Origin of the sequence: Burkholderia singularis, from assembly GCF_900176645.1 — a bacterium.
Lineage (GTDB): Bacteria > Pseudomonadota > Gammaproteobacteria > Burkholderiales > Burkholderiaceae > Burkholderia > Burkholderia singularis.
The window spans coordinates 1-57,671 of the sequence record NZ_FXAN01000050.1 but is presented as its reverse complement, the minus strand read 5'-3'; the positions used below and the strand labels follow the sequence as shown (position 1 = coordinate 57,671).

At 66.1% G+C, this 57,671-nt stretch carries 22 protein-coding genes and 2 pseudogenes (1 of these 24 running past the window's edge); 16 read left to right on the top strand and 8 right to left on the bottom strand.

Annotated elements, in window-relative coordinates; translation table 11 throughout:
- The 7 genes from BSIN_RS10270 to BSIN_RS10240 form a co-directional block, all read left to right on the top strand.
- Window positions 1-1,623, top strand: the final stretch of a protein-coding gene (locus tag BSIN_RS10270) for an SDR family NAD(P)-dependent oxidoreductase (protein WP_089340406.1). It extends 9,501 nt beyond the left edge of the window; only the last 1,623 of its 11,124 coding nucleotides appear in the window; its start codon lies off the left edge, out of view; the stop codon is at window positions 1,621-1,623.
- Window positions 1,620-17,060, top strand: coding sequence for a non-ribosomal peptide synthetase (locus BSIN_RS10265; protein WP_089340405.1), 15,441 nt, complete (start codon window positions 1,620-1,622; stop codon window positions 17,058-17,060). The genes BSIN_RS10270 and BSIN_RS10265 overlap by 4 nt, the downstream gene beginning before the upstream one ends.
- The gene (locus BSIN_RS10260) at window positions 17,050-27,153 is read left to right on the top strand and encodes an SDR family NAD(P)-dependent oxidoreductase (RefSeq protein ID WP_089340404.1); all 10,104 of its coding nucleotides are present in this window, start codon (window positions 17,050-17,052) and stop codon (window positions 27,151-27,153) included. The genes BSIN_RS10265 and BSIN_RS10260 overlap by 11 nt, the downstream gene beginning before the upstream one ends.
- An 18-nt stretch (window positions 27,154-27,171) precedes the next feature.
- Entirely contained in the window at window positions 27,172-32,133 is a 4,962-nt protein-coding gene (locus BSIN_RS10255) for an SDR family NAD(P)-dependent oxidoreductase (RefSeq protein WP_089340403.1), read from the top strand.
- A gap of 35 nt (window positions 32,134-32,168) precedes the next feature.
- Window positions 32,169-33,005, top strand: coding sequence for an ACP S-malonyltransferase (gene fabD / locus BSIN_RS10250; protein WP_159935932.1), 837 nt, complete (start codon window positions 32,169-32,171; stop codon window positions 33,003-33,005).
- Window positions 33,002-34,699 carry a pyridoxal-dependent aspartate 1-decarboxylase PanP gene (panP, locus tag BSIN_RS10245; protein WP_089340401.1) on the top strand — a complete coding sequence of 566 codons (1,698 nt, stop codon included), beginning with the start codon at window positions 33,002-33,004 and terminating at the stop codon, window positions 34,697-34,699. Before fabD ends, panP begins: the two co-directional genes overlap by 4 nt.
- Window positions 34,700-34,791: 92 nt before the next feature.
- Window positions 34,792-35,787, top strand: a complete 996-nt coding sequence (locus BSIN_RS10240) for an acyltransferase domain-containing protein (protein WP_089340400.1) — start codon at window positions 34,792-34,794, stop codon at window positions 35,785-35,787.
- A 29-nt stretch (window positions 35,788-35,816) separates the two neighbouring features.
- On the opposite strand, the gene BSIN_RS10235 is transcribed toward BSIN_RS10240, so the two are convergent.
- Window positions 35,817-38,066: a PAS domain-containing hybrid sensor histidine kinase/response regulator family protein gene (locus BSIN_RS10235; protein ID WP_256583734.1), complete on the bottom strand. Its 2,250-nt coding sequence runs from the start codon at window positions 38,064-38,066 to the stop codon at window positions 35,817-35,819.
- An 823-nt stretch (window positions 38,067-38,889) separates the two neighbouring features.
- On the opposite strand from BSIN_RS10235, the gene BSIN_RS10230 reads away from it, so the two are divergent.
- From BSIN_RS10230 to BSIN_RS10215, 3 genes and pseudogenes are all read left to right on the top strand, one after another.
- Window positions 38,890-39,543 (top strand): response regulator, encoded by a 654-nt coding sequence (locus tag BSIN_RS10230; RefSeq protein ID WP_069235809.1) that lies wholly within the window; start codon window positions 38,890-38,892, stop codon window positions 39,541-39,543.
- A gap of 652 nt (window positions 39,544-40,195) precedes the next feature.
- Window positions 40,196-41,122: pseudogene (locus BSIN_RS26460) on the top strand (LysR substrate-binding domain-containing protein).
- 380 nt (window positions 41,123-41,502) lie between these two features.
- Entirely contained in the window at window positions 41,503-41,937 is a 435-nt protein-coding gene (locus tag BSIN_RS10215; protein WP_089340396.1) for an Hsp20/alpha crystallin family protein, read from the top strand.
- 163 nt (window positions 41,938-42,100) lie between these two features.
- Here the strand turns inward: BSIN_RS10215 and BSIN_RS10210 are convergent, their stop codons facing one another.
- A complete protein-coding gene (locus BSIN_RS10210) occupies window positions 42,101-43,003 on the bottom strand; it encodes a LysR family transcriptional regulator (RefSeq protein WP_089340395.1) in 903 nt (300 codons plus the stop codon).
- Between the two features lie 98 nt (window positions 43,004-43,101).
- Between BSIN_RS10210 and BSIN_RS10205 the strand changes: the two genes are divergently transcribed.
- From BSIN_RS10205 to aroE, 5 genes are read left to right on the top strand one after another with little or no spacing between them, the layout of a single operon-like run.
- A complete protein-coding gene (locus BSIN_RS10205; protein WP_089340394.1) occupies window positions 43,102-44,052 on the top strand; it encodes a ketopantoate reductase family protein in 951 nt (316 codons plus the stop codon).
- Window positions 44,049-44,441, top strand: coding sequence for a VOC family protein (locus BSIN_RS10200; RefSeq protein WP_059514234.1), 393 nt, complete (start codon window positions 44,049-44,051; stop codon window positions 44,439-44,441). The genes BSIN_RS10205 and BSIN_RS10200 overlap by 4 nt, the downstream gene beginning before the upstream one ends.
- Before the next feature lie 2 nt (window positions 44,442-44,443).
- Window positions 44,444-44,902: a MaoC family dehydratase gene (locus BSIN_RS10195; protein ID WP_089340393.1), complete on the top strand. Its 459-nt coding sequence runs from the start codon at window positions 44,444-44,446 to the stop codon at window positions 44,900-44,902.
- Window positions 44,899-46,125, top strand: coding sequence for a CaiB/BaiF CoA transferase family protein (locus BSIN_RS10190; protein WP_089340392.1), 1,227 nt, complete (start codon window positions 44,899-44,901; stop codon window positions 46,123-46,125). The genes BSIN_RS10195 and BSIN_RS10190 overlap by 4 nt, the downstream gene beginning before the upstream one ends.
- Complete coding sequence (gene aroE / locus BSIN_RS10185) at window positions 46,122-46,955, top strand: shikimate dehydrogenase (protein ID WP_089340391.1); 834 nt, start codon at window positions 46,122-46,124, stop codon at window positions 46,953-46,955. The genes BSIN_RS10190 and aroE overlap by 4 nt, the downstream gene beginning before the upstream one ends.
- Before the next feature lie 243 nt (window positions 46,956-47,198).
- Here aroE and BSIN_RS10180 read toward each other — a convergent pair whose 3' ends face one another.
- The 3 genes from BSIN_RS10180 to BSIN_RS10170 all read right to left on the bottom strand — a co-directional run bounded on the left by BSIN_RS10180 (window position 47,199) and on the right by BSIN_RS10170 (window position 50,145).
- Window positions 47,199-48,191: a hypothetical protein gene (locus BSIN_RS10180; RefSeq protein WP_143757398.1), complete on the bottom strand. Its 993-nt coding sequence runs from the start codon at window positions 48,189-48,191 to the stop codon at window positions 47,199-47,201.
- A gap of 43 nt (window positions 48,192-48,234) precedes the next feature.
- Complete coding sequence (locus BSIN_RS10175) at window positions 48,235-49,557, bottom strand: carbon-nitrogen hydrolase family protein (RefSeq protein WP_089340389.1); 1,323 nt, start codon at window positions 49,555-49,557, stop codon at window positions 48,235-48,237.
- Between the two features lie 69 nt (window positions 49,558-49,626).
- A complete protein-coding gene (locus BSIN_RS10170) occupies window positions 49,627-50,145 on the bottom strand; it encodes a hypothetical protein (protein WP_197517155.1) in 519 nt (172 codons plus the stop codon).
- A gap of 484 nt (window positions 50,146-50,629) precedes the next feature.
- Here BSIN_RS10170 and BSIN_RS10165 point away from each other — a divergent pair, with 484 nt between their 5' ends.
- A complete protein-coding gene (locus BSIN_RS10165) occupies window positions 50,630-55,447 on the top strand; it encodes an RHS repeat domain-containing protein (protein ID WP_089340388.1) in 4,818 nt (1,605 codons plus the stop codon).
- A 268-nt stretch (window positions 55,448-55,715) separates the two neighbouring features.
- Here the strand turns inward: BSIN_RS10165 and BSIN_RS26760 are convergent.
- The 3 genes and pseudogenes from BSIN_RS26760 to BSIN_RS10150 all read right to left on the bottom strand — a co-directional run.
- Window positions 55,716-56,369, bottom strand: a pseudogene (locus tag BSIN_RS26760) (IS3 family transposase); the annotation flags it as partial.
- A gap of 408 nt (window positions 56,370-56,777) precedes the next feature.
- Window positions 56,778-57,170 (bottom strand): helix-turn-helix domain-containing protein, encoded by a 393-nt coding sequence (locus BSIN_RS10155; RefSeq protein WP_089340387.1) that lies wholly within the window; start codon window positions 57,168-57,170, stop codon window positions 56,778-56,780.
- A gap of 84 nt (window positions 57,171-57,254) precedes the next feature.
- The gene (locus BSIN_RS10150; protein ID WP_256583732.1) at window positions 57,255-57,650 is read right to left on the bottom strand and encodes a transposase; all 396 of its coding nucleotides are present in this window, start codon (window positions 57,648-57,650) and stop codon (window positions 57,255-57,257) included.
- Window positions 57,651-57,671: the final 21 nt, after the last annotated feature.

Here is a 57,671-nt window from a genome sequence, read left to right as displayed (position 1 = left end):
GTCAGCGTGATGGCGTCCGCGCGCGAACTCGGCAGCCTCGCCGCTGCGATCGCGCTTGCGGCCGAGCCCGCATGCCGCGTGTTCGATGATCGCGCGACGGGCCTCGTGCCGGCCGAGGCCGTCGCGGCGGTCGTGCTCAAGCCGCTGTCGCGCGCGCTGGCCGACGGCGACCGCGTCCACGGCGTGATTCGCGGCACCGCGATCAATTACGACGGCCGGACCAACGGCATGCTCGCGCCGAATCCGGCGAGCCAGGTGCGGCTTTTCCGCGCCACGCTCGATATGGCCGGACTGGCCGCCGAGCACGTCGGGGTGGTGCTCGCGCACAGCATCGGCATGCGGCTGGGCGATTCCGTCGAGATCGACGCGTTGCAACAGGTGTTCCGCGCGCCGTGCGCATTGACGTCGACCAAGCCGGTGCTTGGCCATAGCTTCGCGGCGTCCGGCGTCGTCGATCTGCTCGCGCTGATGACGGCGTTGCGCCATCGCAGCGTGCCGGCGTTGCACGGCTTCGAGACGGCGAACGAATACGTCGATTTCTCGGCGCCGGGCGTTGTCGCACCCGTGCGGCGCCGGCAAGCATGGGACGCGCCGGCGGGCAGCGCGCGCTACGGTTTCGTCAGCACGACCGGCATCAACGGTGCGAACGCGTGCGCGATCGTCGAGGAGGCGCCGCCGCGACCGGCTGCTGCGGCGGCGCGTGCGGGCCGCGCGCATCTCGTCGTGTTGTCCGCACCCGACGCGGCGCGGCTCGCGCAGCTCGAAGCCGCGCTGCGGCAAACCCTCGACGCCCCCGAGCCGCCGCGGATCGAGGACATCGCGTTCACGCTGCTCGCCGGCCGCGCGCAGCTCGAATCGCGCGTCGCGTGGGTGGTGACGTCGCGCGACGAACTGCGCGCGGCACTCGATGCATCGGCCGCCGGTGCGGCCAACGGCTATCGCGGCGACCACCCGGTGCTCGATCCGCGCAGGCGCATCGCGTGGCCCGCTCAGCCGACGGCCGATGCGCTGCGCGAGGTCGCGGCGGCCTGGGCCGCGGGCGCGCAGCTCGACGGCGGCCGCCCGGACGTGGGGCGCCGCATCACGCTGCCGACGACCCCGTTCGCGCGCATCTCATGCTGGGCCGCACGCGATCCGGCGGCCGCCGATGGAGCCGATGGCGGCGCGCCCGCTTCGGCACCGATTGCGCCGGAAGCGGCGACGCCACCGCTATCGTCGTCGCTCCCAACCGCCACGCCGTCACCGGCGGCCGATCCGGCGGACGCGCAAACCGTCCGCGCGTTCCTGCGCGGGTTCGTCGAACGCCAGCTCGGCTTCGCGCCGTCGCAGATTCTCGACGATAAGCCACTGCGCCAGTACGGCATGGATTCCGTGCTCGCGCTCAAGCTGGGTCACGCGCTCGAGAGCCGTTTTCGGGTGAAGCTGACGCCGCGAACCTTCCATGAGAACCCGTCGATCGCGGCGCTCGTCCGGCACATCGGCATGTACGCCGGCGCCGCCACGCGCGCGGCGCACGAAGCCGGCGCGTTCGCGCGATTCCGGGACGAGCGCGTGCTCGACATGCTCGATCGAATTGCCGGTCTCGATCCATCGCTCGCCGAAGTCAGGGAGTTGCTGAAATGAATGCTGTCGATACCCATGCGCAACTCGCCGCCGCTTACCGGGCCGGCGAGATTTCCACCGACGAACTGAAGCGCGCGCTGCTCGCGTTTGCGCCGATTCCGCTGTCGGTCGGGCAGAAGGGCCTGTGGGCCTTGCACAAGACTTGGCCCGACATCGGCGCTTACGTGATTCCGCTCGCGTTTCGCTGCGAACGGCCGCTCGACGTCGCCGCATTGGAGCGTGCCTATCGGCACACGCTCGCGTCGCATCCGCTATTGACGACCCGGCTCGTCGACGTGCAAGGCGAGCCGGCGCTGCAACCCCGCTCGCCCGAGGGCTTCGGCCTGCGCGTGCACGACGCGGGCGCCGCCGGCGGCGGCGAGATGGTCGAGCGCCTGCGCGCGTCGGCCAAACGGCCGCTGCCGCTCGAAGGCGATGCGCTGATCGACGCCGAGATCCATCGCGCCGGCGACGCGTGCTGGTATGCGTTGATCCGCGTTCATCACATCGTGTTCGACGGCACCTCCGCCGTGCTGTTTCTGAACGACCTGTTCGATGCGTATCTGAACCTGTTGCGTGGCGCGCCGCCTCGCGCGGCGGCGGCCGCCGCGACGTTTCGCGAGTTCGTCGATTGGCAGCGCGCGATGCTCGACGCTCCGCAAGGCGAGCGCCATCTCGACCATTGGCGCGACGCGCTCGATGGTGCGCCCGCGCCGCTCGCGCTGCCGACGGACCAGCCGCGCGGCGAGCAGGCATCGTTCGACGGCCGCAGCCTGCGGGCAGCCGTGCCGCCCGCGCTGCATGCGCGCGTCGCCGCGTTCTGCGACGCGCACGACGTGTCACGGGCGGTGCTGTATCTCGGCGTGTTCAACGGCCTGCTGAGCCGATACGCGCAGCGCGCGGACATCGTCGTCGGCATGCCGGCGCTCGGCCGGCCCGAGGCGCGTTTCGAAGCCTGCGTCGGCTACTTTGTCAACATGCTGCCGATCCGCAGCCGGAACGTGCAGGACGTCCCGGCGCTCGATTACCTGCGCGATCTGCGCGAGACGCTGTTCGACGCGCTCGAACACGCGGACTACCCGTTTCCGGCGCTGCTGAAGGCCCTGAAGGTGCCGCGCGACGGGCGCCAGCGGCCGCTCTTCGATGTCGCGTTCGCGTATCAGAATTTTGCGCACGGCCATTGGCTTGAGCAGATCGAGCGCGATTACGCGGCGCCGCTCGGCGTCCGGATGATCGACGACATCCGGCAGGAGGGCGAATACGAGCTGGAACTCGAGGTGATCGAACGCGCGGGCGGCGCGACGCTCAATCTGAAATACGCGGGCGAGCTTTACGATCGCACGCGCGCCGAGCGGATCGTCGCGCATTTTCTGCATCTGCTCGACGGCGTGCTCGCGCATCCGGCCCGGCCGCTCGCCGATCACGACATCCTGACCGACGGCGAGCGCGCGCTGATCGAGCGCTGCAACGCGACGGCTCGGCCGATACCGCGCATCGCGCATTTCGTCGAATGGATCGCCAAGCAGGCGGCGCACGCGCCGCAGAAGATCGCGGTTCGCCATGGCGACGTCACGCTGGACTACGCGACACTGATGCGCGACGCGACGGCGCTCGGCAATTACCTGCGCGCGCGCGGCATCGGCCCCGGCGCGAAGGTTGCGATCTGCGTCGAACGCTCGCCGGATCTGCTGCGCGCGACGCTCGGCGTCGCGCTGAGCGGTGCCGCTTACGTGCCGCTCGATCCGCGCTACCCGGCGCAGCGTCAGCGCTACATGCTCGACGATAGCGGCGCGTCGCTGCTGCTCACGCAGGCGGCGATCGAGCGCGACTGGACGCCCGGCTGCCCGACGCTTTTCGTCGATCGCGAGCGCGAACGGATCGCCGCTTATGCGGACAGCGTCGTGCCGGAACGGACCGCGCTCGACGACGACGCGCTGGCGTACCTGATCTATACGTCCGGCTCGACGGGCAAGCCCAAGGGCGTGATGGTCACGCATCGCGCGCTGAACAACTTCCTGGGCGCGATGGGCGAGTTGCTCGACGTCCAAGCGGGCGACACGATGCTTGCGCTGACGACCTTCAGCTTCGATATCGCCGCGCTCGAACTGTTTCTGCCGCTCGTGCGCGGCGCCGAGTGCGTGCTGTGCGATACGGACGTCGCGGCCGATGCCGAGCGGCTGAAGACGTTCGTCGAGACGGTGCGGCCGAGCGCGATGCAGGCAACACCGACGACTTGGCAGATGCTGTTCCAGGTCGGCTGGCATCCGTCGCCCGCATTGAAGGTGCTATGCGGCGGCGAGGCGCTGCCGCCCGCGCTGCTCGCGCGCTTCGCCGCATCCGGCGCGCGCTGCTGGAACCTGTACGGGCCGACCGAAACGACCATCTGGTCGAGCGCGAAGCGGCTCGACGGCGCGTCCCGCGTGACGATCGGCGCGCCGATCGCGAACACGCGTCTTTACGTGTTGAACGCGCACCGCCGGATGCAGCCGCCCGGCGCGCCCGGTGAACTCGCGATCGCGGGCGCGGGGCTCGCGGCGGGCTATCACCGGCTGCCCGCGCAGACCGCCGAGAAGTTCGTCGACGATCCGTTCCATCCGGGCGAGCGGATGTTTCTGACGGGCGATCTCGCCGTGCGCGACGGCGACGGCGACGTGCGCTGCCTGGGCCGCCGCGATCATCAGATCAAGCTGCGCGGCCACCGGATCGACGTCGAGGAGATCGAGGCTTGCCTGATCCGGCAGGGCACGCTCGATGCGGCGGCCGTCGTGCTGCACGAGGCGCCGTCGCGGCCGCCGTGCCTTGTCGCGTATGTGGTGCCGCGCGCGGGCGATGTGTCGTCCGCGGCGCTCAAGGCCGAGCTTGGCTTGCATTTGCCCGCGTACATGGTGCCGCAGCGCATCGTGTTCGACACGCGATTGCCGACCACTGCCAACGGCAAGATCGATCGCCGCGCGCTGATCGAACGGCCGCTGCAGCCGACCGCCGACGATGCCGCGTCTGCGCCCGCGCGCGCCGGCGCAGAGGGCGGCGCGGGCGCGGCGCTCGTGCGGGCGGCTTGGGAGGCGGTGCTCGGCTATCCGATCGACGATGACGCGGCGGGTTTTTTCGATTTCGGCGGGGATTCGGTGAGCGCCGTGCAGGTCGCGCAGCGGCTTGGCGAGCGTATCGGACGCAAGATCGAAGTGACCTTGCTGTTCCGGCATCCGACGATCGCCCGCCTTGGCGCAGTGCTCGACGAAATGGGCGCGACCGCGTGTGCAACGCCATCGGAGCAAGCCGATGCCGACGGCGGCGCGGCCATGGCCGCCCGCGTAGCCGGCGACGCCCGGCCGAGCCCGGCCGCGCAAGCACCCGGTGCGCCGACGAGCGGCCACGCGCGCTCGCGCAGTGTCGCGGTGATCGGCATATCGTGCGAATTCGCCGAAAGCGCGGACGTCGACGCATTCTGGGCGAATCTCTGCAACGGCCGCGCATGCGTGACGCGCTGGAGCGACGCGGAACTCGAAGCGCTCGGCGTGCCGGAGGCCACGCGCCGGAATCCGCGTTTCGTGCCGGCGAAAGCGGTGATCGAGCACCGTGGCGCGTTCGATGCCGCGTTTTTCGGCTTGTCGCCGCGCGACGCCGGCTTCATGAGCCCGGCATTCCGGCACTTGCTGATGCATGCATGGCGTGCGTTCGAGGATGCGGGACAGGTGCCGTCCGACGCGCCGCGCACGGCGGTTTATATGTCGGCGGGACAGGGTGCATCCGGCGACACGGACGCCGCACGCGGCGCGTACTGGATCGAGGAGGCGGACGAATACGTGCGCTGGCTGATGGCGCAGGGCGGCAGCATTCCCACGATGATCTCGCACAAGCTCGGCTTGACGGGCCCGAGCGTGTTCGTGCAGTCCAATTGCTCGTCGTCGCTCGTCGCGCTCCAGGCGGGGCTCGAAAGCATCCGCAGCGGCGCCGCCGACTATGCGCTCGTCGGCGCGGCCAACGTGTTCGCCGCGCCGGTGGCGGGCTATCTGCACCAGCCGGGCCTCAATTTCTCGAGCAACGGCCAGTGCCGCGCGTTCGACGACGCAGCGGACGGTATGGTGGGCGGCGAGGGCGTCGCCGTGCTGCTGCTCAAGCGCGCCGAGCTCGCGCTCGCGGACGGCGACGCCGTCTACGCATGGCTCGATGAAGTGCAGGTCAACAACGACGGCGCGCTGAAGGCCGGTTTCTTCGCGCCGAGCGCGGCCGGCCAGGCGGAGGTCATCCGAGGCACGCTCGCGCGCGCGGGCGTCGCGCCCGCCGACGTCGGCTATGTGGAGACGCACGGCACCGGCACGGCGCTCGGCGACCCGATCGAGTTCGCGGCGCTCAGCGACGCGTTCGGCACGGACACAGGCACGCTCGCGTGCGACGGCGAGCGTTGCGGCCTCGGTTCGGTCAAAAGCAACATCGGCCACACCGATACCGTGGCGGGGTTGGCAGGCGCGATCAAGGCGATCCTGAGCCTGCGCCACGGCATGATTCCGCCGACACTGCACGTCGACGCGCCCGCCAAACGGCTGGACCTCGAGCATTCGCCGTTCGCGCTTGTCGAGCGCGTGCGCGAGTGGCCGAGCCGCGACGGCAAGCCGCGCTATGCCGCGGTCAGCTCGTTCGGCGTCGGCGGCACCAATGCGCATGCGCTGTTCAGAAGCGCCGACGATGTGCGGTCAACGTCAACGTCAACGTCGCCGAGCGCCGCTACCGGCGCGCGCGCGGCATGCGTCGTGCTGTCGGCGAAGACGCGCGACAAGCTCGTCGCCGCCGCGCAGCAGATGCTCGCCTTCGCGCGGCGCTGCGGCCCGCTGCCGGGCTTTCGCGCGGCCGCGTACACGCTGCAGACCGGACGCGTCGCGTGGACGCATCGCTTGGCGATCGTCGCGCGCGATTGGGACGACGTGCGCCGTGCGCTGGCGTCGTTCGTCGCAGGCGATGCCGACGCGGCCGTCCACGTCGGCGATACGAAGCGCAGCGTGCCGCCCGTCGGCACGCTCGATGCGCACGACGATGCGCACGCGCTCGCCCGTCATTGGGCGGCGGGCGGCGAGGTCCGCTGGGCGCCCGGGCCGCTGCGGCCGCCGCGCGTTCATCTTCCGACTTATCCATTCATTACCGCAAGGGAACTCATCGACATGCCATTCACCGCACGCGATGCCGACACGGCGTCGAGCACGGCCGCTCCTGCATCGCGCGTCGCGCCGGTCGCGGCCGCGGCCCGCGCATCGGTTGCATCGAACACGTCGGTTGCGCCTATCGCGCGCGGCCGCGTGGTGGCCGCCGTGCCGTGCTGGGAGCGTTGCGCGGTCATGCCGGGCGGCACGCACGACGCGGGCTTGACGGTCGTGGTCTGCGCCGGGCGCGAGGTGCCGCTGCCGTTCATGCACGCGCGGCGCGTCGATCCGGGCCAACACGGTGACGCCGCTGCGCTGGAGCGGCTGGTGCGGGCACATCCGGACGTCGATCACTGGGTCTGGCTGCTGCCTGACGACGCGCCCGGCACGCCGGCCGAGATGGCCGCGCAGCAGCGTTGGGGCGTGCTCTGGGGCGCGGCGTTCCTGCGCGCGCTCGGCGGCGCGCATGGGTCGAAGCCGTTAAAGCTGACGGTGGTGACGCGGCGGGCCGTCGCGATTCTCGCGGGCGACCCTGTCACGGCGACGCACGCGGGCGTGCATGGCCTCGTCGGCACGGTCGTCAACGAGCATCCCCATTGGCGGGCGCGGATCGTCGATCTCGATGATGCTGACGGCGCTGACGAAGCGGCGGCGCGCGCGCTCGACGCGCTGCCGTTCGAGCGCGGCGGCCGGCCGTGGGCGCGCCGCCGCGGCGACTGGTTCCGCCCGGCGCTGCGTCCCGTCGACGATGCGCTCGTCGCGCGGGCGGCGCCGGGCGGCCGGGAGGGCGGTGTCTATGTGGTGGTAGGCGGCGCGGGCGCGATCGGCCAGGACTGGAGCGAGCACATGATGCGCGCGCATCGCGCGCAACTCGTGTGGATCGGCCGCCGCGCGCAGGATGACGCGATCACCGCCGCGATCCGCCGGCTCGAAGCGCTCGGCCCTGCGCCCGTCTATATCCAGGCCGATGCGGCCGATGCGCGTCAATTGGCGCGCGCCCGCGACGAAATCCGCGCGCGCTTTGCGCACGTGCGTGGCGTCGTGCATGCGGCGATGCTGCACGAGAACCAGCCGCTGCACCGGCAAAGCGCGGACGCGTTCGAGCGGAATCTATCGGCGAAGGTGACGGTCGCGTTGAATCTCGTCGACGCGTTCGATGTCGGCGCGCTCGATTTTCTGCTGTTCTTCTCGTCGGTCAACGAGTTCTATCTGAATCCGAACTGCGCGGCGTATGCGGCGGGCGGCACCTTCATTGCGTCGTTCGCGGATCAATTGAACCAGCGCGGCGCGGGGCGGGCGAAGGTGATCCACTGGGGGCATTGGGAGACGCCGCGGCTGCGCGACGACGCTCACGGCGCGCGGCGGCACTTGGCGCGCGCGGGATTCGGCACGCTCGATCCGGCCAGCGGCATGGCGTTGCTCGATATGCTGCTCACGCAGCCGTTCGAGCGGCTCGCGGCGTTCAGCATCGTCCATGCGGGCGGCGCTGCGCCGCTGCACTTCAGCGACATGGCGCTGCACGCGAAGGCGCCGGCGGCCGTGCCGGCGCACGACGCGCCGCAGCCGGCCGGGCTGACGCAGGCCCAGGACATGATCGATGTGATTTACGGCCGGGTGGACGACATCGCGCCGCTGCTTTGCGCGCTGCTGTGGCGGCAGATCGCCGCGTTCGCCGCAGAGGCCGGCTTGGCGGCAGACGGCCGGCGCGGCCGCTATTCTCTCGACGCGTTGCGCGCGGCGCTGGGCCGCGGCAACTATCTCGCGCGCTGGGTGGATGCGAGCATCAGGATTCTCGCCGATCGCGACGACGTGATGATCGAAGGCGACGCGCTGATCGTGTCGGCGGACGTCGAGGCACGCGCGGCGAATGGCGGGCCGCGCTGGGAAGCCACCCGGGCCGGGATGGCGGGCGATCCGTTCATGACGTCCGTGACGCGCTTCATCGACGTTGCGCTGCAAGCGACGCCCGATGTGCTCGCCGGCCGCAAGAAGGCAACCGACGTGTTTTTCTCGGCCAGCTCGATGGCGCTCGTCGAATCGATCTATAAGGAAAATCCCGTCGTTCATTATTACGGCACGGTTGTCGCCGCACTCGTCGCGGCGAGAATCGAGGCGATCGTCGCCGCGAACCCCGCCGCGCGGGTCCGGCTGCTGGAAGTCGGCGCGGGAACCGGAAGCTGTAGCGAGCATGTGCTGCGCGCGCTCAAGCCGTTCGCCGCGCATGTCGACGAATACTGCTTCACTGACCTGTCGCAACTGTTTTTGCAGCGCGCCGAGCGGCGCTATCGCGGCGAGCATCCGTATCTGACGACCAAGATTCTCGACCTCGAAAAGAATCCGTTCGAACAGGGGTTCGCCGCCGAGCACTACGAGTTCGTCATCGCCGCGAACGTCGTCCATGCGACGCAGGACATTCGGACGTCGGTTCGGCACATGCAGTCGCTGATGAAGCACGGCGGTCGCCTGCTGTTGCTCGAACTGTCCGGGAACTCGCTGTTCTCGCATCTGACATTCGGCTTGCTCGAGGGCTGGTGGCGCTTTGGCGACGGCGAGCTGCGCGAGCCATACGGCCCGGCGCTGTCGGCGGCGAGCTGGCGCGACGTGCTGCTGGATCAGGGCTACGAGCGCATCGCGTTTCCTTGCGAGCGGCTGCACGGCAGCGATTTGCAAATCGTGACCGGCGACGCCGCAGGCTACGGAATCGGGCCGCGGCGCGACGACGAAGCGTGGCCCGACCCAGGCGCACCGCAAGATGCGCACGGCAGCGATTCCGCCTGGGCGGACGGCGGCGATCCTGCCCCCGCTCCCGCCAGCGGCGGCGCGGCGCCGACGAGCGTGGCAGACGTTCCGCTCGCGGGCGGCGATGCCCGCGACAGCGGCGAGGCACGCAATGCCGACCGCGCGCATGCGATGGAGGCGCCCGCCGCGCCGCCGTCGCCCGACGCCGTGGACGCCGCGCGCGCGGTCTTGCTGCGCGTCATCTGCGAAGCGTTGCAGCAGCGGCCCGCCGATATCGATCCGGACGAATCGCTTGGCGATTACGGGCTCGATTCGATAGTCGGCGTGAAGCTCGTGCAGCAGATCAACGACGCGCTGGGCGTCGAACTCGTCGCCGGTGCGTTATTCGAATTCAACACGCTAAACAAGCTCGCGCGGCATGTCGCGCAGGTGCGCACGCACAGCGAGCACGAGATACGTCCGGTCGAGCGCGACGGCGCAGTCTGCAAAGTTGCCGAAACCGCCGAAACCGCCGAAACCGGCGCTGCCCCGACGGCAACCGCCGCAGCCGCATACGTCGGGCTCGACGGGACGCCCGGCGAGCACAGGTCGGTATCGTGCGCGCGCGGGCCGAGCGGCGATGCGCGCAGCCCGCGGGAAGACGCGGCGGCGCGCGCCGTCGAACCGGCCGCGCCGCGGACCGAGCGCGTCGCAGCCGAGAGCGTGGCCGCCGCATCGGGCGCGTCGCCCGAGCGCGACGCGTCGCCCGGATCCCGCGCGCCGCGCCGCCGTGATCTCGCGATTGTCGGCATGAGCGGGCAATTTCCAGGCGCGCCGTCGCTCGACGCGTTCTGGCGCAACATCGAGGCAGGCGTCGATTGCACGGGCGAAGTGCCGGCCGAGCGCTGGGACTGGCGCGCGTGCTTCGGCCAAAGCGACGGCGTGTCGCCGCGCACGCTGTCGAAGTGGGGCGGTTTCATCGACGACGTCTATGCGTTCGATCCGTTGTTCTTCGATCTGTCTCCTTACGAAGCCGCCGTGATGGACCCGCAGCAGCGCCTGCTTATCAAGCACGCGTGGCTTGCGCTCGACGACGCGGGCATCGCGCCGAAGGCGTTTGCCGAGCGGCGAACCGGCGTGTTCATGGCGATCGGCGCATCCGAGTATGCATATACCGCGCAGCTGCCGGTGGGCAGTCCGCTCGTCGCGTCGGCGCTGTCGTCGTCGATGGTCGCCAACCGCCTGTCGCATCTGATGAACCTGCGCGGGCCGAGCGAGCATTGCGACACGGGTTGCTCGTCGTCGCTTGTCGCGCTGCATCGCGCGATGAGCGCGATCGATGCGGGCGAGTGCGAGCAGGCGCTGGTGGGCGGCGTGCAGTTGGTGCTGTCGCCGCTTGGCGCGATCAATCTCGGCGCGGTGGGCTTCTTGAGCCCGACCGGCCGCGCGCGCTCGTTTCAGGCGGGCGCGGACGGCTTCGTGCGCGCCGAAGGCGTCGGCGTGATCGTGCTCAAGCCGCTCGACGTCGCACTCGCGGATGGCGACGACGTCTACGCGATCGTCAAGGGTACGGGCGTCGCGCACGGCGGCAAGGGCGTATCGCTGACGGCGCCGAACGCGCAGGGCATGAAAACGGCGATCGCGCAGGCGCTCGAACGCGCGGACGTGCCGGCTGCTTCGCTGACGTATGTCGAAGCGCACGGCATCGCGTCGGAGATCGGCGACAGCATCGAATTCCAGGCGCTCAAGTCGGCGTTCGGTCCGTCGTCCGACGGCCAATGCGCGCTCGGCAGCCTCAAGCCCGTGATCGGCCATGCGGAGATTGCGTCGGGCATCGCCGCGCTGATGAAGACCGCGCTTGCGCTGCGCCGGCGCGTGCGGCCGGGCGTGCCCGGCTTCGAAGGGCCGGGCGCGCATGTGCCGCTCGAGCGCAGTCCGTTCAGCATCCGCGCGGCGTGCCGCGATTGGCCGGCCGGCCCGTCGGCGGTGCGGCGGGCGGGCGTGCATGGGTTCGGCTTCGGCGGCGTCAATGCGTTCGCCGTGCTGGAGGAGAGCGCCGCCGCGCCGGCCGCGCCCGCTCGGGACACGGCGAGCCGGCCGAGGCTGCTGCCGCTGTCGGCGAAGAGCGACGCGTCGCTGCTCGGTAATGCGCGCGCGCTGCTGGCGTATCTCGAGCGTTCGCCGGATGTCGGCGGCGCGATCGACGCACTGCGGGCATTCGTCGACGGCGAGCCTAACGCTGGTCTGCACGTCGGCGACGCCGCAGGCGCCGACTGGATTCGCGCGACCTTCGTGGGCAGCGCCGCCGTGGAGGCCCTCGTGCGGACCGTGCGCGACACCGGCGACGACGCGATGCTCGCCCGCTTGTGGTGCGGCGGCATCGACAACGGCGCGCAGCCGCCGCTCGATGGCGTGCGCCGGCTGCACCTGCCGGGCTATGCGTTCGACGAGCGGATTTGTCGGCTGCCGCCCGCGGCCGGCTGGCTGGCATTGCCGGGCGGGGCTGACGCAGCGGCCGAACCTGCGTCGCTTGGCGTTGAGCGCGCCGCCGGCGAGCGCAATGGCGCCGATAACGCCGGTTCGCCATTCGCCGACGATTCGCATGCCGAATTGCGCTCGATGCTCAGCGCGCTGCTGCAACTCGCGCCGCAGGAGCTGGATTTCGAGCGGCCGATCCGGCAGTACGGCGTCGATTCGTTGCTGGCGGTGATGTTGCGCAACCGCTTGAACGACGCATACGGAACCCGCCTGACGCTCGCGGAACTGACGGATTGCCGTACTTTCGCGGAACTGGCCGAACGTCTTCCCGCAACGCTTCGCCGCACGGCGAAACCGGCGGTTTCGTCAGGCGGGCCGGGTGGCCCGGACGAGTCCGGCGACCGCGATTATCCGTGCAGCATCGGGCAGCGCGGCTTGTGGATCGAGCAGCGTCACTATCCGGCGCGCGTCGGCTACAACGTGCCGTATGCGTTCGAGATCGACGGCGATGTCGAACCAGAGCGCGTGTTCGCCGCGGCCGGACGCGTATTCGAGCAGCATCCGCTGCTGAGCGCCAATTTTCATTTGGACGGCGATGCGCTTCGGTTGCGCATCGGCACGCACGCAAGCCCGCGTTGCACGGCGCACCCGCGATGGAGCGGCTCGCCAGCCGCGCTGACGCAATGGCTGCGCGAACTCGCGCGGCAGCCGTTCGATCTCGAACGCGACGCGCTGTTGCGCGTCGACGTCGTGCCGGGTGCGGCAGGCGATCAGACAGTGGTGCTCTTCACGTTCCATCATGCGGTTTTCGACGGCAGTTCGCTGCCGGTTTTCCTCGACGCGTTCGTCCGCTGTTACGAAGCGGGCGCGCACGCGCAGTTGCCGGCCATGCGCGCGAGCTACGCGGATTTCGCCGCGTGGCAGCGCGACTGGCTCGCGAGCGCCGACGGCGCGCACGCACGCGCGTTCTGGCTGCGGCGGCTGGGCGGCGAGCGCGAGCCGTTGCGATTGCCGGGCGGGCACGACGCGTGCGCAAGCGGGGAAGGCGGCCGGCTCACGCTCGTGGCGGACGTGCCGGCCGCCACGCTCGACGGGCTCGACGCGCTGGCGGCGCGCAGCGGCGCGAGCCGCTACTGCGTGATGCTGGCCGCGTTTGCGTCGGTGTTGCGCGAGCGCGGCGACGCGGCGCGCGGCCAGAACGTGCGTATTGCAACGCCGTTCTTCGGGCGGCCGCACGAACGTTTCGAGGATCTGATCGGCTATTTCGTGAACCTGCTCGTCATCCCCGTCGACGCGCGTGCTCCGCACGATCCGGTCGAACGGTTGCGATCGCTGCAGCGCGAATTGCTCGATGCGTTCGAGCACGGGCATTACCCATATGCGTGTCTGCACGAGGCGCTCGGGCATCCGGAGCAGCCGCTGTTCGACGCCGTGTTCATGTACCAGAACTGGATTCGCCCGATGCAGCGCCGGCTTGCGGATACGCCGGTCCGGATGCGGCCGGTGATGGACGTGCGCCAGCAGGTCGATTTTCCTCTCGCATTCGAGGCGCTCGAAACGGCGCGCGGCGTCACGCTGCTGTGCCACTTCGATGCGGCCGTCTATTCGACGGAGTGGATCGAGTCGATTCGCGCAGACTATCTGGCGCTGCTCGCGCGGTGGCCGGCGGAGGCGGCGCGGGATGCGGGTCTGCCTGCGGCTGACGGCCTGGCGTCGTCCGACGGCGAACGCGCGGCTGTCGATACGCGCGCGCTCGTCGCGCTGTTCGACGCACAGGTTGCGCGCACGCCGTCGGGCACTGCGTTGATCCACGATGGGCGCCGTCTCGACTATGCGTCGCTCGATGCCTACGCGAATCGATTCGCCCGCGCGATGCGCGCGGCATGGCCGTCGCGCGCGGGCGCGGATCGCGTGGTAGCGCTGCTGCTCGAGCCGGGCTTTGCGTTCGTCGCGGCTGCGCTCGCCGCATGGAAGACGGGCGCGGCCTATCTGGCGCTCGATCCCGCGCTACCCGCCGAGCGCTTGGCGCAGATGAGCGCCGATAGCGGCGCGGCGCTGCTGGTAACGGATGCAGTCGCGCGCGGCCGTCTCGAAAGCGGGCCGTTTTGGGGTGCGTTGCCGTGCGTGGACGCGGACGCGCTCGACGAGCGCGCCGCACCCGGCATGCCCAACGCGTCGACGGGCGCGGGCGAGCCCGACGCCGGCCAGACGTGCTGCTACGTGATCTATACGTCCGGTTCGAGCGGCAAGCCGAAAGGCGTGCGCGGCAGCGTGCGCGGCACGCTGAATCGGCTCGAATGGGGCTGGCGGGCATTTCCTTATGCGGACGACGATGTCTGCTGTCAAAAGACGTCGCTGAATTTCGTCGATCACGTCGCGGAACTCTTCTCGCCGCTGCTGCGCGGCATTCCGACACTGATTCTCGGCGACCGGCCATTGCGCGAACGCGGCGCGGCGTGGTTCGCCGCCGAGCTGGCGCGGCACCGCGTGACGCGCATCGTCGCGATTCCATCGCTGCTGCGCGTGTTGCTGCGCGAGCCGCAGGCCGCGCGCTCGCTCGCGAGCCTGCGGCTCTGCTTCAGCAGCGGCGAGCCGTTGCCGCGCGATCTGGCGGACGCGTTTCACGCTTGCTGCGAACATGCGGTGCTCGTCAACCTGTACGGCTCGTCGGAGATGAGCGCCGACGCGAGCTGCAAGCGCGTCGGTCGCGACGAGACGGGCATCGTGTCGATCGGGCGGCCGATCGATGGCGTGCGCATGCTCGTGGTCGACGCTCGCGGCTGCCTCTGCGCCGACGGCGTCGAAGGCGAGGTGTTGGTCGGCGGGCTCGCGCTCGCCGAAGGCTATGCCGGAGAATCGGCCGCGTCGGACACACGCTTTGTCACGGTCGACCCGGACGGCGCCGGCCCGCAGCGCTGTTTCCGCAGCGGCGATCTCGGCTACCGGCGCTCGGACGGCGAATTCGTGCTGATCGGACGGCGCGATCGCCAGGTGAAAGTCAACGGGCAACGGGTCGAGCCTGGAGAAATCGAGGCCGCGCTGCGTGCGCACGTGAGCGTCGTCGACGCGATCGTCGCGCCGGGCGTCGACGGTATCGCGCTCGAAGCGTTCGTCGAGCTGCGCGAGCCGACGGACGGCGCCACGCTGCGCGCGCATCTCGCGCGCACGCTGCCCTTGGCGCTGCTGCCCGGCCGGTTCTACCATGTCGCGGCGCTGCCGCGCCTGGCGAGCGGCAAGCTCGATCGGGCCAGCGTGCGCGCGGCCGACGCGCGGCTTTTGCCGTTCGACGCCGGCGCGACGGGCGGCGCGGCGTCCGGCGACGAAGCGCGTGCGCTCGCGGTCGTGGCGAGCGTGCTGGGTGTGCCGGCCGAAACGCTCGACGTGGATCAGGACTTTCATCAGCTTGGCTTCGACTCGTTCCGTTTCGTCCGTTTGGCCGATGCGTTGAACGGCGCTTTCGGCACGCGCAGCACGCCCGCCGACTTCTACCGGCACGGCACCACGCGCAAATGGCTGGCGAGCGTGGCCGCCGCTGCGTCCGATAGGGCGGCATCGGCGGCAATATCAGCGGCTGCGTCGGGACCGACAGCAACGGCGACATCCACGGCCATCCACGAGCCGACGGCCTTCGCCACGCCGGCATCGTCCATCGAACCCGTCGAGCCGATGCCCGCAGACGCCGCGATTACGTCGATGGCATCGACGCCGGCCCTCGCAGACGCCGCGATTCCGGTCGCGCCGCCCGTCGCCGCTCCGGTTGCGCCCGCCGCGCCGATACTCGCGGCCGCCCCGATGCCCGGCGTGTGCGCCGCCACGCCGGTTTTACCCGCCGCGGCCGACGGCGCGATCGCGGTGATCGGCATCGCGGGCGTGATGCCCGGTTGCGACGATCTGGACAGCTTCTGGCGCAGCCTGCGCGATGGCGTCGATCTGATCCGCGAGGCGCCGGCCGAACGCTGGAACTGGCGCGACTACGCGGGCCAGCCCGGCGGCGATGCGCTGCGATGGGGCGGCTTCGTCAACGACGTCGACAAATTTTCGCCCGCGTTCTTCGGCTTGTCGCCGCTCGAGGCCGAATACATGGACCCGCAGCATCGGCTCTTTCTCGAGACGGCCTGGCATGCGCTCGAAGACGCGGGCTATGCGCCGCGTTCGCTGCCGGAGCGCTCGGTGGGCGTGTTCGTCGGCGCAAGCTCGATGGATTACGCGAGCATGCTGATGACGCGCGGCGAAGTCGATCCGCTCGCGAATTTCGGTAACGGTCACAGCATGATCGCGAACCGCGTGTCGTATCTGCTGGACCTGCGCGGCCCGAGCGTCGCGCTCGACACCGCCTGTTCGAGTTCGCTCGTCGCGATTCACGAAGGTATCAATGCGATTCGCCGTGGCGACTGCCGCCTGGCGATCGTCGGCGGTGTCAACGTGTTGCTCGAACCGCGCATCACGCTGTCGATGGGCAGAGCGCGGATGCTGAGCCCGAGCGGCCGCTGCCGCACGTTCGCGGCCGACGCCGACGGCTACGTGCGCGGCGAGGGCGCGGGCGCGATGATCCTGAAGCCGCTCGCGGCCGCGCTGGCCGACGGCGATCCGGTGCACGCGGTGATTCGCGGCAGCGCGGTCAATCACGGCGGCCGCGCGAACTCGATGACGGCGCCGAACCCGGCCGCGCAGGCGGCGCTCGTGTCCGGGCTTTACCGGCGTCTGGGCATACGCGCGGGCGACGTGAGCTATGTCGAGACGCACGGCACGGGCACGCCGATCGGCGATCCGATCGAGATCAACGCGCTCAAGGAAGTCTGGCGCGACGCGTCGGGCGGGCCGGCTACGCGTTGCGCGCTCGGGGCCGTCAAAACCAACGTGGGCCATCTCGAAGCCGCCGCGGGAATCGCCGGCGCGCTGAAGATCGTGCTGAGCCTCCGGCACCGCACGCTCGCGCCGAATCTGCATGGCGCGACGCCAAACCCTTACATCGATCTGCACGGCACGCCGTTTCACCTGCCGTCGAGCGCGGCGCCGTGGCCGTCCGAGCGCGGCGCGCCGCGTCTTGCCGGGCTGAGTTCGTTCGGCATCGGCGGCACGAACGCACACGTGCTCTTCGAAGAATTTCCGGGAAATCATCATGCTGAATGACATTGCCGACCGCGAGCCTCGGCTCGTGCTGTTGTCCGCCGTCGAGGCCGACACGCTGCCAGTGATGGCCGAACAATTGCGCGCGCACCTGACGCATACCCGCTCGCTCGCGCTCGACGACGTCGCGCATACGTTGCAGGTGGGGCGCGAGGCGCTGCCGGTCCGCGTCGCGTTCTGTGCGACATCGCTCGATGCGCTGTGCGCGCAGCTTCGCGCCTTCGCCGCCGCGCCCGACGCCGCACATCCGGGCATCGTCCGGGGCATCGCGCGCGATGCCGGCGCGCCCGAATGGGACGTCGAGCGCTGCCGCCGCGCAAGCGCAGCCGAACTCGCCGCGGCATGGGCGGGCGGCGCGGTTATTCCGTGGGCGCGGCTCGGCGCGACGGGCGGCGCCAAGCGCGTGAGGCTGCCCGGTTATCCGTTCGAGCGGCGCCGTCATTGGGCGGCGGCGTCGCCGTCCGGCACGCCGGCGGCGCGCGACGCGGCGAGCGACGGGCCGGGCCCGATCGATGCGGCATACGAATACCGGCTCGACGCCAGCGCTTTCTATCTGCGCGATCATCGCGTCAACGGCCGGCCGATCCTGCCCGGCGTGATGTATCTCGAACTGTTTGGCCGTGCGCTGCGGGCCGCCGGCCAGCCGATACCGCCGCTCGTGCTGCGCGACGTCGTTTGGTTGCAGCCCGCATGGGCCGACGCGAGCGGGATGACCGTGCGTGTGCGTATTCAGCCGGCGGCGGGCGGCGGGCTGCTCGAACTCGTGTCGGACGGCCCGACCGGAGCGGACATCGTCCACGGCCGGGGCGAGGCCGCCGAGCCGCGCGGCAAGCCGGCGCGCGGGCGCATCGATCTCGACGCGCTGCGCGCGCGCGCCAAGCTCGAACTGAACGGCGCAGACTGCTATCCGCTGCTCGCGGAAGCGGGTTTCGAATACGGGCCGGGCCATCAGTGCATCGAGCGCCTGTGGGTCGGCAACGACGGGGTGCTCGCGGAACTGCGCGATCCACGCATGCCAGCGGGCGAATCGTTCGTCGTGCATCCCGGCCTCTTCGATTCGGCGCTGCAAGCGGCGTTTGGCCTCGATATCCTCGACGTCGAAGATCCGGGTGCCGCCGTGCCGTTCTCGCTCGAGCGCTTCGAACTCGCGGCGCCGGTGCCCGACGGCCCGCTGTGGGCATGGGTTCGCTATCGGGCAGGCACGGCGACGGGCGTGGTGCGCCGCATCGATGTCGACTTGCTCGACGCGCGCGGGCAGGCCGTCGCGCTGCTGCACGGCCTGGCGGTCCGGACGTTGCCGCGCAAGGCGGCCGATGATGCCGGCGCGTCGATGCCGGACGATGGCGCGGCATCCGGGATGCCATCGCGGCCGGCGGCCGGCGCTGAACAGTTCGGGCGCGCGCCGACCGTGCAGACTGCATCAACTGCATCAACTGCATCAACTGCATCAACTACGTCAGCTACGCCGGCCGCATCGAGCGCGCCGGCCCGTCCGACCGCATCGCCTCCATTGCCGGACGCCGGGCTGCGCGAGCGCGCGCTCGCCTTCTTTCGAGACCGCTTCGCCCGGATTCTGCGTCTTCATGACGGCACGCTCGACGAGCATGCGCAACTTGAGCAATACGGGATCGATTCGTTGATGATCATCCGTCTCACCGACGATCTGGAGCAAACGTTCGGCCGCTTGTCCAAGACGCTCTTTTTCGAGCATCAGACGCTCGGCGAGCTGGTCGATTACTTCGTGAGCGCGCATGCGCAGCGGCTGGGCGACGCGATCGCGGCCGAGCGGCAGAGCATGGCCGGCCCGTCGAACGAGGCCGATGAGGCTGACGCGCGCATGCCGTCGGTACAGCCCGAGCCGCGCGATGCAAGCGCCATGCTCGACGCGTCGGCGTTCGTGCCGCTCGACGCCCCGAGAGCCGGCCAGCCGCCGGCGCTGCCGGCTGCGAGCGCCGCCGCGCCCGCGCTTTCCGACGCGGCCGGCGCCTCCGACGATGACATCGCGATCATCGGCCTGGCCGGCCGCTATCCGGGCGCGCGCGACATGGACGAGTTCTGGGCACGCCTGTCCGGCGGCTGCGACATGATTCGCGAGATCCCGCCCGAACGCTGGGATCACGCGCGCTTTTACGATCCCGAGCGCAACAAGATCGGCAAGACATATTGCCGGCACGGCGGATTCATCGACGACGTCGACAAGTTCGATCCGCTTTTCTTCGGCATCTCGCCACGCGAAGCGATCGGCATGGAGCCGCAGGAACGGCTGTTCGTCGAGTGCGCGTATGAGGCGATGCAGGACGCGGGCTACACCCGCGCGAGCCTGCCGGGTGCGCCGGGGGGCGGCAAGGGGCGGCACGTCGGCGTGTTCGTCGGCGTGATGTACGAGGAATATCCGCTGTTCGGCGCCGAGTCCGCCGCGCGCGGACAACCGTTCGCGGTGCCCGGCCATCCGGCGTCGATCGCGAATCGCGTGTCGTATCTGTTCAATCTGCAAGGCCCGAGCCTCGCGCTCGACACGATGTGCTCGTCGTCGCTCACCGCGTTGCATCTCGCGTGCCGCAGCATTCGCGACGGCGAATGCGCGATGGCGATTGCGGGTGGCGTCAACGTGTCGATTCATCCGAACAAATACCTGATGCTCGGGCAAGGCGGCTTCGCGTCGGCGAAGGGGCGCTGCGAAAGCTTCGGCGAAGGCGGCGAGGGTTATGTGCCCGGCGAGGGCGTCGGCGCGGTGCTGCTCAAGCGCAAGCGCGACGCGATCGCCGATGGCGATCAGATTTACGGGATCGTTCGCGCGTCGACGCTCAATCACGGCGGCAAGACCAACGGCTACACGGTGCCGAATCCGGCCGCGCAGGCGGCTGTGATCGCGCTCGCGCTCGCGAAGGCGGGCATCGCGCCGCGCGCGGTCAGCTACATCGAGGCGCATGGCACCGGCACGGCGCTCGGCGATCCGATCGAAATAGCGGGGCTCGCGCGCGCGTTCGGCGGCGACGCGCAGGATCGGCAGTTCTGCGCGATCGGCTCGGTGAAGTCGAACATCGGCCATTGCGAGAGCGCGGCGGGCATCGCGGGAATCAGCAAGGTGCTGTTGCAAATGCGGCATCGACAGCTCGCGCCTTCGCTGCACGCCGAGACGCTCAACCCGAACATCGACTTCGAGCACAGCCCGTTTCGCGTGCAGCGCGAGCTGGCGCCGTGGCCGCGGCCGGTCGTGCCGGTGCGCGGCGTCGACACGGAGTTGCCGCGCATCGCGGGGATTTCGTCGTTCGGCGCGGGCGGCGCGAACGCGCATGTGCTGATCGAGGAATATGTCGAGCCCCGGGCGGAGCCTGTCGAGCCGGCACGCACGCAGCAGCCCGTGGCCATCGTCGTGTCCGCGAAGACGCAGGCGGCGTTGCGGCAGTCGGCCGAACGGCTGTTGCTCGCGGTGCGCCGCAACGGCTGGCGCGATGCGGAACTGCCGCGCATTGGCTATACGCTGCAAACCGGCCGTGAGGCGATGAGCGAGCGGCTCGGGCTGATCACGTCGTCGCTGGACGATCTGGGCGCGCGTCTTGCCGCCTACGTCGCGGGCGACGCGGCCGCCGCGAACGTGCGCACGGGCAAGGCCCGCGCGGCACGCGCAGACCAGCCGCCAATTTCGCCGCGCGACGGTCTGGATGCCGCGTTGAGCGCGTGGGTCGACGGCGCGCAGATCGATTGGCTGGCGGGGTACGACGAGCCCCGGCCGCGCAAGATCGGGTTGCCCGCGTATCCGTTCGCGCGCGAACGCTATTGGGTCACCGATCTGCTCGAGCCGTCGGGTGGGGCCGCGCCCGATGCGTATGCGCCCGACGCCGTTCGTCCGGGCCGGCTGCATCCGCTGCTGCACACGAACACGTCGCGCGTCGGCTTGCAGCGTTTCAGCAGCCGCTTCGATGGCCGCGAATTCGTCCTCGACGATCATCGCATCGACGGCGAACGGCTGCTGCCCGCCGCGGCCTTCATCGAGATGTTCGCGGCGGCCGCCGCATCGAGCGGCATGCGGCCGGACGGCACGCGCGCGCTTCAGCTCGCCAATCTCGCGTGGCTGCAGCCGGCGTGGCAGCGCGACGCTGCGCTCTCGCTCGATATCGAGGTGCGCGGCGAACCCGGCGCCGACGCATGGGCGCTGCGTTGCGTCGACGGCGACGACGCGCAGCGACAGTATGCTCAGGCGAGCGCATCGCTCGTCGACGCGCATGCGCGCCGGCACGATCTCGACGCATTATCGGCCGCTTGCGACCGGGAGGTGTCGGGCGACGCGCTGTACCAACGTTACCGCGGCGCCGGCTACGGCTATGGCGTGGCGTTCCGGAGCATCGTGGCGTTGCGCGCGGCCGACGATCACGCGCTCGCGCGGCTCGAAGTGGACGTGGCGCAGACGGCGGCACTGTTGACGCCGTTCGGCATGCCGCCGACGCTGCTGGACGGCGCATTGCAGGCAAGCGCCGCGTTCGCCGGCGCAGGCGACGACACGCGGCCGCTGCTGCCGTTCTCGATCGAGCGCGTCGAATGGCGCGGCCCGTGCGAGCGCGTGATGTGGGCGCTGGCGCGACGGCGCGACGACGGCGCGCGCGTTGCGAAATTCGACATCGATCTGTGCGACGGGGACGGACTCGTGCGGGTCGCGATCGTCGGTTACGGCGCGCTGCGGCTCGACGCACCGGCGAGCGGCGCGCCGGCCGCGAAGACTGCCGCCGCGCCTGCCGCGCATCGCGGCGGCGATTCGACCGCGAGCGCGCAGGCGTATTATTTCCTGCCGCGCTGGAGCGAAGCGCCCGCTGCCGCCGCCGTCGAGCGGACGGCCGATGCGCGGTTGCTCATCGCCGCCGAGAGCCACGCCGATCTCGACCGGTTCGCGACGAGCTGCGCGCACGCCGCGCGAATCCTGCTCGAATCCCATCTGGATAGCGGCGAAATCGAAGCGCGGCTCGCCCGGTGCGAGTTCGATCATCTCGTGTGGATCGCGCCGTCGAGCGGCGACGCATCGCCGTTCGACCGGGCGGCCGTCGAGCGCGCGCAACAGGCGGGCGTGCTGCCGGCGTTCCGGCTCGTGAAGGCACTGCAGCGTTTGAAGGCTGCGCCCCAGGCATTCGAGCTGACGGTCGTGCAAACGCAGGCGCACGGTTTTCCCGGCGATCGCGTCGACTTCGCGCAAAGCGGCATGCACGGCATCGTCGGCACGATCGCGAAGGAGATGCCGCGCTGGCGCGTGCGCCATGTCGACATCGAACGCGCGGACGATGCGCAAGCCGGCGGCGGCGCGCGTCTCGAGGCGCTGCTGGCCCAGCCTTGCGATGCGCTCGGCACGCTGCGGATGCGACGCGGCGGACGCTGGTACGCGAAACAATGGCTGCGCGCCGAATTCGACGCCCGCTCGGAGCGGATGCCATTGCGCAGAAACGGCGTCTACGTCGTGATCGGCGGCGCGGGCGGGATCGGCGCGGCGTGGAGCGCGCACGCGATCCGGGAGTGCGACGCGCAGGTGGTCTGGGTCGGCCGCAAGGCGCTCGACGCCGAGATCGGCGCGCGCATCGACGCCTGTGCGCACGGCGCGCGCGCGCCGTCCTACTATCAGGCCGACGCCTGCGATCCCGCCGCCCTCGACGCCTGCCTGTCGGCAGTGCGCGCGCGTTTCGGCACGATTCACGGCGTCATCCATTCGGCCGTCGTGCTCGAGGACAGCACGCTCGCGAACATGGACGAGGCATCGTTCCGGCGGGTCTACTTCGGCAAGGTCGACAGCAGTGTCAATCTCGGCATCGCGCTGCGCGACGCGCCGCCGGATTTTCTGCTGTTTTTCTCGTCGACAGTCGTATTCACGCCGCCGCCGGGGCAGGCGAACTACAGCTCCGGCTGCCTGTTCCAGAATGCGCTCGCCGCGCGGCTCGCGAGCGATCTGGGCTGCGTGGTCAAGGTCGTGGACTGGGGATATTGGGGCAGCGTCGGTGTCGGCGCGACACCGCGTTATCGGGCGATCATGGCGCGCAACGGCATTGCGTCGATCGAGCCCGACGACGGGATGGCGGCGCTCGCGCAACTTTTCGGCCAGGATGTCGACGAACTGGCGCTGCTGAAGGTGACCGACCAGGTTGCCTATCCGCGCGCGCTGCTGCCACCGGACGAGATGCTGCAGGTGTTGCCGCACGACGCCGCGTTTGCCGACGCGCCGCCCGAACTCGACGGCGATCTTGCCGATTGCGCGATGGTGCTGCTCGCGCAGGCCGCCGCTCGGATGGGCGCCGCGCCGACGCTGCTCGACGTCGATGGGCGCGCCGCGCTCGATACCGGCTTGCCGCAACGGCTGCTCGCGCATCCGCAGCGATGCGGCGCGTATGTGATCGGCGCGGTGGATGACGCGCGCGACGCGCCGGCGGCATTGGCCGCCGCGCGCTTGCCTGACTTGCCGGTGCTGCGCATCGGCGCGGCGCCCGATGTGACGCGTGACGCGCATGCGCCGTTCGATCTCGTGCTGGCGCGCGTCGATGGCGAAACCGGCAGCGACGCGCTGCTGCGCCGCCTGAAACGCTTGATGAAACGCGGTGGTTGGCTGCTCGTCCGCGACGACGGAACCGGGCATGCGGTACGCGACGCGTTGCGCCGCGAAGGGTTCGCGCCGCGCCGGGCGGCGAACGGCATTTGGCTCGCGACGCATGACGGCGTGGTCCGGATAGCCGCGCGCGCGCCGGATGCGCCGTCCTCGCACGCGGTTTCGCACGACGCGTCCGCCGTCGCGCGTCCGCCCGAGGCCGCCGCGTCGGCGGGCGGGCAGGCAAATGCGCCGGGCAGCGGGCAAACGCGCGCCACCCGCAGCGCCGCTGACGTGCGCACTGCCGATGGCGCATACGAACGCCTCGTCGATGCGAGCCTTGCATACTTCAAAGGCTTGATCGCCGCCGAACTCGACATCCCGTTCGACCGTCTCGACGTCGACGAGCCGCTCGACGGCTATGGCATCGATTCGATCTATTCGGTGCGACTCGTCACCAAGCTGAATGAGTCGTTCAGCGACGTCAGCAATACGTTGTTCTTCGAGGTGCAGACGATACGCGGGCTGGTTGAGCATTTCGTCGCGTCGCACCGTCGGGAGCTGGAGGCGCTGGTGGGCGTCGCGCCGGTTGCCGACACGGCTGGCGGCGCGTCTGCCGCGCGCGTTTCGCAGCCGACGCCCACGCCCACGCTACCGTCGTCCACGTCTCGGCCCATGCGCCCGCCCGCCGTGACGCCCCCGTCACCGCCCAGTGCCGATGACGCATCGCGCGCGGCATCACGCGCGTGCGACATCGCGGTAATCGGCATGAGCGGGCGCTACGCACAGGCCGACGATCTCGACGAATTCTGGCGCAACCTGCGCGAAGGCCGGAACTGCATCAGCGAGATCCCCAGCGATCGCTGGGACTGGCGCGCGCACTTCGATGCCGAACGCGGCAAGTGGGGCAAGCACTACACGAAATGGGGCGGCTTCGTGCGCGACATCGACGCGTTCGATCCGCTGTTCTTCCAAATTTCCCCGACCGAAGCCGAACGGATGGACCCGCAGGCGCGCCTGTTCGTCGAGCAAGCCTACGCCAGCATCGAGGACGCGGGCTATACGCCGGCCACGCTCGCGCCCGGCAACCGGGTTGGCGTATTCGTCGGCGCGATGAATGCCGATTACGTGAACGGCGCGAGCTATTGGTCGATCGCGAACCGGGTGTCCTACCTGTTCGACCTGAAAGGGCCGAGCCTAGCGGTCGACACCGCGTGCTCGTCGTCTTTGAGCGCGATTCATCTGGCGATCGAGAGCATCGTCGCCGGCTCGTGCGATTGCGCGATCGCGGGCGGCGTGAGCCTGATCATGAGCCCGGCTCACTATATGGGCCTGTCGACGATGGGCATGCTTGCTGGCGACGACAAATGCCGCGCGTTCGGCGCGGACGCCGAAGGCTTCGTCGTCGGAGAGGGCGTCGGCGCGCTCGTGCTGAAGCCGCTGCAAGCGGCCGTCGACGCGGGCGACCATATCTACGGCGTCATCAAGGCGAGCGCGCTGAACGCGGGCGGCCGCACCAGCGGCTTCACGGTGCCCAATCCCGCCGCGCAAGCGGACGTGATCGGCGACGCGATACGCCGCTCGGGCGTGCCGGCTTCACAGTTCGGCTACGTCGAGGCGCACGGCACCGGCACGCCGCTCGGCGATCCGATCGAGATCAAGGGGCTGGCCGACGCCTTTGCCCGCGCGGGCGGCGGCGCATCGTGCGCGCTTGGTTCCGTGAAAGGCAATATCGGCCATTGCGAGAGCGCGGCCGGGATCGCCGGCGTGACGAAGGTGCTGCTGCAAATGCAGCATGCGACGCTGCTGCCGTCGCTGCATGCGGAGCGCCCGAATCCGCGCATCGACTTCACGCGCACGCCGTTCCGGTTACAGCGCGGCGTCGAGCCGTGGCCGCGTCCGATGCTGAGCGCCGGCGGCGCGGCCGACGAACTGCCGCGCACGGCCGGCGTTTCGTCGTTCGGCGCGGGCGGTGCGAATGCGCACCTGGTGATCCAGGAATATCGCGGCGAATATCGCGACGAGTCGGCCGACGTTGCCGGCGATCACCCTGGCACGGTGGCCATCGTGCTGTCCGCCCGCACGCGCGAGCAGTTGACCGGACGCGCCGAGCGGCTGCTCGAGCGCCTGCGCGACGCGGCGCGGCCGATCCCGCTGCGGGATCTCGCGTACACGTTGCAGATCGGGCGGGAAGCGATGGAGCACCGGCTTGCGTTGACGGCGGCGTCGCACGAAGCCGTCTGCGGCGCGCTCGACGCGTTCCTGTCGGGCCGGCATGCGAGCCGCGTCGACATTCACGTCGGCTGCGTCGACGATCACCGCGCGTCGATCGGACTGCTGCAAGGCGACGACGATTTGCGCGAAGCCATCGAACGTTGGTTCGAAAAAGAGAAATGGACGAAGCTGCTCGCGTTGTGGGTCAAGGGGCTGCACGTCGATTGGGCGCGTCTTTACCGCGGCGCGCGGGCCAGGCGCGTGAGCTTGCCGACCTATCCGTTTGCAAAGGAGCGGTTCTGGCTGGATCTCGGCGTGGAATCGCTGCACGCGCTCACGCTGCGCGCGGGCCCGCCGAGCCCGCACCGCGCTGCGCCGCTGCATCCGCTGCTGCACGAGAACCGGTCGACGCTCGACGGCCTGCGCTTCACGAGCCGCATCGACGCGGGCGAACCGGTGCTAGCCGATCACCGGATTCACGGCCGGGCGCTTTTGCCCGCCGCCGCGCAAATCGAGCTGATTCGCGCGGCGGCCGATGCCGCGGCCGGTGCGGCGGCGCAGGACGTGCTGCCGATGCGTCTGCGCGATCTCGCGTGGGTCGAGCCTGTCGATGCCGACGCTGCGATCGAGCTCGACGTCCGGTTACAGCGTGGCGACGGCGATCGACTGTCGTTTGCGCTGACGTCCGGGCTGAAAAGCGGCGCATCGGCTTCGTCCGCCGCGATCCACTGCCAGGGCGCGATCGAAACGCGCGACGTGCTGCCCGAGTCGCGCACGGTCGATCTGGACGCGTTGCGGCGCCGATATCAGCCGTTGCCGGTGACACCCGAGTCGTTCTATCAGCGCCTCGCGGCGGCCGGAATGGTTTACGGCCCGTCGCTGCGCACGCTCACGTGGGCGGGCGACGCGCCGGGCAGCCTGCTCGTGCGCTTGTCGGCGCAACCGGCCGCCGGCGCGGGCACGGCGGACGCGCGCTGGACCATCGACCCCGGTTTGCTCGACGGCGCGCTGCAGGCGCTCGTGCTGTTCGACGCGCGCAGCGCCGCTGGCGCGAGCGATTCCGGCACGCCCGCCGCGCTGCCGTTCGCGGCCGAGCGCATCGAGCTGTACCGGCGCTGTCGCGGCGCGCTATGGGCGCAACTGAGCCGGCGCGCGCCGCGCGGCGCGCTCGGTGCGGCGTTCGACATCGATCTGTATGACGACGCGGGCGCGGTTTGCATGTCGATCCGCGGCTTGTCCACGCGTTCTCCCGGCGCGGGCATGCCGGCGGCCGCGCAGCCTGACGAAATCGTGATGCTGGCGCCGTGCTGGGTGCCGGCCGATCTTTGAATTGCAGAGGAATCAAGCATGCAGCCGAAAACGCATCATCTGTACTTCTGCCATCTGGCCGGGCAGCCGTTCGACGCGCTGAGCGCGCAATTTCCCGGCGCGTCGTGCCATGACTTCAGCGGCGGCAGCCACGACGCGCCGGACACGCTCGAGCGCCTCGCACTCGCATTGCACGACGGCGTGCGCCGCGCGCTGTCGGAAGATGGCGCGCCGCCCGTCGTGCAGGTCGTGCTCGACGAGCGGCAGCACGCGTTGCGCGCGGGCGCGGCCGCGCAGTTGCTGTCGATCCGGGCCGAGTATCCGGCATTTCGCGGGCAGGCCATCACGGTCAATCCGCTCGAGACGCTTGCGTCGCTCGCCTCGAAACTCGCTGCGAACGCGACGGCGCGCGATCCGCACGTCACGTTGCTGTATCGCGGCGACGCCCGTTATGCACTCGGCTGGGAAGAGCAGCCGGCGACGGATGCGCCCCCGCCTTGGCGTGCCGGGCACGCGTATCTGATCGCGGGCGGCTTTGGCGGGCTCGGGCGGGTGCTCGTCGATGCGATCGGCGCGGCTGGGCTGGGCAACCGGGTCGTCGTCGCCGGGCGTTCGAGTCTCGACGAGGATGGCCGCGAGCTGATCGAGCACTGGGCGCGCGAGGGCCTGCCGGTCAGCTACGTGCGCGCCGACGTCGCCGAGCGCGCGCAGGTCGAGCGGCTGATCGGCTGGACGCTTGCCGCGTGTGGCCGGCTGGACGGCGTCATGCATTGCGCGGGCGTGATTCGCGACAATCTGCTGGTGCGCAAGCCGGCTGACGAGTTTCGCACCGTGCTCGCGCCGAAGGCGCGCGGCGCGGTGAACCTCGACGACGCAACCCGCCGCGTGCCGCTGTCGTTTTTCGCGCTGTTTTCGTCGGTGTCGAGCGTGCTCGGCAACGCCGGCCAAACCGACTACGCCGCCGGCAACGGCTTCATGGACGGCTACGCGCGGCTGCGGGCCCAAGCCGTGCGCGACGGCCTCGCGCACGGCCGCACAGTGTCGGTCAACTGGCCGTACTGGCGTGACGGCGGCATGCGGATGGACGATGCGCGGATCGAGCGCATGTGGCGCGACGGCGGGATGCGTCCGCTGTCGACGCCGGACGGCTTGCAGGCGTTCTATCGCGCGCTCGCGCTCGACGCCGAGCAGCTGATGGTCGTCGCGGGCGACGCAGCCCGGCTGCGCGCGGCCGCGCGCGCGCCTGCCGCCGCGGAGCGCGCGGTTAATGCGGATCAGGTGGCCGACGCGCGCGCCGTGCCCGCCGCCGCGTCTGCGCCGCCAGCGGTCCGCACGCCGTCGTTGCCGCTTGCGGCGCGGCCCGGCGATGCGCCGCAGGCGGCAATCCGCACGCATCTGACCCGGCTCGTCGCCGCCCAGCTCGGCCTGGCCGAGCACCGGGTCCGTGCCGACACGCCGCTCGGCCGCTATGGCATCGATTCGGTGATGATGATGAAGGTGATCGCCGAACTGGAGACGGATTTCGGTTCGTTGCCGAAAACCATTTTCTTCGAATATCAGACGCTCGACGAACTGGCGGATTATTTCGTCGAACAGCACGGCGATCGCGTCGCCGCACGCTGGTCCGCCGCAGATTCGGACGCGCGCAGCGGCAGTCAGCGGGGCAGCGACAGCGGCACGCGTCGCGCTTCGGGGGACCGCGAGCCGGCGCACGCCGACGCCGCGCCGGTGCCGATTCCGATTCCAGCGCCGGTGCCAGCGTCAATGCCGGTGCCGACCGTGCAGGCAACGCCCGCAGTCACGCCGCCGAAGCTTGCCTTCGATGCGCGGTCGCACGAGCCGTCTCAGGCGCCGTCTGCTCCATTACGACGCGCGGCCGGCGACGGCGATCTGATCGCGATCGTCGCCGTCGCGGGCCGCTATCCGGGCGCGGACTCGGTCGACGCGTTCTGGACGCAGCTCGCCCGCGGCTACGACGGCATCACCGAGGTTCCGGCCGACCGGTGGAACGCGGACGACTACTACGCGGCCGCCCCCGAAACGGGCAAGAGCCGTTGCAAGTGGGGCGGCTTTCTGAGCGACGTCGCATCGTTCGACCCGGGCTACTTCGGCATGACGCCTCGCGAGGCGGGCGTCATCGATCCGAACGAACGGCTGTTCCTCCAAATCGTCCAGCATCTGTTCGACAGCGGCGGCCTGACGCGCCGCCGTGTCGCCGAGCGCTACGATTGGCGCATCGGCGTGTTCGTCGGCGCGATGTACCAGCAATATGCGGCGTTCGACAGCAACCCCGTCAGCGAATCGCTGACGTCGATCGCGTCGTATGGATCGATCGCGAATCGCGTGTCGCACGTGTTCGATCTGCGCGGGCCAAGCGTCGCGCTCGACACGATGTGCTCGTCGGCGCTCGTCGCGCTTCACTATGCGCGCGAAAGCTTGTTGCGCGGCGAGTGCCGGGGCGCGATCGTCGGCGGCGTGAATCTGTCGCTGCATCCGAAGAAATACGTCGGGCTCGGCGTGTCGGGCATGCTCGCCAGCGCGCCCGAGCGGCGCAGCTTCGGCGGCGGCGACGGCTATTTGCCCGCCGAGGGCGTCGGCGCAGTGCTGCTGCGGCCGTTGCGCGACGCGCTGCGCGATGGCGACGACGTGCTTGCCGTGCTGCGCTCGACCCACGTGGTTCACAGCGGCGGGATGAGCCCTTACGCGACGCCGAATTTGAAATCCCAAGTCGCGCTCATCGAGGAGAATCTCGACAAGGCCGGTGTCTGCGCGACGAGCATCGGCTACGTCGAAGCGGCCGCGACCGGCTCGGCGCTTGGCGACGCGATCGAGATGCGCGCGCTGGGCAAGGTTTTTGCGCAGCCGGGCGTGCCGCGCGCGATCGGCACCGTGAAATCGAACATCGGGCATGCCGAGGCGGCGTCGGGCATGTCGCAATTGACGAAGGTGCTGCTGCAACTCCGGCATCGGAAATGGCTGCCGACGCCGCCAATCGGCACGCCGAATCCCGAGATCGACTGGCGCGGGGCGCCGTTCTCGCTCGTCCACACGTTGTGTGACTGGCCCGAACCGGTAGCCGATGCAGACATCAACGCCGACGCAGATGCCGACGCCGGCTGCGCGCCGCCGTTGCCGCGGCGCGCGGCGATCGATTCGTTCGGCGCGGGCGGCACGTATGCGCATGCGATCGTCGAGGCGTGCGCCGTCGCGACAAAGCCGGCCGACGCCGATGCCGATGCCGATGGCGCAGCGCAGCTTGTCGTGCTGTCCGCGCAGAGCGCGCGCGCGTTGGCCGCGCTGGCTCGCCTGCATCGCGACTGGCTGCGCGAGCCGCGCGATTTGACGTTTGCGCGCTATGCGCGCGCGCTGCGACACGAGCGCGATGCGCTGACGCATCGCGTCGCGTTCGTCGTGCCCGACAAGCGTGCGTTGCTTGCCGAGCTGGACGCATACTGCGCGGGCGCGTCCGCCTGCGTGCCCGGGGCGCGCTTCGAGGGCCACGGCGACACCGCGCCCGGGCAATGGCTGGCAGCCGCGCCGCAGCCGGCCGACCGGCTCGACCGGTTGACGGCACTCGCCGCGCACTGGGCGGGCGGCGGCGACGTCGACTGGCGCGATCTCGATGGAACCGTGTCGGAGCCGCCCGTCGGCCTGCCGCTCTATCCGTTCGATCGCGTGCGATGCTGGGTCGAGCCGCCCGAGACACCCGCCATCACGGCGACGACGGCGGCGGTGCGCCCGTGGATTTCCGACGCTGCCGCGCCCGGCTCGGCATGCACGGTCGACGCACTGCGCACGCTGCTGGCCGAGATCACCGGGCTGCCGACGCATGACTGGGACGCCGACCGCGCATTGAGCGACTACGGGCTGCGCTCGATATCGTTCACGCTGCTGCATCAGGCGCTGGCCGAACGGTTCGGCGAAATCGCGTTCGAGGATCTGCGCCGCTGCACGTCGATGCGCGAGATCGCCCGCGCATACGCGGGCCGGCCCGCGTCGGCCGCGCGGCGCGCACGCGAGGGCGGAGGCCGGCGCTATCCGGAACTTGTCGCGCTCAACTCAGGGATGGCCGGCCGGCCGGTCTTCTGGATTCATGCGGGCATCGGCGGCGTCGAGGTGTACCAGACGCTCGCGCAACACGTCGAACGGCCGTTCTTCGGCATCCAGGCGCGCGGCTACATGAGCGAACGCGCGCCGCTGCACGGTCTTCAGGCGATGGCGGCGTACTACTGTCACCTGATCGTCGCGCAGCAGCCCGACGGGCCGTATTCGCTCGGCGGTTACTCGCTCGGCGGAGCGCTTGCATACGAAGTCGCGCGCCAACTTCAGGAACTCGGCGAGGCCGTCGATTCGCTCGTGATGATCGACAGCCTCGACGGCGATGCGATGAAAGAGTCGTCCGTATCGACGAAGACGCTGTATTTGCAAGCGGCGAACATGGCGATCGGCGCGATGCGGCGCGACGACGTCGAGCAGGCGCTCCACGCGATGATTCATCAGGACGACATCGCCGCCGACATCGACGACGACGCCTTTCTCGATACGGTCGTCGAAGCGGCCGTCGCGCGCGGCGTCGACGCATCCGCTGCGCAGCTTGCGCAGCGTATCCGGCACAACGCCGCCGTGCAGGCGGCATACGATCCCGCCGGCTTCGACCTGCTGCCGCTGCCGCGGCCGGATGCGCTCGCGGCGTACTACCTGCGCAATCGCGGCGGTGATTATTTCGGGCCGCTGAAGCCCTATCTGTTCGTGCGCGGCGAATCGAGCCGGCTCGGCGAGGCCGACTATCTGCGCGGCTGGCGGCGCGCGCTGCCGACGCTCAGCGTGATCGACGTCGATGCGCGTTGCCACATGCTGATGCTGTCGGCGCAACCGTCGCTCGATCAGGTAATCGACGCGTGCCGGCGCATCTATTCGAGCGCCGCCGGGACCGGTGCGCAGCGTGCGCTCGAGCCGGGCGCCGCGCCCGCCGAAGGCGTGCATGAAACCGCGCACGCATGAGCGCGTCGCGACACGTTACGAAGAGGACGATTGACATGAAAGCGTACATTTTTCCCGGCCAGGGCTCGCAGAGCAAAGGCATGGGCGGCGAGCTGTTCGACGAGTTCGACCATTACACGCGGACAGCGGACGACATATTGGGCTATTCGATCAAATCGCTATGCCTGGACGATGCACAGCGCCAATTGAACGACACGAGATATACCCAGCCCGCGCTCTTCACGGTGAACACGCTGAGCTACCTGAAGGCGCTGCAGGACGATCCGTCGCCACCGTCGTGCGTCGCCGGACACAGTCTCGGCGAATACAGCGCATTGCTCGCGGCGGGCGCGTTCCGCTTCGACGTCGGGCTCGCGATCGTCAAAAAGCGCGCGGAGCTGATGAGCGACGCGCCGGCGGGCGGCATGGCCGCCGTGTTGGATTGTGCGCTCGACACGTTGAAGGGCTGCCTGCAAGACGCGGGCGTCGACGGTATCGACATCGCGAACTACAACGCCGATTCGCAGATCGTGATTGCCGGCGCGCGAACGGAATTGGCTGCCGCGTTCGCGGCGTTCGACGAACGCGACGTTCGCTATGTGCCGCTCAGGGTGAGCGCCGCGTTTCATTCGCGTCATATGGCGCCGCTCAAGGATGCGTTTCGCGCGTTCCTGAGCGGTATCGAATTTCGCCCGCTGCGCGTGCCCGTCGTGTCGAATCTCGACGGCGCGCTGTATCGCGACGACGATCTGATCGAAAGGCTGTCCGCGCAATTGTGCGGCTCGGTGATGTGGCGCGATTCGGTACTGCGGATGCGCGCGCTCGGCGTCACGCATTTCATCGAGGTCGGCCCCGGCGACGTGCTGACGAAACTGAACGGGAAAATCGCATGAAGGCCGTTCGGTTTTCTCCCGACGCCGATGCGAACCGCGGCGCGCCCGACGAACCGGACGGCACGCACGAGTCCGACGCCGTGCTCGAATGGTTCGGCCCGGATCATGGCGATTTCGCGTGGCTCGAGCAGGCGATCGCCGAGCATCCTGCCGCGTTCTTCGCGAGCGGCAGGTTCGGCGGGCAGCGCGCGCACGTCGACCCCGAAGCGATCTTCTCGAAGGTCGAGCTGCCGGACAAGCCGGTGGAAGCCGGCGCGCACGCGGCGCACTTGATCGACGACGTATTCTCGCGCGTCATGCCCGTCGCGTCGCCGTCGTTCGTCGGGCATATGACGTCGGCGCTGCCGTCGTTCGTGCCGTCGCTCGCGAAGGTGCTGGCCGCGCTGAACCAGAACGTCGTGAAAACGGAGACGTCCGCCGCGATGACCGCGCTCGAACGTCAGGTGATCGGCATGCTGCACAAACTCGTGTTCAGCGGCGAGGACGCGTTTTACCGCCGCTGGCTGCACAGCGGCGATCACGCGCTCGGCGTGTTCTGCTCTGGCGGAACGGTCGCGAATCTCGCCGCGCTGTGGGCGAGCCGCAACAATCTGCTGCGCGCTCGCGAAGGTTTCGCGGGCGTCAAGCGCGTCGGCATTGCGCAGGCGCTGCGTCATTACGGCTACGAAGGTCTTGCCATTCTCGTATCGGAGCGCGGGCATTACTCTCTGCGCAAGGCGGCGGACGTGCTCGGCATCGGCCAGGATCATCTGATCGCGGTGCCGGTGGACGCCGAGCACCGGATGCGTGTCGACGCGCTGAGCGACGCCGTTCAAGACCTGCGGCGGCACAACGTCCGTCCGATGGCGATCGTCGGCATCGCGGGCACGACGGAGACGGGCGCGATCGATCCGCTCGATGCGCTGGCCGACGTCGCGCGCGACGCGGATTGTCATTTCCACGTCGATGCGGCGTGGGGCGGCGCGACCCTGATCTCCGGCCGGCATCGTCATCGGTTCGCGGGCATCGAGCGGGCCGATTCGGTCGTCATCGACGCGCACAAGCAACTCTACGTGCCGATGGGCGCGGGCATGGCGCTGTTCCGGGCGCCGACCTGGACGGCCGAGATCAGTCAGCACGCCAATTACATCGTGCGCAAGGGCTCGAAAGATCTTGGGCGGCACACGCTCGAAGGGTCGCGCGGCGCGGCGTCGGTGATGCTGTATGCGAACCTGCATCTGCTTGGACGAAGCGGATACGCGTGCCTGATCGATCTCGGCATCGACAATGCGCGATACTTCGCGTCGTTGATCGAACAGCAAGCGGATTTCGAGCTTGTCAGCGCGCCGCAGCTCAACATTCTCACCTATCGCTACGTGCCGGCAGCCGTTCGCCGCGCGCTCGTCGACGGGCCGGCGTCGCTGCGGCAGCCGATTCACGACGCGCTCGATGCGCTGACCGTCGACATCCAGCATGCGCAGCGCGACGCCGGGCGCTCGTTCGTGTCGCGCACGAGGCTCGCGTCGCAACGGTGGCCGCAGCGGCAGATCGACGTGTTTCGCGTGGTGCTCGCGAATCCGAAGACGACCCGGGCATTGCTGGACGACGTGCTCGTCGAACAGCGCGCACTCGCGCAAGCGAGCCCGCATCTGCGCCGCCTGCTCGCGCTCGTCGATGCCGGTGCCGGTGATGCGCGCAACGCCGGCCGAGCATAGCGCGGCGGCAGTCCGGCGCGTCGGCTGTCCGTGCGGCATAGGCGACGCGGCGATGGCGATGGCAAGTCGACGATAGGCAATGATGGAGGCATATGACAGCAAGCAAGATGTTCGACGGTCGAAGGATCGTGTTCATGTACCCAGGGCAGGGCAGCCAATATTTCCGAATGGGGAAAACGCTGTTCGAGCGCGACGACGCGTTCCGCGGCAGTCTCGAATGGCTGAACCGGATCGTCGAGGCGGAGATCGGCGCATCGCTGGTCGACTACGTATTCGATCCGGGCAAGAATCCGGCGATGCCGTTCGACGATACGCGCTATTCGAATCAAGCGGTGTTCTGCTTCGAATATGCGTTGACTCAGTCGCTGCTTGCGCATGGTGTCTATCCGGATTGCGTGCTGGGCGCGAGCCTGGGCGAGCTGGTCGCCGCCTGCGTTGCCGGCTCGCTGAGCCCGCGCACGTGCATTGCGATGCTCGCGGACAGCGCGCGGACGATGGCGCGCACCTGCAGGCCGGGCGGCATGCTCGCGGTGCTGGCGTCGCCCGGTCTGTTCGATCGCGACGCGGTGTTAAGCGGGAACGCCGAACTTGCGTCGATTTCGTTCGACCAGCATTTCGTGGTCGCGGGCACGGCGGCGGGCATGGACGTGATCGAAACCCATCTGAGTGCGCGCGGCGTTCCAACGGCCCGATTGCCGGTCGAATACGGATTCCATTCCGCGGCGATCGACCCGGCGCGTGAGAGCCTGCGTAGGCAGTTTGCGGACATCGGCGCGAGCCGGCCGATCGTTGCGCTGTTGTCGTGCGAAAAAGCCGATTTCGTCGACCGTCCGGACGCGGCGCACCTGGACGCCGTGCTGCGGCGGCCGATCCAGTTCAAGCGCGCGATCGAGCGACTCGAACAGCAAGGCGATTACTGGTATGTCGACGTCAGTCTGTCCGGTACGCTGGCGACATACTGCAAGCATCTGCTCGGCCCGTACAGCCGCTCGTCGAGCGTCGCGGTGGCGACGCCGTTCTCGCGTCATGAGTCGCTCGATCCGGCACATTGGCTCGTGGGCAAATACATGCCGCCCACCGCCGCATGAGCGGCGTCGCCGGTTAGAGGCCGTTCCCGCTAGTGGCGCGCATCGAACATCGTGCGCATCGTGTCGACGCGTCTCGCGAACGCGTCGAGCGCGGCGCGCAGCGTATCGCGTGCGAAGGCGGTCTCGCCGTTCGTCGAGCGTGCCCGATTCATCTCGGCGCACGCATCGCTTAGCCGTTGATCCCGAAACACGTGAGCCGTCGCGACGATGTCGTGCAGACAGGCCGCGAATGCGACCGACGCGCAGTCGGTCTTCGCGAGCGTGACGCGCTGCGACCGATACGCATCGAGCGCGGCATCGAACATCGCCCGCACGGTTCGATCGGTGCCGTACACCGCCAGCAGCATGTCGAGCGCGGCGCGCGATTCCGAGTCCGCCGGTTCTTGCGCCGGCCGGGCATGCAAGTAGCGAATCAGAATGGCCTGAAGCTGCGCGAGCGGCAGCGGCTTGACAAGAACCAGGTCCAGGCCGGCGCTCAATCCGCATCGAACGTTGCGATCTCCATGGATGATGTTCGCGCTGATGCCGATGATCGGCAATCGCCGCACGGGACCTGCCGCCCGGTCGGCTGCTTCGCTCGCGCGCCAGCGGCGCGCGAGCGTGAAGCCATTCATGTCCGGCATCCATAGATCGGTGATGAGCATCGAGTGTTCTGCATTGCATAATGTTTCGAGCGCTTCGTTGCCGGACGGCACGACTCGATACGGGTAGCCAAGCTCTTCGAGTTGCCGCTGCCAAACGATCCGGTAGAGCGCCTGATCGTCTGCGACGAGGATCGGCGCACAGCGGGGCGGCGACGTGCGCGCGGCAACGCTCGTGCGCAGATCGGCCGCGGCGGTCCGTGTGTCGAACAAGTTCGTGCAGACGGTCCGGATCGAGCTGGGATAGAACGGCCGCGAGCCTATCGTGGGCAGATCCGCGTCGACGCATACGCCGCCGATCAGAAGGCGCTCGGTGACCGCGACGATCGCCGTGCCGCCGGGGCTTCGCGCGGCTTCCGCACGCGCTGCGGGTTCGTCGGTGACGTGAAGATCGACGCTGCCCGTATCGTCGTCGAAGGCGACGGTCATTCCCATTGCCGTCAATTCGGCACGCACGTGTTGCGCGAGCGCGCCATCGCGCAACGTGACTCGCGCTCGACGCTTCGCGCACCCCGGCACCTGCGCCCGGGCGCGCTCCGACACGGGCAACGTGATCCGCGCGCGGACAGTCGTGCCGGCTCCGGGCTGGCTCGCGAGATGCAATCCGCCGCCCATCCGGCGCGCCAGCTGCCGGCAGATCGGCAGGCCGAGGCCGGAGCCGCCGAATCGACGCGATGTCGACGCGTTGGCCTGAACGAACGGCTCGAGCACGCTGTCGAGATCGTCGCTGTCAATGCCGATGCCCGTATCGGCAACCTCCACGCTGACGATTTGCCTGTCGAGCGAATCGTCGATGACGGCGACGCGCACGTCGATCGTTCCACGTTCGGTGAATTTGATGGCGTTGTGCAGCAGATTCGACAGAATCTGCCGGATGCGCAATGCATCTCCGATCAGCCGCGCCGCCACGCGCGGATCGATCTCGAGCCGAAGCTGTAGCGCCTTGGCGGCGACATCGGCCGCAACCACTTGACAGCTGTGCTCGACGAGTTCGCGTAGATCGAATGGTTTTTTTTCGAGAATCAGTTGATCAGCGTCGATACGGGAATAATCCAGCACCTGATCGAGGATATGCAGCATCGCCTGCGAAGCGCCGCGCAGGGTGTCGACCATGCTGTGCTGCGATGGCGTCATGTTGGTCGAACCCAATAGTTCGAGCATGCTGAAGATGCCGCTCATCGGCGTGCGAAGCTCGTGGCTCATCGTCGCCAGAAAGCGCCCCTGCGCCGCGGAAAGGCGCTCGGCCTCGATGCGCGCGGCGCGCAGCGCGTCGGCTTGCTGATGGCTGTCCGTCGAATCGATCCAATAGCCGTCCCAATCGAGCGTGCCCTCGGGTGACGCGGGATTATAGGCGCCACGGCTTTGTATCCAGCGCTCGCCACTCGGCGAGCGCACGCGAAATTCGCAGCTGTAGCCGCTGCGACGCTTTGCTGCGTCGTCGATCGCGTTCTGCAGCGTCGCGCGATCGTCGGGATGCACGGTCGCGAACACGCGCCGCTCGTCGGCCATCATTTCACGTGGCGAGAGTCCGAAAAGCGGCAACGTATCGCCGTTGATATAGCGAAAACTCAGCATGCCGCTCGCGTGACGCCGCAGCTTGTAGACAATCCCCGGCAGGTTCGCCGTGATGCCGTCCAAATGTTGTGCGTTGTAACGTGCGGCCAGTTCATCATTGCGGATCGGCGTGATGTCGATAAACGTTGCGATGACATCCGCTTGTGCAGGATTTGACGTGGGGAGCGGCGAAAAACGATAAAGCACAGAGCAGGGGCGACATGTGTGCCCAATATAGCGTATCTCGCCGCATTCGACTGCATGCTTGCCGCCTCGCGTGTGGAGCCGCGCGGCAATCGCGCTCCCGAGTTCGCCATCGATACCGCCGATATCGTCGATCCGGCGACGCAGCAGCACGTTACGCGCTTTTCCGGCGAGTTGCGCGAATGGTGCGTTTGCCATGACGATGCGGCGTTCATGGTTGACGACTATGACAGGCAGCGGGATGTGCTCGAGTGCGTCAAAGTCTCGCCGCGGCGATGCGCGGCAGCAAGCGCAGCGGCGATAGCGACGCGGGCGCAATATTACGTACAGGACGAGCAATGTACAGGCCAATGACACCGTCACGATCCAGACTATCCGTGACGAAAAATCGCTGCCCCATGCATCGCCGATGTGATAGTGAAACAGAGAGGGGAAGGAAAGGGCGAGGTGCGAGAGGTCTGGCTGAGTGACTGGATCAGACGTGTCGGGCATGCTGGTGGTCGCGAGCGCTGCCTGATGAAGCAATAGCAATAGCGAGCTTGTCATTGCGTAAATCCGCATACGCCAACAAGCGGGGTAAATCATCGAAAATCCTTTCAGCCATTGACACGAGCAGGTATCCTACTCGTGATCTCTTCCCTCGTACAAACTTAGGATGATTGAAAAGAGGGATAGATAATTCAAGCAAGCACGAGGCAGCAGTATGCAGAGGAACCCGCTAAACATTATCGTGGCTGACGACCATCCGTTGTTTACCTTGGGCGTCGAGGCATTGATGAACAAAAGTGGGCTCGGCCGCGTGAGTGGCCAAGCGGAAAATACCGACAAGCTGATCGATGTCCTGAAGGCGTCGCCATGCGATCTGCTTATTACCGATTATTTGATGACGGGTAAATTGCATGGCGGAGGAATCCGTCTGCTGAGCTACGTTCGTCAAGCGTTTCCCGCCCTTCCCGTCGTGGTGCTGACGATGGTCAATAACGCTGCCGTACATCGCACGATCTGGCAGTCGGGCGTTTCCGCGCTCGTGAGCAAGGCGGACTTGCCGAGCGAATTGCCTGTTGCAGTCCAGGCGGCAGCGGCCGGAAGACGCTATTTGTCCTCGGTCATTCGTGGTGTGATGACCTGCGAGCGTCCGGTTGCCATGCAGACGGTTCCATTGTCGCCGCGTGAGACACAAGTCTTGAAACTGTTCGCGGCCGGCCTGTCGGCTTCAGAAGTGGCGGATCGCTTGAAGCGCAGTATCAAAACGGTCAGCCGCCACAAACGATCGGGAATGGATAAGCTCGGGGTATCGACTGACGGTGCGTTGTTCAAGTATATGAACCAATACGACGATATCGATGATTCGGATTGAAAGCGGAATGCCGTCATGCGCAAAAATGAGAAAATTCTCATGCTGTTCTGACACAAATGCACGTATATTCGTGCATATCGTGATGCTCTTAAATTTTCTCGATTTGCCAGTTCACGGTGTTATCGATAGTGGCCCACATTTTCGGTGCAGCGTTACTCATCAAAGAAATGGATGAGTTGAATGGCAAGTGACGGTATGGTCAGCAAGGTGGCATGAGCCGCACCTGTCCTTGCGTTTGTCCGATATCGCCAGCCAACTTGAGATCAGCGCGTTCCTCGGCGATCGAACCGGCGACAAACCGCTGGGCTCGCTCGCAGCGTTCACACTCGAAATCGATGGAAATCCTTTCTCGAAAAATCGAAACGGCCACTCCGAATAGCGGTGCTCTGAAGTTACGCTGCGCTGTTCAGACGTGCATTGATCTACCATGCGTTGAGCAGAGTAATAGATGCGCGCAGGCGAGCAAAAGGTGAATTGATGCGGGAATCGTTTGGACCGATATGCTATGGCGGGATGAACGTGGCAACGTAATATGCGCACCACATTGACGTGGCGCAGACTCATATAAAGCAGCCGTGGGAAAAATCGTTCCCGGTCAACGGCATCGTCATGACGAAGAGCATGTATTTCAAATCAATATAAAGGACCTAGATTGGATACGCGGTTTCTTCGGAGTCTGGTTGCTGTGGTTGAAACGGGGTCTATTGCGGCAGCCGCACGTAAAGAGAATCTCACGGCCGCGGCCATCGGACAGCGAATTCAAACGCTCGAACAAAACCTTGCGTCTCAACTGCTGATACGTTCCGCGCGATCCGTCACGCCGAACGAACGATGCCTCAATTTGTTGCCCGCCATGCGCGAGATTATCAGGATGACGGATGAATTGCAGCGGCCGATTGGGGATGGCGAATTGGCTGGGCATTTCCGCATCGGCATGATTCCGACGGCGTTGACCTGCATGGTGCCGAATCTCGTCGGACGGTTATCCGCGGCCGCGCCGTTGCTGCAGCTAAGAATCGTTCCCGGTTGTTCGCATGTGCTATACGAGATGGTTGTGAAAGACGAATTGGACGCCGCGATTCTCGTTCATCCGCCGTTCGCCTTGCCGAAGGTCTTGCGTTGCGATGTGCTGAGATCGGAACCGCTTGCGCTGGTGGCGAATCGGCGGGTTGCCCACGAAAAAGTGCTGGCATCGTTGCGGGAACGGCCGCTTATTCAGTACGACTCTCATTCCTAGGATGGGCAGATCGCATCGCGATACCTCATGGACAATGCGATCACGCCACGGGTCCACTGCGAAATCGATTCGCTCGAAGCGATCACGATGCTCGTGAAGCAGGGGCGCGGTATTTCATTGGTGCCGTCGTGGGCTGGATTGACTGCCGGAGAAGTGCATGTGACTCCGGTGCCAGACGCCGCGGAATATGCGCGCGATGTCGTTTTTCTGAGGAAAGCGTTTACGCGGCACACGATGGCAGCGAATGCAGTGAGAGCCGCGCTGGTGACGACGAACGAAAACGCCTCGAGACTTCGTTCCCGTGAGTGGGCTATCAGGTGTATTAGCCGGGAGTCGGTCTGATAGGTAGCTCGCTTATAAATAGGAGACGCGTAAATTCCTTTCATCAGCTTTGAAGATGTAGATCTTCACGCAGCACCCCTGCGAACAAGAACAAGATCTCATAGACGCCTTTAAGCGCCGACGTTCGGCGATCGAGCGCGCGGCGCGCTGCAAGCTCGACGAAGTGGGCTGGCGGTGCGGCTATTTCCGGTTTTGCAGGTGAACGCCGGCCGCCTTTGACGCGCATCAAGTGCATGTCGGAGCGTGCGAGTACGCTGGATCTTGAAAGATCATTCGTCCCTTGCGCGGCATGCAACGCCGCGTCATCCGATCTCCATCGTGGCCGATGCCGTTGGGGCGAAAGCGTCGGCTGCTTGTCAGCTGTCAGAGGAGTGCAAACCATGAGCAATCTGACCCGTTACGATCCGTTTTCGATCGAACCCGTTGCCGACCTGTTTCAGGGGCTGTTCAGGCCGCTGCGCGGGATGACGCTTGCAGACGAACCCGATCTTGCATCGATGAAGATCGACGTTACCGAAAGCGACAAGGCGTATACGGTCAACGCGGAGCTGCCCGGCGTCTCGAAGGACGATATTGACGTTCAGGTGACGGGGAATACCGTATCGATCAACGCAAAGATCGAGCGGAGCAACGAACAGAAGGATGGGGAGCGCGTGATTCGGCGCGAGCGCTATAGCGGTGCGATCGGCCGGTCATTCTCATTGTCCGGCGAAATCGACGACGCGAACGCGACGGCCACGTATCAGGACGGCGTGCTGTCGCTGACGCTGCCAAAGAAGGCGCCGGCCGCGCAGAAAAAGCTCGCGATCAATTGACCGCTGCATAGTAGGTCGCTTCCAAGATACCGTACTTGCGGCATAGCTTCGCCGGCTTCGGGCCGGCCTTGGCTTCCTTCAAGATGTCGATGAATTGACGGCTTACGTTCTCTCGATGGAGATCATGTCAGGCTCCACTTGCCGCGAATGCCCAAGCCACCAGTTAATGCGAAGCACCGAACAATCGAATCACGATGCCGCGCAACCATCGGTTGCCGGCCTCATGGTGATAGCGTGCATGCCAATGCTGCCGTACCGCAAACCCATCCACCGGGATCGGGCACGCATGCACCGCCAGATCGCTGGCCTGAGCCAGTGTTTCGCCGATATGGCGGGGTAGCGTCGTGATCAGGTCGGTCGTCTGGACGATCGCCCCCAAACCCAGAAAACCCGGCAACTCCAGCACCACGTCGCGCTCGATACGTGCCTGCCGCAGCGCCTGCTCGAGAAGTTGCGCGCCCGTTCCCGCCGTAATGGCGATATGTCCTTGGGAACGATACTGCTTTACCCCGAGGCGACCGCGAATTCTCGGGTGATGCCGATTGACCAGACATACCCAGTCCTGGTCGTACAGCTTCTGCTGATAAATGCTGCCGCCCAGCCACGGCACATAGCCGATCGCGAGATCGGCTTCGCCGGATTCGAGCGCGCGTTCCGTATTGCCGTCGATCCGTGCGGCTTCCAGCCGGACGCCGGGCGCCTGCACACGGACATGGGCTAGCAGACGTGGAAGCAGCGTGATGTGGCTTGCGTCGGTCATGCAGATGCGAAACCGTCTCTGGGCTGTCGCAGGATCGAACGCGATCTCCCACGCGGTGAAGCGCCGCAGAGACTCGAGAATTTCCCGGCATGGCCCAATCAATGCGTCGGCTTGAGGTGTCGGCGCCATGCCGCCGGGGGTTCGGATGAAGAGCGGATCGTGCAGGTATTCCCGCAGGTGCCCGAGCCAGATGCTGACCGTCGGCTGGCTCTGGCCCAGTTGTTCAGCGGCGCGCGTGACGCTGCGCACGTCGTACAGGAGATCGAAAAGTTGAAGCAGCTTCAGGTCGGGGAGGTCGGCGGGCATCGTGCTTTATTGCTCATTGCAATGACGTCATTGTATCCATTGCATTGCCGGCATGAGCGGTGACTCCTATCGTGAGGCCATACGTCAAGGAGAAGCCATTGAAAATCGCGATTCTGGGGGCTGGCGCATTAGGCTGTGCAATTGGCGCGCCCCTTACCCAAGGCGGTCACGAGACTTGGTTGATCGACCGCTCGCCCGCGCACGTCGATGCGATGCGTCGTGACGGCCTGCGTGTCGACGACGCCAGCGGCACCCGCCACGTACCTGTCCACGCGACGACTCGGGCTGCCGATGTCGGCGTGGCCGACCTGGTGGTGGTGCTGGTCAAGTCGTTCCACACCGATGCGGCCATCCGCGGTGCCCAATCGCTGGTGGGGCCGGATACCACCGTGCTGTCGCTGCAAAACGGCCTCGGACACGAGGACATCCTGATCGACGCCGTCGGCCGCGAGCGCGTGCTTGCGGGCAAAACCTACGTCGGCGGCGTGCTGCGCGGCGCGGGTCATATCGAATCCGGCGTGATTGGCAAATGCACGTACATCGGCGAACTCGACGGCCGCATCACGCCGCGTGTACGGGCAATCTCCGACGCGTTCAATACCGCCGGCCTAGCCACGACGATCAGCGACAACATCGTCGGCACGATGTGGGACAAGTTGCTGGTGAATGTCGCGACGGGTGCGATTACAGGCCTCACCGGCCTCACCTACGGGCAGCTTCACGAGGAACCCCTGTTGAAGGCAACATCGCTCGCGGCCGTGGCCGAGGCGATCGCCGCAGCGCAGGCAGCCGGCGTGAAGCTGTCGATGACCGATCCCGAGCAGGCATGGACGCTTGCCGCTGAGGGGCTGCCCGCGACCTTTAAGACCTCCATGCTGCAAAGCCTGGAGAAGGGCTCGATCACCGAGATCGATTTCATCAACGGTTCGGTCGTCAGGTGGGGGCGGCGCTACGGCGTGCCGACCCCGGTGAATGCAACGCTCGTCGCCTGCGTCAAGGGGCTGGAACGCGCGATGGCCGATCGCCAACGGAAGGAAGCCGCCGCATGAATGTCCCGAAAGCCTATCTCGAACACGTCGCGATTCGGGTGAAGGACATCCGCTGGCATATCCGCTTCTTCGAGGACGTTCTCGGCATGGCCCTGCGTGAAATGGACGGCACGCCCGACGCACCGCGACAGTACTGGACGCTCGGCGGCCTGCAGTTCATCCATGCGCCGGAACATGATGGCCCGGAAGGCCGGCTTGCCCATCTCGGTGTGATGTGCGAAGACCTGGAGGCTGCGCTGGCCGCGGCACGGCGATTCGGCGCGACGCAGATGCCGCAGGGACGGAACTGGCTTCGCCTACCCGACGGGCTCGCCGTCGAACTGATCCAGGCTAGACCGGCTTCTTGCGTCGCGCAGGCGCTGGCAATCAATCCGCGCGCGGAGGCGTGACCATGACGATCGTCGAAAAATACTGGGACGACGCCCGCGAGGGCGATATGTGCACGAGTCCGAGTTACACCGTGACCAAAGAGCGCATCCTCGCGTATGCCGACCTCACCGGCGACCATACGCCCGTCCACGTGGACGAGGACTACGCGAACGCCAGTCATTTCGGCTGCCTCGTCGCGCACGGGCTGTTCGGCCTGTCCGTCGCCGATGGCCTGAAGACGCAGAGCGACTATCGCTTTCTGCCGGGCATGTCGCTCGGCTGGACCTGGGATTTTCTGCTGCCGATCAAGGTCGGCGACGTGCTGCACGTGAAGTTCCGCGTCGGCTCAATGCGGGCCTGCAAGAGTCGCCCGGACTGGGGCATCGTGGTGCTGCCGTCGGAGCTGATCAATCAGCACGGCCAGATCGTTCAACGTGGCGAGCATCGCCTGATGGTGCCGCGCCGTCCGGAGGCCCTGTGACACAGGCTCGTCCCCTCGAAGGCATTCGCGTCGTCGACTACAGCCATTTTCTTGCCGGTCCGTATGTCGGGCGCTGTCTCGCCGCGCTCGGCGCCGAAGTCATCAAGGTCGAGCGCCCCGGATCAGGCGATGCCGGACGCCAGCACGCGACCGTGCTCGACGACCAGCAAAGCGGCTATTTCCTCCAGCTCAACATGGGCAAGCGCGGCGTGAGCGTCAACATGAAAGACGGGCGCGGCAAGGCGTTCATGCAACGGCTGTGCGACTCCGCCGACGTCTTCATCGAGAACTATCGGCCGGGCGCGCTGGACAAGCTCGGGCTCGGCTATGCCGAATTGTCGGCGCGCAATCCGAGGCTCGTCTACTGTTCGATTTCGGCATACGGGCACACCGGTCCGGATGCGCATCGCGCAGGCTTTGGGCTGATCGCGGAGGCCAAGAGCGGAATCATGCAGATGGTGGGCACGCCGGGCGAGCGGCCGCCACTGCTGCGCATCTCGCTCGGCGACATGTACACCGGCATTCATGCGGTCGCGGCCATCAATGCCGCACTGCTGGGGCGCGTGAAGAGCGGCCGCGGACAGCATGTCGACATGTCGCTGTACGACACGCTGGTATCGATGCACGAATACGCGGTGCAGTGCTACACGCTGCAGGGCGTGCTGCCCGAGCAGACCGGGCACGACATGCCGACCTCGACGCTCTATGGCGTATTCCGTGCCGCTGACGGCGATCTCGTGATCGCCGCGCAAGTCGACGATGCGTGGAGGCGCTTTGCCGAGCTGATCGCGACGCACGACGGCCCGGCGGGCTTTGGCGCCGACACGCGATTTCACGACAGTGCCGGGCGCAACGCGCACCGTGCGGAGATTCTGTCGACGGTCGAGCCATGGGTGGCCGCGCGTTCCGTCGCGTCAGTGCTGGAACTGCTGGACGGCATCGACGTACCTTGCGCGAAGGTGCAACGCATCGACGAAGTGCTGGCCGATCCGCAGATCCGGGCCAGGGGCATGATCGTCGAGCAACAGCATCCGCGCTACGGGACACTGCGCCTGCCGAACCTTCCATTCCGGTTTTCCGATTGCGATACGACGATTCGCGACGTCGCTCCCGATCTCGGCCAACACAACGCGGAAGTCGCTCGTTCCCTGGGTTTCGATGCGGAAGAAATCGACGCGATGCAGGCAGATGGTGTTCTCTATTCAAAGGCGAATCAACGATGACTGACCAGTATGCGGTGATCGGCAATCCGATCGGACACACGAAATCCCCGCTGATTCACGGCCTCTTCGCGCAAGAGACGCGGCAGGACATCAGTTATACGGCCATCGACGGGCCGCTCGAGCCGATAGGCGCCTTTGCCGCGGTGGTCCGTGCATTTTTCGACGGCGGCGGCAAGGGCATCAACGTTACCGCGCCATTTAAGCTCGACGCGTTCGCGATGTCCGACGAGCGAAGCGCGCGTGCGACGCTGGCGGGCGCAGCCAATGCGCTCAAGTTTGACGGCGGCCGCATCTTGGCCGACAACTTCGACGGAATCGGACTGGTTCGTGATATCGAAGTCAACCTCAATCTTCCGATGGCCGGCAAACGCGTATTGCTGCTCGGTGCCGGCGGGGCGGCGCGCGGCGCGCTGTTGCCGTTCCTTGAAGCCGGGCCGGCCGAAATGTTCATCGCGAATCGCGACGTCGACAAGGTACGCGCACTGGCCGCGCAAGTCGCCGGCCGCGGTTCGCTCGTTGTCGGCAGCTACGCGGACCTCGCGCGGATGGGGCGTTTCGACCTGGTCGTCAATGCGACGTCGGCCAGTCTGACCGGTGATCTTCCACCTGTTCCGCCAAGCGTGTTCAGCCCAGCCGGCACGGCCTACGAACTTGCATACGGCAAGCGTCTGACGCCATTTCTGCGGCTCCCGAAGCAGGCGGGGGTGCACGGGATCGCGGATGGTGTAGGCATGCTGGTCGAGCAGGCGGCCGAAGCGTTCGCGTGGTGGCGCGGCGTGCGCCCCGAGACCAGTTCGGTGATCGATCGGCTGGCCGTGCCGTTAGACTGAGCATCGGTTTCTGGCTGTCGTGGTTGCTCTTGGGGCAACTTTGGGGGACAAGTCGAATTAGATAATGCTTAATAGCGATATCTGGTGGTCGTTTTGTGAAATTTTTCGACTTCCGGAGGGCCACCAGATATCCGTCCCGGGATGTCTGGAGACATTCAAAAACCCGCGTAGCTGAAAGGCTTCGCGGTTTTTTGGCGGCTAGGATGAACCGATCCCTTCAGACGTAATACATGGCGGTGAACATCATGCGCCGATGAAGTGTCGCCGATGCGGCGTCCCTTGCTTCCAAATGAAGCTTTCCATGTAATAGTGCGCGATATTGAGGTCAATCATCAGCCACCAGAGCACGAGCATGTCCTGGGCTCCCCGCGTCAACACCGCCGCGATGATGACAGCAAGCAGGGGATTGAGCAGCCAGACGGGCAGGAAGGGGAACAGCCGATAAAGCACGTTGGGCCGCGTGCCGCGATTGCGGATCGTGTCGTGCCGGATATAGGCTATGAAACCGGTGACGTCGTGCAGAATGCGCACGACCATCAAGCCGATGAGGGCGTAGGGCGTCTTAAAGATCAGGACGAGTGCGAGCAGGAACAACAACAGGTTGAGCCCGAGTAGCGAAGCGCCGATAGCGTTGGTGCGAATCCGCCAGAGCAACGTCACGCCCATGATGGTCATCACGATCAGAAGCGGCGGCGTGATGGCGGCGGTGACCATGGTCAAGGTCCGGTAAAGCAGGTCGCCATCCATGTCGTGAAAAAGCGAGACTTGCATATAGGCGATGACGCCCAGCGCGATCGTGCTGTACTTGCAGAGCGACGAGAGCAGCGAGACACGCACCCTGGCCGCGCCGAACGCGATGCCGTATTGCTGGGCGATGACATGATAAATGGTCCAGATGAAATTGACCGTCAACATGATTTTTGGCGATGCGCCGAGCATGTACAGCGCGAGCGGCATCAGCATCAGACCGAGCACGCACAGGGCGCGAAATCCATAGGCCGACCAATACTCTCGGTCGCAGGTGGTCTGAAAGCTCGACACGATGTGAGGCATGCCGAACACCAGGTTCCAGTACGGGATTTGCTCCGGCGCCTGGTAGCTGGGCGGTGCGTACAACAAACCGAGCGAGCAGAAGAGCACGATCGGCGCGACGGGGAAAAACCAGGCCCAAGGCATCAAGAACGCCTTGCGCAATGACACGTTGCGCAAGGAGGGAAGCGGCGCGGAATGGTTCATGGCGATACCCGCTCAGGTCGAGGCGCTCGGGAACTGTCCAGGGTCAATGGTTCTTCGCGGTCAGCAAGGGTACGCCGGCCAGGCGCGCCAAGGCGTGACGCGATACGTCCTGAGCGATTTCGGCAGAGGTTCCGCGGGAAGGCCATTGGTTGGCCGCCGAGACGAGCAGGTCGGCGTTGCCGCTCAGCAGACCGCGATGGGGCCAGAGAATGAAATCTTCGTAGCACATCGAGAAGGCGACACGCTGGCCGTGCAAGCGCACGACGTCACGCCCCAGGAGGTTCGTCTGCGCTCCGCCGTCATAACCGAACTTCCAATCGCCGATCGGCATCGGCACTTGCGAAGACACGATCACGCTACCGTTGCCGCCATCGCCGTAGCCGACGAGGGCATTCCTGAAGTTCGTGTTTTCCTGGTTCCATACTTCTTCGCCGACGAGAACCGTGGCGCCCAGCGACCTGGCGTACTCGGCGACGCCACGCCAGATGTCTGTTTGCGAGCGCCGGCTCGATCCGGAAATCGATTCCGGCAACACGACGACTATGTTCCCTTCTTCGAGAGCGAACCGAGCCGTCTCCGCCAAGAATTTGCGGCGCACGAGCATGTCGTCGGACCACAGCTCCGGACTCTTTCCCAAACGAAGGGAGAGGGCGAGCCAGCCGCCAGGCGTGGAAGGCGCGTGGAATGCCAGATTGGCGAGGTAGGCCGACAGCGCGAGAACGGCGATGCCGACTTGGCGGGGGATGCTTCGGCGTGTGCAAGTCGCCACGAGCGCGAGCAACGCCAGCGTGGCGAGCAGCCCCCATCCCCTCCACGCGGGGAAGAAAAGTCCGGCGACCATCAGTGGCGATCCCCAGTGAAACAATCCCAACGGAGGTACGCTTAGCAGGATCAATGCGGCTAAAACGCCCAAGACGCGGCGAAGAGGAGTCTTGCCACGAGACTGATACGTCAATGCCCACGGGAGAGCGAGGAGGACCGAATGCGCTGCCCATACGGCCCAATTGGCGCCGAGCGGCCATCCGGGGAAAAAGCCAGCGATGATGCCGGGCACCGCGCGGGTCGCCATGCCGTAGTAGGAGGCGGCGACGAAAAACGCACCGAGGCGGTTTTCGGCACGGTAGATCAACATCGGCAGGAAGAGCAGTAGCGCCATGGGTGCCAACCGTTGCTCGGACGACCAAGCCGACATGGCGATCGACGCGGCTCCCAGGCAGCACGCGGGCGTCGCCCAGTTCGTGCATACCCGACCCACGAGCGGCTTCGATTCCGTCAAAAGGGCAAAAACGACACGACGCAAGAATGATGGACCCAGCAGAGACGAATCAACATCGGCATTGAGATCGTCATACCTTCGATCAGCCATGGAGCAGTTCCTGCATGGGATGGAATTGGGCCGGCGTTCGTCGCGCCGGCGCTCGTCTTCGTGAATGGCTTATTGAGGCCCGGAAAGAGGCTGGAAGATGATATATAGCGGCCCCTGAGTGCCGTGATCCCAATTTGCGCTTTGCGAAGCGCAAAGTGATGGGGAATTGCACACGACCGTGCCGGGGCTGGAGCCACTCAGTTTGATACTATTTCGCGTGCCGGCCCCCGACCACGACGATTGCGTCGCACCGGTGTAGGGAAGACCGTTCGTGGAATATCCCAAAGGCCACGTCGAAGAATCAGTCGCACAGGTGTCGCCTTTGGTCGAACTGGCTTTGGCCTCGACATATCCGACCGAGCTGCAGTTCAAACCAGCTTGACTGATCTGTATGGTGGTGTCGTGACCCGTGTCGTTCATGCAATGCGTGCCTGAGCCGCCTGCCGTCACCTTTGCGGTAAAAGGCTTCGACGGCGCGGTAGGCATATAAATACATGCGTTGACACTGGCCCCGGCACCCGCATAGGCGAACATCGGTAACGCACATAGCCCGATCGAGAGAAGTTGGGCGATCTTACGAGTTTTCATGCCGAGCCTCCGTTAGGAACGTATTTCTTCGAGCGAAGGTTCGCCCGTTATCTGCGATAGCAATCTCAGCGGGGTGACGGGTGGTGCCTCTGAATGCGGCTTTTCGACAAACCCCATCACCTGTAGCGTGTGTTGCCGGCAGAAATGACAATGCACCGAAACTGATAAAAGGCGACGCAATTATAATTGGCGAGAAATCAGCGCATGGCTTGAGAAAATTTGAGTTGATGTCTATATTTTTAATCGACTTTATTCATTAAAAATATAATTAAAACATGGTCAACGTCAAGATAGAAATTGATTATAGTTCCAATGTCCTTCGGAGGTTGCCATCCCTCAACATTTGATTTAAATAAGCGCTGTGCTTGACGAGTGCATTGTGCGCTTAATTTATTCAATTATGCGAATTGTTTGCATTGATTGAGTGGCGGCATGTCGGTGCGATTGACCTGATCCGAGATCAAATCATAAATTAAGGAATATTATGTCAACGAGCTATCGGGGTTCCCAGGCTTTTAACCAGATATTCGCGGTCGAAGAACAGGTCAACAAGAGCACCGGATCGTTGTCGTTAACAAAAGTGCTAATTGATCTGGCGGGAGTGAGGCATAGCATTGATTTAAAGTTGTCGCTGGTATATAGCCCCGGAAGCTCGGGTATTCTCGGGCTGCCGAAGGGCTGGTTGTACGATTTGCCCTACGTGGTACCCGGAAAAAGCCTATCGCTGCACGGACGCTCGTTCATCATCGATCCACTATGGTCTGACGCGACCGGCTACCAATCGGGGCTGCGATACGAGAACAATCACGGCATCCTGTTTCGGACCGTCATCCCTGCGCAACCATTGCCGTCCGGCGGGCAATACTCGTATCGCGCCGATCTTGCCGACGGCACCCGCTATTTCTTCGACAGCGTCGGCAAATTGCTGGCTCAGCAAGACCGCTTCGGCAACAGCCTGGTCTACACCTATGTAACCGATCGCGACGTCTATAACAATTTCCTTTCCTCGATCACTGATCCTTGGGGGCAGACGATCACGTTTGTGCAGATGCCCGGTGTCGAGCAGAGCCTGACCTTGCCGGACGGCGGGAATTTGAGCCTGGCGCTTAGTCCGCAAGGCGTCGCTTCGATCGTCGACCAATTGAATCAGACGACGACGCTTTCGTACTCGACGTTCGCCACTCAGCCCGTCGTCACGCAGATTAGTTATCCGACAGGATTGACGACCACGGTCACCTACACGGGAATCACCGGCAAATTCTCCGATGGTTCTTCGGTGAGCTTCCCGGCGGTCGCTACCCTGACCCATGCGGACGCCAGCGGCTTTCTTGATCAGACTTTGTACACGTATGGGATGAGTACCGCGGGCCGCACATTTACCGGAGCCTCCGCGGGCTACCTCATGTCGAGCGGTGCCGACGGATTGATGGACAGCAACAACATGTCCTATGTCTATGACGTCTACATTCAGAACGTCGATGCAAACGGCAAGCTGGTTGGAGCGTCGTCGCTCTATTTCAATTTTCTGCACCTGGCCGTTCGCACGGAGGAATATCTCGTCCAAAGCGATGGCTCGGCGCAATCATGGAGAAAGATCGAGTACCAGTACCACATCGATCCTGACCAGCATGCGCGTACACCGAGCTTTGCCATGCCGGTGCAGATCGACTCCTCCGATTGGTCCGCGAGCCGCGGTGCGTTCCTTCCAACGCAACGGCAGACGTCGGCCTACGATATCTTCAATCAACCCGTCACGCGTGAGCTGAGCTTCTACGACGCCGGCACGGAATCGTTCGTGAAACAGTCACAGGAGCGCTACATCTATCAGACTGTGAGCTGGAGCGATGGACACACGACCGAAATGCCGGCGACCAGCCAGCAGACTGACGCCGTATCGGGAAAGACGAATCAGACGAGCTATACGTTGACCCGCGACAAGACCGCCGTCGCCGCGCGGACAAGCGCCATTCAGTCTCGGCCCGGCGGGGCGTTTACCCCATGGAAGACGATCCAATATTCTTACGACACCTGCGGCAGGATCACCCAGGTCACCACCAGTTGGGCTTCGGGTGCAGCGGAGCAGCCGGGTGTCGGCGGCGTTACCACGAAATACGCCTATGCATACGATGCCGGCACGCATCAAGGCAGCATCGCCGTCACCGATTCACGGGGCAATACGAAAACCGAGTCTGTGCGGCAGGATCTGCCGAAAGCGCCGGTTTGCCGAACAGTCGACGCGCTCGGCAACGTGACTTCGATGACGCTGGACGCCTTTGGCCGCACGCTGACCCTGACACAGGCCGACGGCAGCGTGAGCCGAACCGTCTACCGGATCTGGGCACAGGACCGGGTCAACCAGATGGTCGGCACGAATCCGCTCGGTTATGTGCTGGCCACGCAGTACGACGGCCTATCCCGACAAATTCAGTTGCTCGACAACGGCGGTTTGTCGACGCATCCGAACGGTCAGCCGCAACGCGTGGTGAACCGATGGCAGTACGACGCGATGGGGCGCGTGATTGCCGTGACGGACGTCGACGGCCGTGTCATCACTCAACGATGGGATAGCCTGGGGCGCAAGATCGGTTCGACGGATCCCGTGGGCAACGTCTACACATACAGCTACAGCGCCGACGACAGCAGCATGACCACCCAGTTGAACGGAGCCAAGGTGCTGTGGACGCAAAGCGATCCGCAGAATCACGTTCTTGCCAAGCAGGTATTCCCGGTCAGCGGGGGGCTCGATACGTTCGGTATGGCGAACGTCTACGATGGCTTCGGCAATGTCATCAACGAGACCTGGACGTCGATCGCCTCAGCGGGTGGCGTGCCGCAGACGCTGAAATCGAAGACATACGCCTACAATCCGGACAGCGCGCTCACCAGTGCGACGCTGACCAGCACTGCAGCGAACGGGGTCGCGTCGACGAAATCGATTACGCGCGATCTCATGAACAATCCCCTTTCGTGGGTGAAAACCACCACCTATGGTGGGCAAAAGCGCTTCCAGCATCAAAGTCCCGTCAACGCCTATGATGCCGACTCGCACCTGATCAGCGTCACGAACGCCGTCGGTCAGGTGCAGACGTATCAATACGATGCGGCGGGCCGGATGTCGGGGGCGACTACGCTTGGCGGTTCGACGCTGGCGTACACCTACGATCGCGTCGGCAACCTGCTGACGATGACCGTGACGCAAGGCGGAACGCGGCTCGGCGTGCAGTACACATACGATGCCGTTGGCCGGATGACTTCGGTCGGAGACGGGATGCAGCAGTTGTCGATGACTTATACGCTCGATGGCAAAACGCAGCAGGTGACTTATCCGGGGCTGCTTACGCAATCCTATGCGTTCGACGCGAGCAGCCGGGTGATCCGTTCGACGGATGTGTCGGGCACGCAGACGAGCTATCAATACCGCCCGGATGGTTTGGTCGGCTCCGTGTCACAAGGCGCGCTTAGTCTGGTGATCGGCTACGGCGTCGCTGCGGGACGCAAAGGCACGCCCATTGGGCAGACGATGTCGACCACGGGGCCGCAGGCCGGGCTCGTCTGGAAGCGCAGCTTCAGCTACGACGGCTTCGGGCGCTTGGCTTCGCAGTCGACCGAGTCCACGTCGACCGCTTACCAAGCGTCGTACATATACGACGTTCAGTCCAGGCTGATCTCGTTGAATACGAATTCCAGCGATGGATCGACAACTGCCGCTTATCAATACGACGGTCTCGACCAACTGATCAGCGAGTCGCAGCAGAACGGCACGCAACCGCCCGTCGCAACGACTTACCAATACGACGGAAACTACAACGTCATCCAATCGACGTCGCAAGGCCACAGCGTCAATTACACCTACAATGGTCTGGACCAGCTTACGCTCCCCGGAATCGACTATGACGCCAACGGCAATATGTTGTCGGACGGAAGCGGCGGCATGTACGCTTATGATGCGTGGAACAGGCTGACGTCGGTCACACATCAAGACGGCTCGTCGTCGCAGTATCGTTACTATCCGACCGGCGCACTGTCCGAGCAGCTCGTACAGCACAAGAGCTGCAAGTTCTATCAAGACGGTGCGCAGGTCAATTGCACAGCGGAGACGGTGAACGGCCAAACGCAGTGGACCACCTTCCTGTTTGCGCGGGACACGCGGATCGCGGCGACGCCGCTGGGGCAGGGCACGACCTACTACGAGACCGCGCGCGGCTCGACGACGCAACTGTTCGGGGCGAGCGCCAACGCCTTCAGCTACGCGGCATATGGCGAGCGATTCGGCGCGACGGACGGCGCCGCGTTTGCCGATTTCGGCTGGAATCAGGAATTCCAATCAGCGGCGAGTGGGCTCGTTTATTTGCGTTCTCGTTTCTATCACCCCAAGCTCAAACGATTCCTGAGCTACGACCAAATGCAGGTTGATAACCGGTACGCCTTTGGCGAAGGGAATCCGGTGGATCGCATCGATCCGACCGGACATATTTCAGGGGCCGAAATCGGATTGGACGTGCTAGGCATCGTTATCGGCATTGCCGGCGCGGTGGCGGCGCCGTTCTCGGGTGGCTCGTCCGCCGTCGTCGCGGCTGGCGTGGTGGGAGGCATCCTGGGAGCAGCGAGCTCCGCTACAGCGCTTGCCGCCTCGGCCACGAACAACGGGGGGGCGGAGATCGCCTCCTGGGTGCTGGGCGGTATCGGCGCGGTAGCCGACATCGGAAGCGTCGCCGCCAATGTGATGGGCCGCGCCGCATCGGGCGCGGCGGCGATCGAGCGTGCTTCGGCAAGCGCTTCCCGAGTGATGGAGGAGGGCGCGGGCGCGCCCTGGTCGCGGATCAACCCGCTTGGGCTGGACTACAACTGTGTCTATTGCACGCTTGGGTCGATGACGGGCGACTCAGCGCCGCAAACGGCGCGGATACTCGGTCGCACGGAAGGGCTGGTTCATTCCGATGCGGAAATCAGTTCCATGATGGTCGAGCGCGGTCTGTCACGAACGGGCAGCGTTCACAGCTTTGACGATCTCCAGTCAGCCGCTATTCACGCGGGCCGCTACAGCAGGGATGACGAATACTTGATCACGATCAACCAGGGCACGATGCGCCATGCTGTCCACGGGTTTTGGAACGTCGACGGGCGGATTACGGTGTTCGATGCTCAGCAGGGGTTCAATTGGACGGAGCAAGCTTTGGCCAATGCGATGCCCATGCGCCTGTGGCGCGCCGAAGGTGCGCAAATTACGAGGATCTTGAACGGGGAGGACCATGCGCTCAATATGATGCACTTGACCGAGGAATTCAGTCGGCTGCACATATAGGGGTAATCGTCCTTTCAAGGGCGAATGACGACATCTTTTGCGAATCGTACAGCACCGCGATGTGTTCCGAACTGTAGTCGTGCGGCTCGCACGCATTCGTTACGGACACATCGCGTCCACCGAACGATACGGTGCTTGCCGATGTTTCGGTGCCGACACGCGCTACCCATGCCGGCAGTCGATGTCCTTTCTTCATCGCGTCGAATGCCGCGTTCGCCGCGCGGCCAGGCTTCAGGCCCAAATCCACTACGGCCTGGATTACCTTCACCAGATTCCGAATGTAGACTTCCTCTGCTTTCGCAGGCGATACGTACCCGAGCGGGCCGAGCAACCGATGGTTGTTATACCAGTGAACCCATTCGAGCGTGGCGAGTTCGACGTCTTGGAGCGTACGCCATGAACGCCGATGTACAACTTCGGCCTTATACAAGCCGTTGATCGTTTCGGCCAGCGCATTGTCGTAGGAGTCGCCGACAGTTCCGACTGATGGTTCAACGCCAACGTCCACCAAACGTTCGGTGTACCGAATGCTGAGGTATTGCGACCCGTGATCGCTGTGATGGATGAGCCCGGGCGGTGGCTGGCGATCGTGTAACGCCTGGTTCAGCGCGTTCAGCACGAAGTCAGTCCTCATCGATGCCGACACGCGCCAACCGACGATACGACGCGCAAACACATCGGTCACGAAGGCCACATAGACGAAGCCCGACCATGTTTTGCAATACGTAAAATCCGCGACCCACAGCGCGTTCGGCCGCTCGGCCCGGAACTGACGTTTGACCCGGTCCAGCGGGCACGGCACCGCATCGTCGCGCTGCGTCGTCTTGATCCGGCGCCCACGCCGCACACCTTTGAGGCCCATCACCTTCATCAGGCGCGCAACCGTGCAGCGCGCGATCTTCACGCCATCGCGCAACAACCGGTGCTAGACCTTGTGCACTCCATACTACCGGCTTTTGTTAGCCAAAAAATTTTACATAAACTAAATTATCGACTTTTTATGTGTGACGGCTATTTAGTAATGTCCGGTTTGGGCCATTTAGAAATGTCCGGTTCAGGCCTGCCCGAGGCGCATGCTATCGACGCGCAATCCGGCGGAGCCTGCCATGAACGAGCCTGGACTGGTGACGATCAGCATGAACGAGTTACGACGCGTCAAGGTCATCGAATCGGTCGTTGAAGGACGTCTGAGCGGCGTGCGCGCAGCTGAACAGCTGGGACTGAGCGAGCGTCAGGTCGGGATCCGGGGCCGGCGGAATTCCGGCCCTGCTTTCGTCCTGGAGGCTACCGGTCATGCGCTTCGCGTCTCTGGAGTTGCGTTCGGAGGCATTCACGCGGTCGCTTTCCGGCCGCGCCGTCGAGCTGCCGCACGCGTATCGGTCACCATGATGATCGCCTCATCGAGCAGGCGTTCCAGCGCTTCCTGCTGGGTGGGCGTGAGGGCCGACAGTTTTTCGTGAATGCGCGTCGCCCGGTCGAGTGCGCCGGTGCCCCCTTCCGACACCAGGTCTGCCAGCCGGCAGTCGAGCAGCTCGGCGAGTTGAGCGAGCCGGTCGAGGCTCGGCAGCACGATACCCCGCTCGATCTGCGACAGCGAGGCCTGCGCCAGTCCGCCGGCTTCCGAGAGTCGCTCCTGCGTGAGCCCGCGCGTCTTGCGCCGCCGCGCGATCGCCTTGCCTATCTCGCGCGCGAGCTTGCTGCGCGTGTCGTTTCTGTCCGCCACCTGCCCTCCCCTGGAACCGAATCAGGGAGTGTGCGGACAGGGGGATTTTTACTGAAGGATGCAAAACATAATATTAGGTAATTCCTACCCAAACCGGACCAGAATGGGTTTGATTTCGAGGGTGGGGGTTGCCGTCAACAGCTTGCGCAGCAAGGGTCTGAGGTCCTCATCGCGATGGTTGAATCGATAGCAGACTTCAGCCAGATAAAGATGGAAGAATTTCTGAGGCACGCTACGATACGGATAGAGCCAGTTCTTGGCATAGCTCCAGAAGCCTTCAATGCCGTTGATATGGTTTCGACCAACGGGTTTGCCCTTCTCCTTGCGAACCACGACATGGTTGCCTCGTAACCGTAACGTGGCATAAGAGGTGGCTGCGCAAATTCGGACAGCCGGATAAGTGGAACGCTCGGGGCCTGAGCCGGCGATAATGCCGGCAAAGGAACCCGGAAGATGACGAAGAGAACCCGACGGACGCACTCAGCGGCGTTCAAAGCGAAA

What these genes read in the sequence shown, in the direction of transcription:
- BSIN_RS10265 (WP_089340405.1), top strand. Translation starts at nt 1,620, where the DNA reads ATGAATGCTGTCGATACCCATGCGCAACTCGCCGCCGCTTACCGGGCC.
- BSIN_RS10260 (WP_089340404.1), top strand. Translation starts at nt 17,050, where the DNA reads ATGCTGAATGACATTGCCGACCGCGAGCCTCGGCTCGTGCTGTTGTCC.
- BSIN_RS10255 (WP_089340403.1), top strand. Translation starts at nt 27,172, where the DNA reads ATGCAGCCGAAAACGCATCATCTGTACTTCTGCCATCTGGCCGGGCAG.
- fabD (WP_159935932.1), top strand. Translation starts at nt 32,169, where the DNA reads ATGAAAGCGTACATTTTTCCCGGCCAGGGCTCGCAGAGCAAAGGCATG.
- panP (WP_089340401.1), top strand. Translation starts at nt 33,002, where the DNA reads ATGAAGGCCGTTCGGTTTTCTCCCGACGCCGATGCGAACCGCGGCGCG.
- BSIN_RS10240 (WP_089340400.1), top strand. Translation starts at nt 34,792, where the DNA reads ATGACAGCAAGCAAGATGTTCGACGGTCGAAGGATCGTGTTCATGTAC.
- BSIN_RS10230 (WP_069235809.1), top strand. Translation starts at nt 38,890, where the DNA reads ATGCAGAGGAACCCGCTAAACATTATCGTGGCTGACGACCATCCGTTG.
- BSIN_RS10215 (WP_089340396.1), top strand. Translation starts at nt 41,503, where the DNA reads ATGAGCAATCTGACCCGTTACGATCCGTTTTCGATCGAACCCGTTGCC.
- BSIN_RS10210 (WP_089340395.1), bottom strand. Translation starts at nt 43,003, where the DNA reads ATGCCCGCCGACCTCCCCGACCTGAAGCTGCTTCAACTTTTCGATCTC.
- BSIN_RS10200 (WP_059514234.1), top strand. Translation starts at nt 44,049, where the DNA reads ATGAATGTCCCGAAAGCCTATCTCGAACACGTCGCGATTCGGGTGAAG.
- BSIN_RS10195 (WP_089340393.1), top strand. Translation starts at nt 44,444, where the DNA reads ATGACGATCGTCGAAAAATACTGGGACGACGCCCGCGAGGGCGATATG.
- aroE (WP_089340391.1), top strand. Translation starts at nt 46,122, where the DNA reads ATGACTGACCAGTATGCGGTGATCGGCAATCCGATCGGACACACGAAA.
- BSIN_RS10180 (WP_143757398.1), bottom strand. Translation starts at nt 48,191, where the DNA reads ATGAACCATTCCGCGCCGCTTCCCTCCTTGCGCAACGTGTCATTGCGC.
- BSIN_RS10175 (WP_089340389.1), bottom strand. Translation starts at nt 49,557, where the DNA reads ATGGCTGATCGAAGGTATGACGATCTCAATGCCGATGTTGATTCGTCT.
- BSIN_RS10170 (WP_197517155.1), bottom strand. Translation starts at nt 50,145, where the DNA reads ATGAAAACTCGTAAGATCGCCCAACTTCTCTCGATCGGGCTATGTGCG.
- BSIN_RS10165 (WP_089340388.1), top strand. Translation starts at nt 50,630, where the DNA reads ATGTCAACGAGCTATCGGGGTTCCCAGGCTTTTAACCAGATATTCGCG.